Annotated in this window: 51 protein-coding genes and 1 other RNA gene (1 of these 52 only partly in view); 30 read left to right on the top strand and 22 right to left on the bottom strand. The window is 51.6% G+C overall.

Annotated elements, in window-relative coordinates:
• Positions 1–29: 29 nt before the first annotated feature.
• Positions 30–254, bottom strand: coding sequence for a DNA polymerase III subunit theta (locus HMPREF3119_RS18810; RefSeq protein WP_083297267.1), 225 nt, complete (start codon positions 252–254; stop codon positions 30–32).
• Positions 255–471: 217 nt separating this feature from the next.
• Between HMPREF3119_RS18810 and tgt the strand changes: the two genes are divergently transcribed.
• The 9 genes from tgt (at position 472) to thiL (ending at position 8690) form a co-directional block, all read left to right on the top strand.
• Positions 472–1596: a tRNA guanosine(34) transglycosylase Tgt gene (gene tgt, locus HMPREF3119_RS09265; RefSeq protein WP_004240418.1), complete on the top strand. Its 1125-nt coding sequence runs from the start codon at positions 472–474 to the stop codon at positions 1594–1596.
• 101 nt (positions 1597–1697) lie between these two features.
• Positions 1698–2033 (top strand): preprotein translocase subunit YajC, encoded by a 336-nt coding sequence (gene yajC, locus HMPREF3119_RS09270; RefSeq protein WP_004236424.1) that lies wholly within the window; start codon positions 1698–1700, stop codon positions 2031–2033.
• A 35-nt stretch (positions 2034–2068) separates the two neighbouring features.
• Entirely contained in the window at positions 2069–3916 is a 1848-nt protein-coding gene (gene secD / locus HMPREF3119_RS09275; protein ID WP_004240417.1) for a protein translocase subunit SecD, read from the top strand.
• Between the two features lie 10 nt (positions 3917–3926).
• Entirely contained in the window at positions 3927–4895 is a 969-nt protein-coding gene (gene secF, locus HMPREF3119_RS09280) for a protein translocase subunit SecF (protein WP_004240415.1), read from the top strand.
• Between the two features lie 111 nt (positions 4896–5006).
• Entirely contained in the window at positions 5007–5456 is a 450-nt protein-coding gene (nrdR, locus tag HMPREF3119_RS09285) for a transcriptional regulator NrdR (RefSeq protein WP_004236428.1), read from the top strand.
• 5 nt (positions 5457–5461) lie between these two features.
• Positions 5462–6571 (top strand): bifunctional diaminohydroxyphosphoribosylaminopyrimidine deaminase/5-amino-6-(5-phosphoribosylamino)uracil reductase RibD, encoded by a 1110-nt coding sequence (ribD, locus tag HMPREF3119_RS09290; RefSeq protein ID WP_168162286.1) that lies wholly within the window; start codon positions 5462–5464, stop codon positions 6569–6571.
• A 121-nt stretch (positions 6572–6692) separates the two neighbouring features.
• Complete coding sequence (gene ribE, locus HMPREF3119_RS09295; RefSeq protein ID WP_070579503.1) at positions 6693–7163, top strand: 6,7-dimethyl-8-ribityllumazine synthase; 471 nt, start codon at positions 6693–6695, stop codon at positions 7161–7163.
• Between the two features lie 26 nt (positions 7164–7189).
• Positions 7190–7603 carry a transcription antitermination factor NusB gene (gene nusB / locus HMPREF3119_RS09300; RefSeq protein WP_004240412.1) on the top strand — a complete coding sequence of 138 codons (414 nt, stop codon included), beginning with the start codon at positions 7190–7192 and terminating at the stop codon, positions 7601–7603.
• A 97-nt stretch (positions 7604–7700) separates the two neighbouring features.
• Positions 7701–8690 carry a thiamine-phosphate kinase gene (gene thiL / locus HMPREF3119_RS09305; protein ID WP_004240411.1) on the top strand — a complete coding sequence of 330 codons (990 nt, stop codon included), beginning with the start codon at positions 7701–7703 and terminating at the stop codon, positions 8688–8690.
• Between the two features lie 69 nt (positions 8691–8759).
• Here the strand turns inward: thiL and dxs are convergent, their stop codons facing one another.
• From dxs to xseB, 3 genes are read right to left on the bottom strand one after another with little or no spacing between them, the layout of a single operon-like run.
• Positions 8760–10628, bottom strand: coding sequence for a 1-deoxy-D-xylulose-5-phosphate synthase (dxs, locus tag HMPREF3119_RS09310; protein WP_004236434.1), 1869 nt, complete (start codon positions 10626–10628; stop codon positions 8760–8762).
• Positions 10629–10685: 57 nt separating this feature from the next.
• Positions 10686–11609: a (2E,6E)-farnesyl diphosphate synthase gene (ispA, locus tag HMPREF3119_RS09315; protein ID WP_004236435.1), complete on the bottom strand. Its 924-nt coding sequence runs from the start codon at positions 11607–11609 to the stop codon at positions 10686–10688.
• A gap of 34 nt (positions 11610–11643) precedes the next feature.
• Positions 11644–11898, bottom strand: a complete 255-nt coding sequence (gene xseB, locus HMPREF3119_RS09320) for an exodeoxyribonuclease VII small subunit (RefSeq protein WP_004236437.1) — start codon at positions 11896–11898, stop codon at positions 11644–11646.
• Between the two features lie 212 nt (positions 11899–12110).
• Here xseB and thiI point away from each other — a divergent pair, with 212 nt between their 5' ends.
• Together thiI and HMPREF3119_RS09330 are read left to right on the top strand one after the other, a co-directional pair.
• A complete protein-coding gene (thiI, locus tag HMPREF3119_RS09325) occupies positions 12111–13559 on the top strand; it encodes a tRNA uracil 4-sulfurtransferase ThiI (RefSeq protein WP_004240408.1) in 1449 nt (482 codons plus the stop codon).
• Positions 13560–13704: 145 nt separating this feature from the next.
• Entirely contained in the window at positions 13705–15486 is a 1782-nt protein-coding gene (locus tag HMPREF3119_RS09330; protein WP_046024038.1) for a DUF7057 domain-containing protein, read from the top strand.
• Here the strand turns inward: HMPREF3119_RS09330 and yajL are convergent.
• Positions 15477–16097: a protein deglycase YajL gene (gene yajL, locus HMPREF3119_RS09335; protein ID WP_004236440.1), complete on the bottom strand. Its 621-nt coding sequence runs from the start codon at positions 16095–16097 to the stop codon at positions 15477–15479. The two genes, HMPREF3119_RS09330 and yajL, sit on opposite strands and share 10 nt — an antisense overlap.
• The gene (panE, locus tag HMPREF3119_RS09340) at positions 16066–16968 is read right to left on the bottom strand and encodes a 2-dehydropantoate 2-reductase (protein WP_004236441.1); all 903 of its coding nucleotides are present in this window, start codon (positions 16966–16968) and stop codon (positions 16066–16068) included. Before panE ends, yajL begins: the two co-directional genes overlap by 32 nt.
• Before the next feature lie 158 nt (positions 16969–17126).
• On the opposite strand from panE, the gene HMPREF3119_RS09345 reads away from it, so the two are divergent.
• Positions 17127–17618, top strand: a complete 492-nt coding sequence (locus HMPREF3119_RS09345) for a YajQ family cyclic di-GMP-binding protein (RefSeq protein ID WP_004236442.1) — start codon at positions 17127–17129, stop codon at positions 17616–17618.
• A 42-nt stretch (positions 17619–17660) separates the two neighbouring features.
• Here HMPREF3119_RS09345 and HMPREF3119_RS09350 read toward each other — a convergent pair whose 3' ends face one another.
• From HMPREF3119_RS09350 to HMPREF3119_RS09390, 9 genes are all read right to left on the bottom strand, one after another.
• Positions 17661–19022 (bottom strand): MFS transporter, encoded by a 1362-nt coding sequence (locus HMPREF3119_RS09350; RefSeq protein ID WP_064483448.1) that lies wholly within the window; start codon positions 19020–19022, stop codon positions 17661–17663.
• 108 nt (positions 19023–19130) lie between these two features.
• Positions 19131–20015: a heme o synthase gene (gene cyoE, locus HMPREF3119_RS09355; RefSeq protein WP_025151752.1), complete on the bottom strand. Its 885-nt coding sequence runs from the start codon at positions 20013–20015 to the stop codon at positions 19131–19133.
• Between the two features lie 11 nt (positions 20016–20026).
• Complete coding sequence (locus tag HMPREF3119_RS09360) at positions 20027–20359, bottom strand: cytochrome o ubiquinol oxidase subunit IV (RefSeq protein ID WP_004236445.1); 333 nt, start codon at positions 20357–20359, stop codon at positions 20027–20029.
• On the bottom strand, positions 20359–20973 hold the full coding sequence (locus tag HMPREF3119_RS09365) for a cytochrome o ubiquinol oxidase subunit III (RefSeq protein WP_004240400.1): 615 nt from the start codon (positions 20971–20973) through the stop codon (positions 20359–20361). Before HMPREF3119_RS09365 ends, HMPREF3119_RS09360 begins: the two co-directional genes overlap by 1 nt.
• The gene (gene cyoB, locus HMPREF3119_RS09370; protein WP_004240399.1) at positions 20963–22954 is read right to left on the bottom strand and encodes a cytochrome o ubiquinol oxidase subunit I; all 1992 of its coding nucleotides are present in this window, start codon (positions 22952–22954) and stop codon (positions 20963–20965) included. Before cyoB ends, HMPREF3119_RS09365 begins: the two co-directional genes overlap by 11 nt.
• 3 nt (positions 22955–22957) lie before the next feature.
• On the bottom strand, positions 22958–23917 hold the full coding sequence (cyoA, locus tag HMPREF3119_RS19140) for a cytochrome o ubiquinol oxidase subunit II (protein ID WP_046024039.1): 960 nt from the start codon (positions 23915–23917) through the stop codon (positions 22958–22960).
• 356 nt (positions 23918–24273) lie between these two features.
• Positions 24274–25032, bottom strand: coding sequence for a nucleoside-specific channel-forming Tsx family protein (locus HMPREF3119_RS09380; RefSeq protein ID WP_004236449.1), 759 nt, complete (start codon positions 25030–25032; stop codon positions 24274–24276).
• Positions 25033–25273: 241 nt separating this feature from the next.
• Entirely contained in the window at positions 25274–26761 is a 1488-nt protein-coding gene (ampG, locus tag HMPREF3119_RS09385) for a muropeptide MFS transporter AmpG (RefSeq protein ID WP_004240396.1), read from the bottom strand.
• Positions 26762–26854: 93 nt separating this feature from the next.
• Positions 26855–27436, bottom strand: a complete 582-nt coding sequence (locus HMPREF3119_RS09390; RefSeq protein WP_004240394.1) for a YajG family lipoprotein — start codon at positions 27434–27436, stop codon at positions 26855–26857.
• Positions 27437–27614: 178 nt separating this feature from the next.
• Between HMPREF3119_RS09390 and bolA the strand changes: the two genes are divergently transcribed.
• The 9 genes from bolA to HMPREF3119_RS09435 all read left to right on the top strand — a co-directional run bounded on the left by bolA (position 27615) and on the right by HMPREF3119_RS09435 (position 37848).
• Positions 27615–27944, top strand: a complete 330-nt coding sequence (bolA, locus tag HMPREF3119_RS09395; protein WP_015422960.1) for a transcriptional regulator BolA — start codon at positions 27615–27617, stop codon at positions 27942–27944.
• Between the two features lie 270 nt (positions 27945–28214).
• A complete protein-coding gene (tig, locus tag HMPREF3119_RS09400; RefSeq protein ID WP_004236454.1) occupies positions 28215–29525 on the top strand; it encodes a trigger factor in 1311 nt (436 codons plus the stop codon).
• Positions 29526–29792: 267 nt separating this feature from the next.
• Positions 29793–30413, top strand: coding sequence for an ATP-dependent Clp endopeptidase proteolytic subunit ClpP (gene clpP, locus HMPREF3119_RS09405; RefSeq protein WP_004240392.1), 621 nt, complete (start codon positions 29793–29795; stop codon positions 30411–30413).
• A 108-nt stretch (positions 30414–30521) separates the two neighbouring features.
• On the top strand, positions 30522–31802 hold the full coding sequence (clpX, locus tag HMPREF3119_RS09410; RefSeq protein ID WP_004236456.1) for an ATP-dependent protease ATP-binding subunit ClpX: 1281 nt from the start codon (positions 30522–30524) through the stop codon (positions 31800–31802).
• Between the two features lie 193 nt (positions 31803–31995).
• Positions 31996–34353, top strand: coding sequence for an endopeptidase La (gene lon / locus HMPREF3119_RS09415; protein ID WP_024474593.1), 2358 nt, complete (start codon positions 31996–31998; stop codon positions 34351–34353).
• Positions 34354–34573: 220 nt separating this feature from the next.
• Complete coding sequence (gene hupB, locus HMPREF3119_RS09420; protein WP_004240390.1) at positions 34574–34849, top strand: nucleoid-associated protein HU-beta; 276 nt, start codon at positions 34574–34576, stop codon at positions 34847–34849.
• Positions 34850–35006: 157 nt separating this feature from the next.
• Entirely contained in the window at positions 35007–36875 is a 1869-nt protein-coding gene (gene ppiD, locus HMPREF3119_RS09425) for a peptidylprolyl isomerase (protein ID WP_004236459.1), read from the top strand.
• A gap of 152 nt (positions 36876–37027) precedes the next feature.
• On the top strand, positions 37028–37360 hold the full coding sequence (locus HMPREF3119_RS09430; RefSeq protein WP_004236460.1) for a ComEA family DNA-binding protein: 333 nt from the start codon (positions 37028–37030) through the stop codon (positions 37358–37360).
• Between the two features lie 77 nt (positions 37361–37437).
• On the top strand, positions 37438–37848 hold the full coding sequence (locus HMPREF3119_RS09435) for an acyl-CoA thioesterase (RefSeq protein WP_046024041.1): 411 nt from the start codon (positions 37438–37440) through the stop codon (positions 37846–37848).
• A gap of 51 nt (positions 37849–37899) precedes the next feature.
• Here HMPREF3119_RS09435 and queC read toward each other — a convergent pair whose 3' ends face one another.
• Together queC and HMPREF3119_RS09445 are read right to left on the bottom strand one after the other, a co-directional pair.
• Positions 37900–38598 (bottom strand): 7-cyano-7-deazaguanine synthase QueC, encoded by a 699-nt coding sequence (queC, locus tag HMPREF3119_RS09440; RefSeq protein WP_024474597.1) that lies wholly within the window; start codon positions 38596–38598, stop codon positions 37900–37902.
• A 46-nt stretch (positions 38599–38644) separates the two neighbouring features.
• A complete protein-coding gene (locus tag HMPREF3119_RS09445; RefSeq protein WP_004236463.1) occupies positions 38645–39685 on the bottom strand; it encodes a PLP-dependent cysteine synthase family protein in 1041 nt (346 codons plus the stop codon).
• A gap of 114 nt (positions 39686–39799) precedes the next feature.
• Here HMPREF3119_RS09445 and HMPREF3119_RS09450 point away from each other — a divergent pair, with 114 nt between their 5' ends.
• From HMPREF3119_RS09450 to amtB, 5 genes are all read left to right on the top strand, one after another.
• Entirely contained in the window at positions 39800–40276 is a 477-nt protein-coding gene (locus tag HMPREF3119_RS09450; RefSeq protein WP_024474599.1) for an Lrp/AsnC family transcriptional regulator, read from the top strand.
• A 30-nt stretch (positions 40277–40306) separates the two neighbouring features.
• Positions 40307–42046: a SmdA family multidrug ABC transporter permease/ATP-binding protein gene (locus HMPREF3119_RS09455; RefSeq protein WP_070579505.1), complete on the top strand. Its 1740-nt coding sequence runs from the start codon at positions 40307–40309 to the stop codon at positions 42044–42046.
• A complete protein-coding gene (locus HMPREF3119_RS09460) occupies positions 42039–43835 on the top strand; it encodes a SmdB family multidrug efflux ABC transporter permease/ATP-binding protein (protein WP_046024043.1) in 1797 nt (598 codons plus the stop codon). Before HMPREF3119_RS09455 ends, HMPREF3119_RS09460 begins: the two co-directional genes overlap by 8 nt.
• Before the next feature lie 201 nt (positions 43836–44036).
• Positions 44037–44375 (top strand): P-II family nitrogen regulator, encoded by a 339-nt coding sequence (locus HMPREF3119_RS09465; RefSeq protein ID WP_004236467.1) that lies wholly within the window; start codon positions 44037–44039, stop codon positions 44373–44375.
• Between the two features lie 19 nt (positions 44376–44394).
• Positions 44395–45684, top strand: a complete 1290-nt coding sequence (amtB, locus tag HMPREF3119_RS09470; protein ID WP_070579523.1) for an ammonium transporter AmtB — start codon at positions 44395–44397, stop codon at positions 45682–45684.
• A 60-nt stretch (positions 45685–45744) separates the two neighbouring features.
• Here the strand turns inward: amtB and tesB are convergent, their stop codons facing one another.
• Positions 45745–46608: an acyl-CoA thioesterase II gene (tesB, locus tag HMPREF3119_RS09475; RefSeq protein ID WP_032097922.1), complete on the bottom strand. Its 864-nt coding sequence runs from the start codon at positions 46606–46608 to the stop codon at positions 45745–45747.
• Between the two features lie 225 nt (positions 46609–46833).
• Between tesB and ffs the strand changes: the two genes are divergently transcribed.
• An RNA gene (gene ffs / locus HMPREF3119_RS09480) (signal recognition particle sRNA small type) lies at positions 46834–46930 on the top strand.
• Between the two features lie 550 nt (positions 46931–47480).
• Here the strand turns inward: ffs and HMPREF3119_RS09485 are convergent.
• From HMPREF3119_RS09485 to HMPREF3119_RS09500, 4 genes are all read right to left on the bottom strand, one after another.
• Complete coding sequence (locus HMPREF3119_RS09485) at positions 47481–47684, bottom strand: HHA domain-containing protein (RefSeq protein ID WP_024474604.1); 204 nt, start codon at positions 47682–47684, stop codon at positions 47481–47483.
• Between the two features lie 63 nt (positions 47685–47747).
• Positions 47748–48107, bottom strand: a complete 360-nt coding sequence (gene tomB / locus HMPREF3119_RS09490; RefSeq protein ID WP_004236473.1) for an Hha toxicity modulator TomB — start codon at positions 48105–48107, stop codon at positions 47748–47750.
• 562 nt (positions 48108–48669) lie between these two features.
• On the bottom strand, positions 48670–51846 hold the full coding sequence (locus HMPREF3119_RS09495; protein ID WP_070579508.1) for an efflux RND transporter permease subunit: 3177 nt from the start codon (positions 51844–51846) through the stop codon (positions 48670–48672).
• A gap of 14 nt (positions 51847–51860) precedes the next feature.
• On the bottom strand, positions 51861–53057 hold the full coding sequence (locus HMPREF3119_RS09500) for an efflux RND transporter periplasmic adaptor subunit (RefSeq protein ID WP_015422955.1): 1197 nt from the start codon (positions 53055–53057) through the stop codon (positions 51861–51863).
• Positions 53058–53182: 125 nt separating this feature from the next.
• Between HMPREF3119_RS09500 and acrR the strand changes: the two genes are divergently transcribed.
• The 3 genes in view from acrR to mscK are tightly spaced (at most 54 nt apart) and all read left to right on the top strand, a layout consistent with a single transcriptional unit that may run on beyond the window.
• A complete protein-coding gene (gene acrR / locus HMPREF3119_RS09505) occupies positions 53183–53830 on the top strand; it encodes a multidrug efflux transporter transcriptional repressor AcrR (protein ID WP_004236476.1) in 648 nt (215 codons plus the stop codon).
• Between the two features lie 37 nt (positions 53831–53867).
• Positions 53868–54221: a DsrE/DsrF/TusD sulfur relay family protein gene (locus HMPREF3119_RS09510; RefSeq protein ID WP_004236477.1), complete on the top strand. Its 354-nt coding sequence runs from the start codon at positions 53868–53870 to the stop codon at positions 54219–54221.
• Positions 54222–54275: 54 nt separating this feature from the next.
• Positions 54276–57671: the 5' portion of a mechanosensitive channel MscK gene (gene mscK / locus HMPREF3119_RS09515; protein WP_083297269.1), read on the top strand. The gene runs 15 nt beyond the window's last position; only the first 3396 of its 3411 coding nucleotides appear in the window; it begins with the start codon at positions 54276–54278; its stop codon lies beyond the right edge, outside the window.

Here is a 57671-nt window from a genome sequence, read left to right on the forward strand (position 1 = left end):
TAAGATAGGTCAGCATGAACGTGACATGATTACCCCCTCTCATACTCAAACCCGCGTGGGAATCTTTTCCCGATCTCCCTGTAGTAATCCAATCTCTCTCTGAAGTACGGGCGTAAATGCTCGGGCTGCCGCTTTTCTGTTTCGTACAGATCAACCTGCAGTCCGAGCCTTTCTTTGTACGCGATACCGGAGGCGGCTAAATCGGCATTAATTTTGTCTTTTTCGTCTTGTGGCAGGTTGGCTATGTTGTGCATGTTGGTTTCGGAGTGGTGGGTGATGATGGGAGTATAGCAGGGGGATTGTGACGTGGTGTGCCAAATTTGTGACACAAAATTGAGGGAGATTGATTAAAATCGGCAGAAATATACAAAGCATGTTTTTGCTGGCTGGCGTGTACAGCGGCTTTGCAAGCGTTTACAATGCGTCAAATTTTATAAATCATCAGACTGTTTTTCTGATGCCGGAGGTTTTGTGAAATATGAACTGCAGACGACAGACGGCCGTGCGCGCCGTGGTCGCTTAATTTTTGATCGTGGCGTTGTTGAAACCCCTGCATTTATGCCGGTGGGGACTTATGGCACAGTGAAAGGGATGACACCGGAAGAAGTGAAAGAGACCGGTGCGCAAATCTTATTAGGCAACACGTTCCATCTGTGGCTGCGCCCCGGCCAGGAAATTATGAAGCTGCACGGCGACCTGCATGATTTTATGCAGTGGAAAGGCCCGATTCTGACTGACTCCGGCGGTTTCCAGGTGTTCAGCCTGGGTGCGATGCGTAAAATCAAAGAAGAAGGCGTGCATTTCCGCAACCCGATCAACGGTGAAAAAATCTTCTTAAGTCCTGAAAAATCGATGGAAATCCAGTACGATCTCGGGTCTGATATCGTGATGATTTTTGACGAGTGCACACCGTATCCGGCGGACTGGGACTACGCGAAGAAATCCATGGAAATGTCTCTGCGCTGGGCTAAACGCAGCCGTGACCGTTTCGATGAGCTGGGTAACCCGAATGCGCTGTTCGGTATCATCCAGGGCAGTGTTTACGAAGATTTACGCGATGTGTCTGTGAAAGGACTGGTGGAAATCGGATTTGATGGGTACGCTGTGGGCGGTCTGGCTGTCGGCGAGCCGAAAGAAGATATGCACCGGATTCTCGAGCATGTCTGTCCGCAGATCCCGGAAGATAAACCGCGCTATTTAATGGGCGTGGGTAAACCGGAAGATCTGGTGGAAGGTGTGCGCCGCGGTATTGATATGTTCGACTGCGTGATGCCGACCCGTAATGCCCGTAACGGTCATCTGTTTGTGACGGACGGCGTGGTAAAAATCCGTAATGCGAAGTATAAATCAGATACATCGCCGCTGGATGCGGAATGTGACTGCTATACCTGCCGCAATTATACGCGCGCTTACCTGCATCATTTGGATCGCTGTAATGAAATCCTTGGCGCGCGCTTAAATACCATTCATAATCTGCGCTACTATCAGCGTCTGATGGCGGGTATCCGGCAGGCAATTGAAGAAGGCCGTCTGGAAGCATTTGCCGCTGAATTTTATCAGCGGATCGGGAAACCCGTTCCGCCGTTAAGTGAGTGATTTCCCCGAAACGGGATCACCCGGTGGTGTATAACATAGGCGATACACCACCGGCAGGTTTATCTGCCTGATAATTATGTGAATAACAAGAGGATAGTTTGATGAGTTTTTTCATTTCTGACGCAGTAGCATCAACCGGTGCAGCCGCTTCTCAGGGCAGCCCGATGTCTCTGATTGTTATGCTGGTCGTTTTCGTGCTGATTTTCTACTTCATGATCCTGCGCCCGCAACAGAAACGTGCTAAATCACACAAGCAATTAATGGACTCCATCACCAAAGGTGATGAAGTGTTAACTACCGGTGGTCTGATCGGTCGTGTGGCTAAAGTGTCTGACACCGGCTACATCGTTCTGGAACTGAACGAAACAACTGAAGTAACCATCAAACGTGATTTCGTCGCAGCAGTTTTACCGAAAGGTACACTGAAGGCGCTGTAATCTTCCTGTAGTATGATTTTCCCGAAGGGACTGCCGTGTTAAACCGTTATCCTTTGTGGAAGTATCTGATGCTGATCGCTGCGATCCTCATCGGTTTGCTTTATGCGCTTCCAAACCTGTATGGAGAGGATCCGGCTGTTCAAATCACTGGCGCGCGGGGAACCGCCGCCAATGAACAGACCCTGGATCAGGTCCGGACCATTTTAGAAAAAGATCAGATCGCGAGTAAGTCGGTCGCACTGGAAAACGGTGTGATACTTGCCCGTTTCTCAAATCCTGATATCCAGTTACGTGCCCGTGAAGAGCTGGTGAAAGGCTTAGGTGAGCAATATGTTGTTGCCCTGAACCTTGCCCCGGCGACACCAAAATGGCTGACCGCCGTGGGTGGCGAGCCGATGAAACTGGGTCTCGACCTGCGTGGTGGTGTGCACTTCCTGATGGAAGTGGATATGGAAACCGCGCTGGGTAAACTGCAGGAGCAGAACCTCGATGGTATCCGCTCGCTGCTGCGTGAAAACAGCATTCCGTTTGCGTCTGTCCGCAAATCAGCGGATTACGGCGTGGAAGTCCGCTTCCGTGATGATGCATCACGTTCCGAAGCCAGCTCGCTGTTATCAAAACGCCTGCGCGATTTAGTCTTCAAAGACGGCACAGATAACACACTGACTGCCGTGATGAGCGACCAGCGCTTAAGTGAAGCGCGCAGCTATGCTGTCATGCAGAACATCACTATCCTGCGTAACCGTGTTAACCAGCTCGGTGTTGCCGAGCCGCTGGTACAGCGCCAGGGTGCGGACCGCATCGTGGTGGAATTACCGGGTATTCAGGACACCGCACGGGCGAAAGAAATCCTCGGGGCAACCGCCACCCTGGAATTCCGTCTGGTCAACGGTGCTGTTGACCCTGCCGCTATCGAAGCAGGCCGTATCCCGGGTGACACTGAAGTGAAATACACCCGTGACGGACGCAAAGTCGCCCTGTACAAGCGTGTGATTCTGACCGGTGACCACATTACTGACTCCACTTCACAGAGTGATGAGTACGGTCAGCCGCAGGTCAGCATCTCGCTGGACAGCGCCGGTGGTAACACCATGTCCGATTTCACCAAGGATAACCTGTATAAGCCGATGGCGACCCTGTTTGTCGAATATAAAGACAGCGGGCGTAAAGATGCCGCAGGCCGCTCAATCCTTGAGAAAAACGAAGAAGTTATCAACATTGCCAATATTCAGTCCCGTTTAGGATCAAACTTCCGTATCACCGGGATTGATAATGCCAATGAAGCACGTCAGTTATCACTGCTGCTGCGTGCCGGTGCCCTGATTGCACCAATCCAGATTGTGGAAGAGCGGACCATCGGGCCGACTCTGGGTCTGCAGAATATCGAGCAGGGCCTGGAAGCGTGTCTGTGGGGGCTGATGGCCTCAATTCTGTTCATGGTGATCTACTACCGTAAATTCGGTCTGATCGCGAGCAGCGCGTTACTGGCGAACCTTATCCTGATTGTCGGGGTGATGTCGCTGTTACCGGGCGCTACGCTGACCATGCCGGGGATTGCGGGGATCGTGCTGACCCTTGCGGTTGCGGTTGATGCGAACGTTCTGATAAACGAACGTATCAAAGAGGAACTGCGCAACGGGCGTTCTGTCCAGCAGGCAATCCATGAAGGGTACAAAGGCGCCTTCTCAAGTATTATCGACGCAAACTTAACCACACTGATTACCGCTGTCATTCTTTACGCGGTCGGTACCGGTTCGATTAAAGGGTTTGCGATTACGACAGCCATTGGTGTGGCAACCTCCATGTTTACAGCGATTATCGGTACACGCGCCATCGTGAACCTGCTGTATGGCGGTAAACGTATTAATAAGCTGTCTATTTAAGGAGCACGTTGTGGCACAGGATTATACTGTTGAACAATTAAACCACGGCCGCAGAGTCTATGACTTTATGCGCTGGGACAACGTGGCATTTACTATCTCGGCATTGCTGCTGATTGCCTCTGTGGCAATCATCGGCGTGAAAGGGTTTAACTGGGGTCTGGACTTCACCGGCGGTACCGTCATTGAAGTTAACTTCAGCCAGCCGGCAGATCTGGATAAAATCCGTGATACCGTTGCGCAGGCCGGGTTTAAAGATCCGCTGATCCAGAACTTCGGCAGCAGCCGTGACATCATGGTACGTCTGCCGCCGGCAGAAGGTACTGCGGGTCAGGAACTGGGTAAAACCGTTATCAATGTGATCAATAAAAACATTGATGAGAGTGCGGTGGTCAAACGTATCGAGTTCGTCGGCCCGAGTGTGGGTGCGGAACTGGCTCAGACCGGCGCAATGGCGCTGATCGCGGCATTAATCTGTATCCTGATCTATGTGGCGATGCGGTTTGAATGGCGTCTGGCGTTAGGTGCGGTTATCGCGCTGGCGCACGACGTTATCATCACCCTCGGCGTACTGTCGCTGTTCCATATTGAGATTGACCTGACCATTGTGGCATCCCTGATGTCGGTTATCGGTTACTCACTGAACGACAGCATCGTGGTATCTGACCGTATCCGTGAGAACTTCCGCAAAATCCGCCGTGGTACCTCGTATGAGATCATGAACGTTTCCCTGACTCAGACGTTAAGCCGTACCATTATGACATCGGCAACCACCCTGTTAGTGGTTCTGATGCTCTATATCTTCGGTGGTGCAATGCTGAAAGGCTTCTCGCTGGTCATGCTGATTGGTGTGTCTATCGGTACGATTTCCTCAATCTACGTGGCGTCTGCGCTGGCCCTGAAACTGGGTATGAAGCGTGAGCACCTGATTGTGCAGAAAGTGGAAAAAGAAGGCGCGGACCAGGAATCTATCCTGCCGTAATTTCTGCCGCGAAAAAACATAAAACACCCTGTATGTGCATGCATGCAGGGTGTTTTTTATGTGTAAACAGGGTAAACTACCGCAACAGTTCATTGACCCGCAGGATAATTTATGCATTGCCCGTTTTGCTCCGCCGTTGATACCAAAGTCATCGACTCACGCCTGGTGGGTGATGGTTCTCAGGTCCGCCGCCGCCGTCAGTGCCTGGAATGCCACGAACGTTTTACCACGTTTGAGGTTGCCGAGCTGGTGATGCCGCGTGTGGTCAAAAGTGATGACAGCCGCGAACCGTTTGATGAAGAAAAACTGCGCCGCGGTATGCAGAAGGCGCTGGAAAAACGTCCGGTCAGCTCTGACGATATCGAAACCTCCCTCAGTCATATCAAATCGCAGTTACGGGCTACCGGCGAACGGGAAGTCTCTGCTAAGTTTGTCGGCGAACTGGTGATGAGCGAGCTGAAAAAGCTGGATAAAGTCGCGTATATCCGCTTTGCATCGGTTTACCGCAGTTTTGAGGATATCCGTGAATTCGGCGAGGAAATTGCCCGCCTGCAGGACTGAACATGATGCATTCTGATGAATTTTATATGGCCCGCGCCCTTGAACTGGCGGCGCTGGGTCGTTTTACTACCGCGCCGAACCCGAATGTCGGCTGTGTGATTGTCCGTGACGGCGAAATTGTTGGTGAAGGTTACCATCAGCGTGCCGGTGAACCGCATGCGGAAGTGCATGCGCTGCGCATGGCCGGTGATAAAGCCCGTGGCGCCACCGCGTATGTCACACTGGAGCCGTGCAGTCATCACGGCCGCACACCGCCGTGCGCCGAAGCGCTGATAAATGCCGGTGTCAGCCGGGTGGTGGCCGCCATGCAGGATCCGAATCCGCAGGTGGCCGGGCGCGGTCTGTTTAAACTGCGCGAAGCCGGTATTGAAGTCAGCCACGGTGTGCTGATGCAGGAAACGGAAGCACTGAATAAGGGCTTCTTTAAGCGGATGCGTACCGGTTTCCCGTATATTCAGCTGAAAATGGCCGCCTCGATCGACGGTAAAACCGCATTAGCCAACGGCGAAAGCCAGTGGATCACCTCAAAAGCCGCGCGGCAGGATGTGCAACAGTTCCGTGCACAGGCCGGAGCGATTTTATCCACCAGTGCCACGGTTCTGGCAGATGATCCGGGCCTGACTGTCCGTCATGCGGATTTCCCGGCATCGTTGCAGCAGAGCTATCCGGAGGCGGATATCCGTCAGCCGGCGCGGATTATCACCGACAGCCGTCAGCGGGTGACCGCTCAGCACCGCGTCACACAATTGCCGGGCAGTTGCTGGCTGGCGCGGACCGCCTCTCAGCCGGATAACTGGCAGGGGGATGTTGAGGAAATGATCCTGCCGGAGAACGGCTGTGGTGTTGATTTGGTTCTGCTGATGATGCAGCTCGGCAAACGCAATATTAACCATATCTGGACAGAGTGCGGCTCACATATGGCGGGCGCACTGCTGAAAGCCGGACTGGCGGATGAAATCGTGCTTTATCTGGCACCGAAGATTCTGGGCAGTGATGCGCAGGATCTCTTTACACTGCCGCCGCTTGCGCATCTGCGTGATGCGCCGCAGTTGCGGATCGACGACTGCACGATGGTCGGGCCGGATCTCCGTCTGCGGTTGATCCCGGTTTATTAACCTCTGAATTTACGCCGGAATTTAATTTTTATTCCGGAGTTTGAAAAACACAGGCGCGGTGACGGAAAGAATGTGATAAAATCCGCGCCCCGCAGTATGAAACTCGTAAGAAGGAAAGGCTATGAACGTCATTAAAGGTGTTGTCAGTGCGCCGGGTGCGCGTATCGCCATCGCAATTGCCCGCTTTAACAACTTCATCAACGACAGCCTGTTAGACGGTGCGCTTGATGCGCTTGAGCGTATTGGCCAGGTCTCCTCTGAGAACATTACAACGGTCTGGGTGCCGGGTGCTTATGAACTGCCGCTGGCAGTGAAAACACTGGCTGATACCGGAAAATATGACGCTATTATTGCGCTGGGTACTGTTATCCGCGGCGGCACCGCACATTTTGAATATGTGTCCGGTGAATGCAGCTCCGGGTTATCTGCCGTTGCGATGAACAGCTCGATTCCGGTTACTTTCGGGGTGCTGACCACCGAAAATATTGAACAGGCCATTGAACGTGCGGGAACCAAAGCCGGTAACAAAGGGGCGGAAGCCGCGATGACCGCGCTGGAAATGATTAATGTAATTAAAGCCATCAAAGGCTGAATCCGGATTTTAGTAAGGGGATATGTGTGAAACCTGCAGCTCGTCGTCGTGCTCGTGAATGTGCCGTTCAGGCGCTTTATTCGTGGCAGTTATCCGGCAATAATATTGCGGATGTTGAATCAGAATTTCTGTCAGAGCAGGATGTCAAAGACGTTGATGTCGCCTATTTTCGTGAGCTGTTCTTCGGTGCGGCAACGAATGCAGTGCGCCTTGATGCACTGATGGCTCCGTACCTCTCCCGCCAGCTGGAGGAGTTAGGTCAGGTGGAAAAAGCGGTTCTGCGTCTGGCGATGTATGAATTAAGCTACCGTGAGGATGTCCCTTACAAAGTGGTTATCAACGAAGCGATTGAACTGGCAAAAGTGTTCGGCGCGGAAGAGAGCCACAAATTTGTCAATGGCGTGCTTGATAAAGCCGCGCCAAATGCCCGCAGAAAGTAATCATCTGATACTTTTATGCAAGGACATAAATGACATGATATAAAAGAGGCCGGTTTAACCGGCCTTTTGTCTTTATCTGATTGCGGAATTTCTGATTATGGCTTGTGGTGAATTTGATCTCATCCGGCGTTTTTTTGACCGGCAGCACTATTACCGCCGGGACGTTGAACTGGGTATCGGGGATGATTGCGCTCTGATGACCGTAGCGGAAAAACAGCAGGTTGCTGTCAGCACGGATACCCTGGTGTCCGGTATTCATTTTCTGCCTTCCGTTTCTGCCCGTGATCTGGCGTGGAAATCCCTTGCTGTGAATTTAAGTGATCTGGCCGCTATCGGCGCGGATCCGGCCTGGGTTTCCCTGGCGCTGACACTGCCGTCCATTGATGAAGCGTGGCTGGGTGAGTTCAGCGACAGCTTCTTTGAGCAACTGAATTATTACGGTATGCAGTTAATCGGCGGCGATACCACACGCGGCCCGATGAGCCTGACATTGACGGTTCATGGTCTGGTCCCGGCCGGGCGGGCGATGAAACGCGCCGGTGCCCGTAACGGCGACTGGATCTATGTCACCGGCACACTGGGTGACAGTGCCGCCGGACTGGCGATTTTACTGGGTGAGCTGCAGCCCGAAGACCCGGCACACAAAGAATATCTGCTGAAACGCCATCTGCGTCCGCAGCCGCGTATCCTGCAGGGACAGGCGCTGCGCGATCTCGCATCCTCTGCGATAGATATCTCTGACGGGCTGATTTCCGATCTCGGCCATATCCTGAAAGCCAGCCGCTGCGGTGCCAGGATTGAACTGGATAACTTACCGATGTCTGAGGCACTGAAAGCCTGTTCATCACCGGAGCAGGCTCTCGCCCGTGCACTGGCGGGCGGTGAGGATTATGAACTGTGCTTTACCGTTCCGGAAATCAATCGTGGCGCACTGGAAATGGCACTGGCACACACCGGCGCACCTTTCTGCTGTATCGGGCAGATGAAACCGGAGAGTGACGGCATCCGCTATTTCAGTAAAGGTGAGGAAGTAAAACCGGCCCTGAGCGGGTTTGACCACTTTGCGGTGAAAGCGGCTGCGGAGTAAGCGGCAAAGACATTATTGATGACATAAAAAACCCTGCATCAGCAGGGTTTTTTGTGTCCGGAAGGATAATCAGGCTTTTGCCAGGTACGCTTCGATGGACTTCTGAATATGCTCTGCATCCAGGCCCATATCGCTGCGGATCTCTTCCTGGTCGCCCTGCGGCACATAGCTGTCCGGCAGGCCGATATTGAGCACGGGCACCGGCTTGCGCTGCGCCATCAGGAATTCATTCACACCGCTGCCAGCACCGCCCATAACGGCGTTTTCCTCGACAGTCACCAGTGTGTCATGGCTCGCTGCCATCTCCAGGATCAGGGCTTCATCCAGCGGTTTGACAAAACGCATATCCACCACGGTGGCATTCAGGTTTTCTGCCGCTTTCAGGACTTCTTCCAGCAGGGTACCGAAGACCAGAATTGCGGTTTTCTCCCCTTCACGGCGCACAACACCTTTACCGATCTCAATCTGAGTCAGTGGCTGGAGTGTGGCACCACAGCCGCCGCCGCGCGGATAACGCACCGCAACCGGGCCTTTGCCGTAGTGATAACCGGTGTGCAGCATCTGGCGGCACTCGTTTTCATCACTCGGGGTCATGATCACCATGTTCGGCAGGATGCGCAGGAAGGAGAGATCAAACGCGCCCTGGTGTGTCGGACCGTCGTTGCCGACAATCCCGGCGCGGTCGATAGCAAACAGGACCGGCAGTTTCTGGATCGCGACATCGTGGATCACCTGATCGTAGGCGCGCTGCAGGAAGCTGGAGTAAATCGCAACAACCGGCTTGTAACCGCCGATAGCCAGCCCGGCGGCAAAAGTAACGGAGTGCTGTTCAGCAATCGCGACATCAAAATACTGATCCGGGAAGGATTTGGAGAAGCGTACCATACCGGAACCTTCGCGCATGGCGGGGGTAATCGCCATCAGTTTCGGGTCGTGCTCTGCTTCTTCACACAGCCAGTCACCGAAGATTTTTGAGAAGGTCGGTTTGGACGATTTGCTTTTCGGCAGGGTGCCGGTTGACGGATCAAACTGCGGGACGGCGTGCCAGCTGATCGGATCTTTTTCAGCCGGTTCATAACCGCGCCCTTTTTTCGTCATGATATGCAGGAACTGAGGACCTTTCAGGTCACGCATATTTTTCAGAGTCTGGATCAGCGCAAGCACATCGTGTCCGTCCACCGGGCCGATGTAATTGAAGCCCAGCTCTTCAAAGAAGGTGCTCGGTACCACCATGCCTTTGATGTGCTCTTCGGTTTTCTTCAGCAGATCTTTGATAGGCGGCAGGCCGGAGAACACTTTCTTTCCGCCTTCACGCAGTGTGGTGTAGAGTTTGCCGGAAAGCAGCTGCGCCAGGTGGTTATTGAGGGCACCGACGTTTTCGGAGATAGACATCTCGTTGTCATTGAGGATCACCAGCATGTCGGATTTGATATCCCCGCCGTGGTTCATTGCCTCAAAGGCCATTCCGGCGGTGATCGCGCCGTCGCCGATCACACAAACGGTTTTGCGGTTGCGTCCCTCACGGGCAGCGGCAACCGCCATCCCGACGCCGGCACTGATGGAGGTGGAGGAGTGACCGACACTCAGAACATCATATTCACTCTCTTCGCGCCACGGGAAAGCATGCAGCCCGTTTTTATGGCGGATGGTGTCAATGCGGTCACGGCGCCCGGTCAGGATCTTGTGCGGATAGGCCTGGTGGCCGACATCCCAGATCAGGTTATCAAACGGAGTCTGATAGACATAATGGAGTGCCACAGTCAGTTCAATCGTGCCGAGACCGGAGGCAAAATGCCCGCTGGAACGGCTGACACTGTTTAACAGATATTGCCGCAGTTCATCGCAGAGTTTCGGTAAACTCTCTTTCGGTAACAGACGCAAATCATCAGGCGTCTCAACGAGTGCCAAAGTCGGATATTTAGCGATATCAATACTCATGTAATGCTCACTAATTCTTATTAAAGTTTCTGAAAATACCGGAACGTGCCGGACGGATTAGCTGTTACGTTCAATCACAAAATTAGCAAGTTCACGCAGGGTTGCTGTGTTGTAATGATGTTCTTCAAGCTGTGAAAGCGCAGCCAGTGATTCCTGATAAAGCGCCTGTGCTTTATCCTGAGCCGCTTTCAGCCCGAGCAGTGACGGATATGTGCTCTTCCCGTGAGCGGCGTCGCTGCCCTGGCTTTTTCCGATCACATCCGTATGACCGATAACATCCAGAATGTCATCCTGAACCTGAAACGCCAGGCCGATAGCCTGTGCGTAAGTGTCGAGAGCCGGTAATACGGCATAGCCTGCTTCACCGGCACTCATCGCGCCCATACGGACGGAAGCACGGATTAAAGCACCGGTCTTATGGTTATGTATTTGTTCCAGCGCATGAATACCGATGTTTTTTCCTTCCGCTGCCAGATCAAGTGCCTGGCCGCCGCACATTCCGCCAAGACCGGCGGCATCCGCCAGTTCGGCGATCATCGCCAGACGGTCCTGCGGGCGGACATCCGGCATCGGCCGGGCGGCGAGAATTGCAAATGCCTGGGTTTGCAGGGCATCCCCCGCCAGAATAGCATTCGCTTCACCAAAGGCGACGTGGCAGGTTGGTTTGCCGCGGCGCAGTGTGTCGTCATCCATGGCCGGTAAATCGTCATGGATCAGGGAATAGGCGTGAATGCACTCAATGGCTGCTGCCGGGGCATCCAGGTTTTCAGCCGTCACACCAAACATTTCACCGGTGGCGTACACCAGGAACGGGCGCAGACGTTTTCCGCCGAGCAGGGCGCCGTAATGCATGGCTTTACCCATGTCGGTGGCGGCGAACGGCAGTGTGGTCAGGATCTCATCAAGAACGTGATCAACACGCTCTCTGGCCTGTGTCAGTTGGTTGCGGAATGTTTCGGGAGTTTGTTCTGGCATGGTCATTCTCGTTCACACAGGAACCGCCGGATCCGGGCGGTCAGTCGTTTTCAGGTGTAAAATCGCTCAGCGGGGCGTTTTCATCATCATTCAGCAGGATCTGAACCCGCTGTTCGGCTGCCATCAGGGTTTTCTGGCTGGTGCGGGTCAGTGCGATACCGCGTTCAAACTCGGCCAGGGCTTCTTCCAGCGGCAGGTTACCCGCTTCCAGACGGGTGACGATCCCTTCAAGGGCATCGAGTGATGCTTCAAAGCTCAGTGCATCGGTTTTCGTTGCGGATGTTTTTTTGGTCATGGTCTGTTTTTCAGTGATGTTGCATTTATGTCGCAAATAATTCCTAGTTTACACTTTTCAGTGAAAATTGTGCCTTTCATTTACGATTTTTACGGGGCAGATCGAGATATGGTGATATACTGCCGCCTTTCAATTTCATCAACGGGGATTGCCGCTGCCTGACACCGGCTGCTCCGTCCTTTGCAAATCAAGCCGATAGCCAGTAAACCGTTATGAAGTTTATCATTAAATTATTTCCTGAAATTACCATCAAAAGCCAGAGTGTCCGCCTGCGCTTTATTAAAATTCTGACCAGTAACATCCGTAATGTGCTTAAAGATCTGGCCGAAGATGTGGCGGTTGTCCGTCACTGGGACTATCTTGAAGTCCGCGTGAAGAAAGAAGAGCTTGGCGAAGGTGTGGCTGACCGCCTGACCCGTATTCCCGGTATCCACCATATTTTACAGGTGGAAGAGCGCGCATTTACCGATCTGCATAATATTTATGAGCAGACCTTCGAAATGTATGCCGCATCACTGGAAAACAAAACCTTTTGTGTCCGCGCCAAGCGCCGTGGTAAGCACCCGTTCAGTTCCATTGAGCTGGAGCGCTATGTCGGCGGCGGCCTGAACCAGCATATTCCGTCCGCGAAGGTAAAACTGACGCATCCGGATGTGACGGTGAATCTGGAAGTGGAAGATGACAAACTGATCCTCGTGGTACGCCGTCTGGAAGGGATCGGTGGTTTCCCGATCGGGACTCAGGAAGATGTGTTATCTCTGATCTCCGGCGGGTTCGATTCCGGTGTCTCCAGCTATATGCTGATGCGCCGCGGCTGCCGTGTTCACTACTGCTTCTTTAATTTAGGCGGTGCGGCACATGAAATCGGTGTGAAACAGGTGGCGCATTACCTGTGGAACCGCTTCGGCAGCTCGCACAAAGTCCGCTTTGTGGCAGTGAACTTTGAGCCGGTGGTGGCAGAAATTCTGGAAAAAGTGGATGACGGCCAGATGGGCGTGGTGCTCAAGCGGATGATGGTCCGTGCGGCATCCCGTGTCGCGGAACGCTATGGCGTGCAGGCGATTGTGACCGGCGAGGCGCTGGGACAGGTTTCCAGCCAGACGCTGACTAACCTGCGCATGATCGACAACGCGACAGACACCCTGGTGCTGCGTCCGCTGATCTCACACGACAAAGAAACCATTATCAATCTTGCCCGTCAGATCGGTACTGAAGATTTTGCCCGTACCATGCCGGAATTCTGCGGCGTGATCTCGAAAAACCCGACTGTGAAAGCGGTGAAAGAGAAAATCGAAGCCGAAGAAGAGAAATTCGACTTTGCGATTCTGGATGATGTGGTGCTCAACGCGCAGAACATGGATATCCGTGTGATCGCGCAGCAGAGTGAGCAGCAGGTTACTGAAGTGGAGATGGTATCAGAACTGTCTGCCACCGATGTGGTGCTGGATATCCGCTCGCCGGATGAACAGGAAGCGCATCCGCTGAAAATTGAGGGAACGGAAGTGCGCACACTGCCGTTCTACAAGCTCAGCACTCAGTTCGGTGATTTACCGGCGGAGACCACTTATCTGCTCTACTGCGATCGCGGGGTGATGAGCCGTCTGCAGGCGCTGTATCTGGCAGAGCAGGGCTATACCAATGTGAAGGTGTATCGTCCCTGAGTCGCAGCTGTCATTTATTTCTGAACCCCGCCTCTGTGGAGGCGGGGTTTTTTATTGTCTTTTTTCAGAGTTTAAGGGATACCGTTGTGCCGGTTCCGGCACTATGCTGTCCGGCAGCAACCTATATTACTGACGGGGTTTCAGAATGAAAAACAGTGCGCTTCAGGCACCGGCAAGCCGTTTTGTCTATGTTATTGTTATTGTGGTGGCGCTCCTTCAGGGGCTTACACTGAATGCAACATCCGATTACCTTATCCGCAGTTCGTGGCAGGTGCCGGGGTCGCTGGTCTGGCTGCCGATGCTGCTGGCGCTGTTTGTGCCGTCGGTATTCAGTTATCTGATTAACCGTTTTTCTTCGGCGGCACTCTGGGCAGGGCTGCTGCTGACTGCCGTTCTCTGTGTCTGGATGAATTTCTGGTATCTGAGTGAGGCAACGGCGGGCCACACCCGTGAGCTCTCTTCACTCATTCCTCTGATGGTACTGCTGTTCTGGCTGATTCTGCCGTGGTTTCAGTTGCGGCAGTTGTCCGGCTCGTGGAACCCGGATTATGCGCTGTTGACAGAGCAGTATGTCAGAAATACCGTGCTGGGTGCGCTGGCGGGGCTTATCGGCCTGCTGGTGATGGGAATGCTGTTTCTGGCGGTTTACCTGTTCCGGATTGTGAATCTGGAATTTCTCAGTGACTGGCTGAATGATTCTCTGTATTTCTGGATGAGTTTTTGTCTCGGATTCAATATCAGCCTTGTGTTTATCCGCACGGTATTCACCTTCAGCACCGGAAAAATCGCCGGTTATGTGGCGCGGGTACTGCTACCGCTGCTGACCGTGATCGGTGTGATTGCGGCAGGCGGATTGCTGTTATCCTTGGTGACCGGCGTCCGTGTCAGCGGGCTGGGTTCATTCACCATGATCTGGTTTGTTTCGCTGAATATCCTGCTGCTGAATCTGGTTTACGGTAATGAATGTGTGCCACGCTTCCGTTCATGGCTCAACGGACTGGTATTGGCTGGTGTGCTGTTGCTGAACGTTTTTTCGCTGTTATCGGTTTACGGCATTCTGGTGCGTGTTAATCAGTACAGCTGGAGTATTGATCGGTTATACGGATTTTGTATCGCACTGTTTCTGGCGGTGGTTGTGCTGGCGTACAGCGCGGCACTGTTATGGAAACGCAGCGGATGGGCAGTATTGCTCGGGGCGGTCAACAAAGCCGGATTACTGATACTGATGGCGATTATCCTGGTGATCAGCAGTCCGCTGGCGGATTTTAAACAGATCACGGCAAACAGTATTCTGGCGGGTATTGAAAAGGGCAGAATCAAAGTCACCTCTGATATCCGCTATACCCTGGAAGACCTGGGTAAACGGGGAGAGGCGGTACTCGCGATGCTGAATGAAAATCCGGAATACAGTAAAGCACTGACATACTCCTCTTATGATCAGGATAACCGCCGGACACTGCGGGAGGTAATGCTCACAGTAGCGGGCAGCCCGGCGCTGCCGGAATCCTGGTGGGAAGGAAAATATGATGTGACACGCGCCTGGTTCTGTACTGAATCCTCCGCAGGCGGGGAGTGTCTCGGCTTTATGGCGGATGCGGATGGCGACGGACAGGATGATGCGCTGGTCTGTGTCAGCGGTTATTCTGATTTATCGTTCTATTGTCAGATCTGGCAGCAAGCCACGGAAGTCACAGACGGTCAGCCGGATAAACAGGTCTGGGAAGAGCGTGATTACCAGGATATTCAGTATGCCTCTGAAGAAGAGAAGCAGGCGGCCTGGGCAGCGCTGAAAGCGGGACATTATTCACTGAAACCCAAAGTCTGGATGATGGTGGTTCCGGAGCCTGAAAAGGGTGCAGAACCGGAACAGGCTCCTGAGGTAATACAGGAGCCCGCAACACCGGCTCCGCTTGTTATTCAGCCCTGATCAGCCAGCGTGCGGTAAGGGGTATCCTGATAATCCCATATCCCCGGCGGCAGTACTAATTCTGCCGCCACTTTTGCTGCGGTTTCCTGTCCGCAAAGACGCTCTGTCAGACGCAGGGCAAAATCGATGGCGGTGGCCGGGCCCTGGCTGGTAAGCAGGTTAACGCGCTCATCAAAATAGACCCGCTGATTGACCCACTGTTTTGCCGGTATTTTATCTTCCAGCGCCGGATAGCCGGTCATATTGCCGAGCGGAAACAGGTTGTGGGTCACCAGAATGACAGACGGCGCTGCGCAGATAGCGGCAACAATGTGCCCGTCACAATGCATACGGCGGATTTTTTCAATCACCAGCGGGCTGTCACGCAGATTCTCCGCACCTTTCAGGCCACCCGGCAGCACAATGGCATCAAACGGGGTGTCCGCTACCCGCACCAGCGGTACATCAGCCATAATGCGGATCCCGCGTGAACCGGTGACCAGACAGCTGCCGTCATCATTGGCACTGGCGAGTGTGACCGTCACACCGGCACGGACCAGCAGATCAGCGGTGGTGACGGTTTCGGTTTCTTCGCAGCCGTCAGCGAGACAAATGAGAACTGAAGGGGGCATTTTGTTCCTCTTTTTGTTTGACGAGGCTGTAAACGTGAATATGCTCCGGCAGCAGGATCCCGTGATAACGGGCGCGTTGCAGCAGATAGCCGGTGATGTAATCAATTTCGGTATAACGGCCGTAAAGAATATCCCGGCGCATGGATGAGCTGTGATCGGCGGTTTTTTCAATCACATGAAGAATGTATTCATAGATATCATCACCGTCAGTGTGGATCCCTTCACGCAGCATCACTTCAGCAGCTTCATCACACAGCACACGGATTTGCGGCAGGTGCGCCATTAGTCCGCCGTTTTTGCAGTCATAGATAACGGTGAGCGGGGAAATGACACAGTTTACGGCGAGTTTTTGCCAGCTGGCCGCATCGATTTCATCATGCCAGGCTACGTCCGGCAGTGCATCATGCAGAATATCCGCCAGATGGCCGTAATGACGGGCGCGTTCATTCACAGGACCAATGTGGGTCAGTCCCCGGCGGCTGTGATGCAGCAGACCGTTTTCTTCATATGCGCCGTGGGAGGTGATGCCGGTCAGCAGAGGATTCGGGCAGCGGGACAACTCACGCGCCACACCCATACCATTGTGCAGCAGTAACACCGGGCAGGATTCCGGTATCTGCGGCAGCAGCTGATTTACGGCTTCGGAGGTTTGCCAGGCTTTCAGGCAAACCAGTAATAATTCGGTTTGTGCGAGGAATTCCGGATCGTTTGTGGTAAATTGCCCGTAAAACGGCTCTCCGTTCAGAGAGTCAATATTCACATTCAGGTAGGGCTGGGGAATACGCATCCATCCCTGCACCTCATGATTGCCTGACAGTGCAGCGAGCCAGAGTTTCCCGATTGCGCCGCAACCCAGTACTGTTATTTTCATAAGGACTCCGGACAGCGAAAAAGATGTGAGCAATATCACTGAATAGTACCACTTTTTGTCCGTTTGCACCTTAGTAAATATAGCGGGAAATATAGTGCTTTTGTTGGTTTGATAAACCCGGTATTATGCCGGTCAGTTGAATATAGGGAGGTCTTCCGATGCCATCATTTGATATTGTTTCTGAAGTTGAATTACATGAAGTGCGCAATGCCGTGGAAAACGCACAGCGTGAAGTGACCAGTCGCTGGGATTTCCGCAACATTACCGCCACGATTGAGCTCAATGAGAAAAATAACAGTGTTAAAATGACCAGTGAATCTGATTTCCAGGTCAATCAGCTGGTTGATATTATGCGGGAAAAACTGGCGAAACGCGGAATCGACGGTGCGTCTCTGACGGTACCGGATGAGATTGTTCACAGCGGTAAGCTGTACAGTGTTGAGGCAACCCTGTTACAGGGGATCGATGCTGCACTGGCGAAAAAAATCGTCAAGCTGATCAAAGACAGCAAACTCAAAGTGCAGGCGCAAATCCAGGGAGAAGAAGTCCGTGTGACCGGCAAATCCCGTGATGATTTACAGTCTGTTATGGCACTGGTACGCGAAGGGAAACTGGGGCAGCCTTTCCAGTTCAAAAACTTCCGCGACTGAGTGTTATCCGGCAGCCTGCATCAGCATGGTTGCCGGTTCCTGTCAGCCCTGTAAAACGGCTTCGAGTTGTTTGCGGTTTGACAGTCTGGTATCCGTTTTCACATACACCGCCCGTTCCTGCGCAATAATCACCACATCACGCACACCCGGCTGTCCGCGTAATTTCACGGCAATATCCGGATTATTCACGTCATTTTCCGGTAACTCCAGACGCAGGCTGCTGACATACGGCGGCTGACGCAGTGTCAGACTGACAGCCAGCCAGATAAGTGTCAGTATGAGACCACCGCCGAAAACCGTTACCGCACCATTGATGCCGTAGAGCAGGCCGCCGAGGCTGCCACCCAGCGCCACGCCGATAAACTGGCTGGTGGAGTAGATCCCCATCGCCGTCCCTTTGTAGCCCGCCGGCGCTTCTTTACTGATCAGTGACGGCAGAATTGCTTCCATTACATTGAAAGCGATAAAGAAAATCTGTAATCCGCCGTAAAGCAGCCACAGATTTTTGCCTGCCAGCAGAAACACGATTTCTGCCAGCGCCATCATAACCACGCAACTGACAAAAACCTGCTTCATTTTGCGGTACTTTTCCGCATAAATAATAAACGGCAGAACAGATACGAAGGCGATCAGCATCGTGTACAAATATGCTTTCCAGTGAGATTCCCGTGCCAGCCCAGCATCACTCATTACCAGAGGAAGCGCGACAAAGGTGGCCATCAGCAGGGTGTGCAGGGCGAGGATCCCGAAATTCAGCCGGGCGAGCTGTTTATCCATCAGCACCTGTTTAATCGCACCTTTTACCACGGCGGTTTCCCGGTTCTGGCGGTGCTCTTTGTTGTCCGGCACCACATACAAGGTGATGAGGATCCCGAAAAAGGCGAGCAGGGCAATGCCCCAGAACAGGCCGGACAGACCGACGATATCCGCCAGTACCGGGCCGAGTACCAGAGCGACCGCAAAGGTTACCCCGATACTGATACCGATAAACGCCATCGCTTTAGTGCGGTTCTGTTCACGGGTGGTATCGGACAGTAACGCCATGACGGCGGCGGAGATCGCCCCTGCGCCCTGGAGTGCCCGTCCGGCAATCACGCCGTAGATAGAGTGGCTGAGTGCGGCAACAATACTACCCGCCATAAAAATAATCAGCCCGCCGACAATCAGCGGCTTGCGGCCGATTTTGTCAGAAAGCAGGCCGAAGGGGATCTGGAAGATGGCCTGGGTCAGGCCGTAGACACCAATGGCAAAGCCTATCAGGGTGCTGGTGGCGTCTTTAAAATCGAGTCCGAACGTGGTGATAACAGGCAATACCATGAACATGCCGAGCATGCGCAGAGAAAATACCGAGCCTAACCCCCAGGTCGCACGACGCTCAAGCGGGGTCATTTTATTATCGTTCATGGGATAACCTCAAAAAGACAGACACCACATTCTAATGAGATTTGTGGTTTTTACTAAACACAAAATGGCAGGGGAGCCCTGCCATTTTGTTATTACAGAAAGTGTGTGTTAACGACTGTAGGCCAGCAGAACATCACCGGAGACGCTCGGGTCAACAGACATCATCACACTGAGTGACGTGATAGCGACAATGGAGAACACGAACAACTTACGCGCCCAGACACGATCATTGGTTGTCTTATAGCCCGATAACGCCATACCCAGCCACCAGACACTGACTGCCGCGGCGACAATCAGGTATTTATATCCCGCATACCCGCTGATGGCGAGCATCAGTGTGGCAAACATAAAGGCGATGATGTACAGGATAATGTGGTTTTTCGCCACAGAAATACCTTTAATCACCGGCAGTACAGGGATATTGGCCGCCTGGTAATCTTTGAAACGGAAGATGGCAATCGCGTAGGAGTGCGGCATCTGCCATAAACTGAAGATTAACAGCAGGATCAGTGCGCCGGTATCAAACTGGCCTGTCACTGCGCAGTAGCCGATAACCGGTGGTGCGGCACCGGACAGGCTGCCGACCAGTGTGCCGTAGACCGATTTGCGTTTCATGTACAGGCTGTAAACCCCGACATAAACCACAAAGCCGACAACAGCAATCAGCATTGCCACCACATTGGCTGCCACTAACAGCAGCACCATGCCGGCAATACCCAGCACAGAGGCATAAACCAGACTGATTTTCGGGTCAATAAGCCCTCTTACCAGAGGGCGGTTTTTCGTGCGTTCCATGACGGAGTCGATGTCGCGGTCAATGTAATTGTTAAAAACACAACCGGAGGCCACGACCAGCGAGACACCGAGCAATGTCGCAATGAACAGAGGGTAATCAATGTCACCTTTGGAGGCGAGCAGGAATCCCCCGACCACAGAAATTAAATTTCCGAAAATAATTCCCGGTTTGGTCACTTGCAGGTATTGCTTCATCATATCGGCAACTCTTAATCAACCATCATATTGATGTTCAGGTTGTACATAATCCACAGTGAACCCACGACCACGATACCGATAATGAGGAGCGTGAACAGGAACGCAATCAGGTTCCAGCGCTCTTCAGACGCGGTATTCATGTGCAGGAAGCACACCAGGTGAACAAGAATCTGAACAACAGCAGTAATCACAACAGTCGCCAGCAGAACAGATGTTGAGGCGGTTCCCTCAATCACCATATAAAACGGGATGACTGTCAGAATGACCGACAATATAAAGCCGATCAGATAGGTTTTCACACTACCGTGGCTTGCCCCGGTACCGGCTGTATTTGAATGACTCATTACAGTGCCCCCAACAGATAAACAACGGTGAACACACAAATCCAGACCACGTCCAGGAAGTGCCAGAACAGGCTTAAGCAGTTCAGGCGGGTTTTATTCACTTCGGTCAGGCCGCGGCGGCTGGTCTGGATGATCATGATGATGATCCAGATAAGACCGGCTGTGACGTGAAGACCGTGTGTTGCCACCAGGGTGAAGAAACCGGACAGGAAGCCGCTGCGGTCAGGGCCGTAACCTTCGCTGATTAATTCATGGAATTCATAGATTTCCATCGCCACGAAGCCGAGGCCGAACAGGAAAGTCACAAATAACCACAGATTAACCTGACCCACCTGATTGCGGTTCATTGCCAGCATGGCAAAGCCGTAGGTGATACTGCTGAATAACAGCAGGAAGGTTTCCACCAGTACAAACTGTAAGTTAAAGATCTCTTTGCCGGTCGGGCCGCCGGCGGTGCCGTCTTTCAGCACCACATAAATGGCGAACAGACTCGCAAACAGAATCAGGTCACTCATCAGGTAGACCCAGAATCCGAAGACCTTGGTCGCGCCTGCATCGTGATGCCCATGATTATCATGGGCGTTATTATGTTGAGTCAGGGTATTAGTTGACATTATCCACACCTGCCTTGCTCAGTTGTTCATAGTGGGCGTTTTCGATTTTTTCGACTTCAGCCACAGGAACATAGTAATCCACATCTTCGTCGAAGCTTTTTGCAATCCAGGTGACGATCATGCCGGCGAAACCGACAATAGCGAGCCACCAGATATGCCAGATCATGGCGAAACCAAAGATCAGGCTGAAACCGGCGATAATCACACCTGCTGCCGTGTTTTTCGGCATATGAATTTCTTCATATTTTGCAGGACGTTTATGCGCGGTGCCTTTTTCTTTCATATCCCACCATTCATCACGGGACTGAACATCCGGTACTTCAGCAAAGTTATAGAACGGAGGTGGTGAAGAGGTTGCCCACTCCAGCGTGCGGCCGCCCCACGGATCCCCGGTAAGGTCGCGGTTCTGGTCGCGGTCACGGATACTGACGTAGAACTGAATAACCTGGCACAGAATACCGACACCGATAATCGCCACGCCGACCGCTGCGATTAACAGCATGGTGTGGAAGGTCGGGTCAATGTTCTGGCTGATACGGCGGGTCATTCCCATGAAGCCCAGCACGTAAACCGGCATAAAGGCAACAAAGAAACCGATGAACCAGCACCAGAATGCGCGGACACCCCATTTTTCGTTCAGGGTGAAACCGAAGGCTTTCGGGAACCAGTAAGCGGTACCGGCGAAGCAACCGAAGACCACACCGCCGATGATGACGTTATGGAAGTGTGCAATCAGGAACAGGCTGTTATGCAGGACAAAGTTTGCCCCCGGCACGGCCAGCAGAACCCCGGTCATACCACCGACGGAGAAGGTGATAATAAAGCCGACTGTCCAGAGCATCGGGGTTTTGAACTCGATACGACCCTGATACATGGTAAACAGCCAGTTGAATATCTTCACCCCGGTCGGAATGGAGATTATCATCGTGGCGATACCGAAGAAGGCGTTGACGTTCGCGCCGGAGCCCATGGTAAAGAAGTGGTGCAGCCAGACGATAAAGGACAGAACAGTAATCGCGATAGTTGCCCATACCAGTGAGGTATAGCCGAACAGGCGTTTTTTCGAGAATGTCGCAGTGACTTCAGAGAAGACCCCGAAGACCGGCAGAACCAGGATATACACTTCCGGGTGGCCCCATGCCCACACCAGGTTGATGTACATCATCATGTTGCCGCCCATATCATTGGTGAAGAAATGGGTGCCCAGGTAGCGGTCTAATGTCAGGCCGGTTAAGGTGACAGTCAGAATCGGGAATGCGGCGATAATCAGGATATTGGTACAGAATGCCGCCCAGGTAAAGACCGGCATTTTCATCATCGACATACCCGGTGCACGCATACGCAGTACGGTGGCGAAGAAGTTCACCCCGGTCAGCAATGTACCGATACCGGATATCTGGAGACTCCACAGCCAGTAATCGACCCCGACACCAGGGTTATATTCCAGTCCCGACAGCGGCGGATAGGCCAGCCAGCCGGTCTGTGCAAATTCCCCGATACCCAGAGAGATATTCACCAGCATCACGCCGACCACGAAGAACCAGAAGCTCAGGGAGTTCAGGAACGGGAAGGCAACGTCACGGGCGCCGATCTGTAACGGTACAACCAGGTTCATCAGGCCGACAACAAACGGTGTCGCGACGAAGAAGATCATAATAACGCCGTGGGCGGTAAAGATCTGGTCGTAGTGTTCAGGCGGCAGGAATCCGGCTTCACCGGCAGACGAAAGGGCCTGCTGGGCGCGCATCATAATGGCGTCAGCAAAACCACGGATAAGCATCACCATCGAAACGATGATGTACATAATACCGATTTTTTTATGGTCAACGGTGGTTAACCATTCAGTCCATAACCACGTCCATTTGCGGAAGTAGGTGATAAGACCGACAAGTGCAGCACCACCCAGAATGATACCCAGTACCGTAATAACAACGATAGGTTCATGCAGAGGGATGGCATCCAGTGTTAATTTTCCGAACATGCTTTACCCCTCATTCCCGGCATGAGCTGCAGGCATATGGCTGCTGTGTTCATCTGCGCTCATGTTCATCATTGAATGGCTTTCGCCTTCCTGTGTCTTCCCGGCACCGTGGCCGCTGTGACCAAATTTGTTAATGGTGTCCACAAACAGATTTGGTTTGACCGCGGAGAAATAGACAACCGGGTTGTTCACACTCGGTTTTGCCAGTGCGTCAAACGCTTCGGTGGTGGTCAGAGTGTCCGGTGAGGCTTTCACCTTCGCAACCCACTCATCGAAGGCTTCGCGTGTCGGGGTGGCAGTGGCGGTAAATTTCATGTCAGAGAAACCGTGGCCGCTGTAGCTGGCAGAAATGCCTTTGTACACGCCCGGCTCTTCCGCAATCAGATGCAGTTTGGTCTGCATACCTGCCATCGCATAAATCTGGCCGCCTAACTGCGGGATGAAAAACGAGTTCATCACAGAATCAGAGGTGATTTTGAAATTGACAGGAACACCGACAGGGAATGCGATCTCATTGACAGTGGCAATGCCTTGATCCGGATAGATAAATAACCATTTCCAGTCCATTGAGATAACCTGGATGGTAACAGGCTCCTGGTCACTGACCAGCGGCTTGTACGGATCCAGCTCATGGGTGGTTTTCCATGTAATGGTACCCAGGATCAGAATGATAATGATCGGAACAGTCCAGACGACCAGCTCGATTTTATTGGAATGCGCCCAGTCAGGACGGTAAGTTGCTTTTCTGGTTTCCCGGTAACGCAGGGCAAAAACGATTGCCATGATAATGACCGGAATAACCACAATGAGCATCAGACCAATGGCGGTTAAAATCAGTGTTTTTTGCTCAGCACCGATAGTGCCTTTCGGGTTCATCAGTGCCATATCGCATCCGCCCAGCAAAAGTGCAGATGCGAGCAGCGAGATTACCCCAATACTCTTTTTGTAGTTCATAAGTCTCATCCAACGACCCCAAAAACAAAGGTACTCAAGTACTCTTGTCGTTTCATCAGTCCGCACATATTACGGCAAGGTAAGATCAGTGTAAATATATGTAATAAGATTGGTTGGTTTGTTGCCTCTTTATGTTAAAAGGATCACAAGTGAGCCAATTTTTATGAAATCGTGAAATAAAAATCACAATTTTAACAATCAGGAGACAAATTTATATTTAAGCTTAGATTAGGGAAGGAAATACCGAAAGGATGAAACACTGATTATTACACTTTATGTGACGTAATGGTGAAATTTTTTTGTTCAGAAACAGTTTCCTGGTAAAAATACGGGGGTTTTTGCCCCCCGCAGCGAAAAAATGTGATCTAGAAGTTATATTTTATGCTGTAAACCACAGCCTGCTGGTAAAAATCCTCACCCAGTTTGTTATCCGCATAGCGGTACTGAATGCCGGTTGTCACTGACGGAACCGGTGTCCACCATAAGGCCAGCGCGCCGTTGACGCCGTCACGCCCGCCGTTGCCGTAACGATCGTTGCGGTTAAGCTCGATTTCGTTCCAGTTGGTGACGCTGAATTTTTCATTCCACAGGTTAAAGTCATAACCGGCAACCCAGCCGAGAACATAACCGTTGTTGCCGCTGTAAAACGTTTGATCAACATAGTGCAGGGCAGCAAACGGTTTAAACCATAACCCGTTGAATTCAGTGTTATAACCGATACCGTACAGGGTGTTCACTTCATGGAAGTTACCGCCGTTACCCGGCAGAGAGTAGGTACCGTAAACATGACCGTAGGCGTTGAAACCGGTATCACCGAGGTAGATACGCGCCGTGGTTTTGAAGGTGTAACGCTGGTTATCACCGGCATCGGAATCGTTTTTACTGTTAAACGCGTTCTCGAGGTCGAAGAAACCATAGAGCTCACCCCAGCTGAAACCGGCACCGCCCTCAAGCTCGAGATACGCAAAGTCATCCTTATGCGTGCTGTTGCCGCTCTTGTGAGTGGTATGCGGAGTCCAGTCCAGATAGTTCATGCTGACGTTAGCAAATCCCCACTGATATTCAGCCTGCGCAGAAAACGCGGCGGTTGCAGCGATCAGGGCTGCAATAGTCGTTTTTTTCATAATTTATTAGCTGTTTATTTGGTCGTTAAAGAGTACAGAAGTCAGAAGTAACAGCGCGAATATAGGGTGAAGGCACAAAAAGGAAAATGGGTGATGTGACGTATTTGTGGTTTTGAATGTAATTTTAAGAAATAAATTACAAAAATTGTGACTTACATCTAAAATTAAACATGAAAAAAGCCGGTAAAAACCGGCTTTATAAACTTTTGATTGAATTTTTTCTGATATTCGTAACAGCCTGTCAGGCCAGTTTATCGCGGCGGAGTGCACAATAATCGAGCAGCCCGCCGAGGAACAACCCGGCAATACCGATATTCAGGCCGTAAATAAACAGGTCGCCTTTCAGCGTGTCCGGAATAAAGCCCGGAGTCAGTTCAAATACCCCGATCAGCAGCAGGATCAGGCTGGCTGCGAACAGTACTGCGGTGATACCGAGCAGTGACATCGCCGTCCGGTAGCCGTTGCGGAAGTGCTGCCTCGGCAGAAACTGCTCCGTTTTCTGGGTGTATAGCAGCGTTTTGCGGCACAACATCAGCAGCAGCAATCCCGGAATTGCGGCAAACACGGTGAACAGATAGAACCAGCTCCAGCCGTAGGCCTCCACCATCCAGCCGGCAAACGGGCCGGTATAGACGCGGCCGACAGCAGACAGTGCTGACAGCAGGGCAAACTGTGTGGCGGAGAAGGACCGGTTACAGAGTGTCATCAGCAGGGCGACAAAGGCGGCTGTGCCCATCCCGCCGCAGATATTCTCGATAAATACCACGCCGCCCATCATATAGATATTTTGTGGTGTGACAGATAACACCCAGTAGCCGAGGTTGGAAAATCCCTGCAGGATCCCGAAGAACATCAGGGATTTAAACAGGCTCCAGCGCTGCATCAGATAACCGCCGTACAGGGCCCCGACAATCGTGGCGGCCAGCCCCAGGGTTTTATTGATAAGTCCCACTTCGTCCGGACCGAACCCGGCTCCGCGGATCAGAAACGGTGTGCTCAGTGTCAGGGCGAAGGCGTCCCCCATCTTATAAAGGACGATCAGCAGTAACAGCAGCCAGGTGTTGTTACGGGAGAAAAACTCCGCCAGCGGCTCCCGGACAGCCTCACGCAGTGTGCGCGGCGGCGGGGCATCGGTTTCCGGCTCTTTTGCGCGCAGTGTGGCGAACACACCAATCAGCATCATCGCCGCCATCAGCAGGTACATATTCTGCCAGCCGGTATAACGGTGGGCGATAAACAGCGCCAGCCCGCCGGAGAGCAGCATGGCCAGCCGGTAACCTAAGGTTGATATCGCAGCCCCGGTACCGCGATCTTTCGCGGACAGCAAATCCGTTTTATAGGCATCAAAAATGATGTCCTGTGAGGCGGAGCAGAAAGCGACAATCGCGGCGGCAGCAGCCAGCCACCAGAGGTGTTCCGTCGGTTTCAGCATCCCCATACCGGCGATACTGACAACCAGCAGGAGCTGGGTGGCGATCATCCAGCCGCGGCGGCGTCCGAGGAACGGCAGCTGGTAGCGATCCATAAACGGTGCCCACAGGAATTTAAACACATAGGCCTGGCTGACAAGGGTGAAAAACCCGATGGTCCTGATATCCACGTTTTCGACGGTGATCCAGGCCTGGAGTGTGCCGCTGGTCAGTGCCAGCGGTAATCCGGATGCGAAACCGAGCAGTAAAAGAATACGGGCATTACGCTCGCTGTAAGTCGCCCAAATACTCCGGAGCATGATTATCCTCACACGCCGCAGACTGCGGCGCATTGACAGTGACTGAAAACAGCGGGCCGCCCGGCGTTATCCGGCAGCAGGCGGCACGGCAGATTAGTAGCGGGTGTTCTGCTTAATGAACTGGCTGATTTGGGTATCCTGAGCCATGTCCGCGACGATATCGCTGAGTGCGCGGTTAAAGGCGTCAGTGATTTTTTCATTGCTGGCGCTTAACGGGCCCTGCACATTATAGCTGGTGCGGAAAGTCCGGCTCTTTGTGCTGTTATTCTGCGCGGTGGCGAGAATGGTAATATCAATATTGACGGTGATATTATGGCGCAGGCTGCCTTCCTGTACATCCGCCTTAAAGGTATTGATGGAAATCTGCACATTGGCATTTGCCGGTGAGCCAATCATAAAACCGCGCGCTGTCATCTGTTTTTCCAGGGTTTCCTGCATCAGGAAACGCAGGTCACGGGACGGGCGCAGCTGTGCCAGCTGGCCGTTACGGCTGAATTCGGCCAGAGTCTGTGACGGGCGTTTATCCACACCGGTAATCGAGATAGTGGCGGCACCGAGCGTCGGATCCGCAGACGGTAATTTCATCACCGGTTCAATGGACAGGGTGTTGGACGGCGCCTGACACCCGGCCAGTAAGAGCATTGCGAACAGCGGGAGGAGGTATTTTTTCAACATAATATGAATCCGTTACAAGTTGTTGAAGTCAGTCACAGCACCGGATAAACGCCGGGGTGTGAGTGTTCGGCTTAACGCATGATGATAATCGGCTTTATCCGCGAATGGTATGGATTTTGATAAAAAACTCACTACACTGAGCTTTCTCTGAAAGCCAGTATTGACCGGAAGGATAGTTATGTCGGCATCATTTCCTGCTGTAATGCAGCAGCGTATTGAAGAAAAACTGAATCACGCGCTTGCGCCTCATTATATCAGTGTGGTGAATGAGAGCAGCCAGCACAATGTTCCGGCGGGATCGGAAACCCATTTTAAGGTGGTGGTGGTCAGTGAGACCTTTGCGGGCATGCGCCCGGTGGCACGTCACCGTCATATGTACACGCTGCTGGCTGATGAGCTGGCTGGCGGGGTTCACGCTCTGGCGCTGCATACTTATACCCCGGATGAGTGGAATCACAGTCAGGGCGGGGTGAATCCGTCCCCGCGTTGTCATGGTGGCGGAAAGTAAGCCGCTGTTTGAGTGAAAAAGCAGCGCACAGCACAAAATTTAACAGAAAAAGGGTGAAATTCAGACTCTTTTGTCTGCACTTCTCGACGCGGCCTGTCAGCATCGCTATAATGTCGCGTCTGAAATTCCGTATGGTTTCGGGACGCTTCTGAATATAAGGGAACTCGGTTTTTAAATGCGACCGCCCCGGTTCATTATCGTTTCACACAGGCATCGGGCCGGTGTGAGATATGGAGTTGACCGAGCAATAGACTTTTTTGAGGTAATAAGATGCAAGTTTCTGTTGAAACGACTGAAGGCCTTGGGCGTCGTGTATTAATCACCGTTCCTGCAGCCGATATTGACAAAGAAGTAACTAAACAATTAGCTGAAATCGCCAAGAAAGCACGTATCGACGGTTTCCGTAAAGGTAAAGTGCCGCACAACATCATCAAACAGCGTTACGGCGATGTGGCGGTTCAGGATGCACTGAGCGACCTGATGTCACGTAACTTTGTCAGCGCTATCATCGAAAACAAAATCAACCCTGTCGGCGCGCCTGACTACAAAGTTGATGAGCCGTATAAAGAAGGTCAGGATTTCACTTACACTGTTGAGTTCGAAGTCTTCCCTGAAATTGAGCTGAAAGGTCTGGAAACAATCGAAGTTGAAAAACCGGTTGTTGAAGTTAAAGACGAAGACATCGACGGCATGGTTGAGACTCTGCGCAAACAGCAGGCTGAGTGGAAAGTGACTGAAGGCGCAGCTAAAGCTGACGATCGCATCACTATCGACTTCACCGGTTCTGTTGACGGCGAAGAGTTCGAAGGCGGCAAATCTTCTGATTTCGTCCTGGTCATGGGCCAGAATCGTATGATCCCGGGCTTCGAAGACGGTATCGTGGGTCACAAAGCCGGTGAAGAATTCGACATCGAAGTGACATTCCCGGAAGATTACCACGCTGAAAACCTGAAAGGGAAAGCAGCGAAATTCGCTATCAGCCTGAAAAAAGTGGAAGAGCGCGAACTGCCGGAAATGACTGAAGAGTTCATCAAACGTTTCGGTATCGGCGACGGTTCCCTGGAAGGTCTGAAAGCGGAAATCCGCAAAAATATGGAACGCGAACTGAAAAACGCAGTACGCAACCGTATCAAAACCCAGGTTATCGACGGTCTGCTGAAAGCAAACGAAATCGATGTACCGAAAGCAGCTGTTGACAGCGAAATCGAAGAACTGCGCCGTCAGGCGGCACAGCGTTTCGGTGGCTCTGAAAAACAGGCGATGGAACTGCCTCGCGAACTGTTTGAAGGTCAGGCTAAGCGCCGTGTAATGGTTGGTCTGCTGTTAGGCGAAGTGATTTCTTCTAACGAACTGAAAGCCGAAGACGATCGCGTTAATGCGCTGATCGACGAAATGGCATCAGCGTACGAAGATCCGGCTGAAGTTGTGGAATACTACAACAAAAACAAACAGATGATGGATGGTATCCGTAATCTGGCACTGGAAGAGCAGGCTGTTGAAACTGTTCTGGCGAAAGCAAAAGTGACAGATAAAGAAACCGGCTTCACTGATCTGATGAACCAGGTTCAGGCAGCAGGTTAATCCTCTCTCTTTGTGAACGGCCGAAGGCTGTTTATCTGATATAAAACCGCAGGCAATGTGTATTGTCTGCGGTTTTTTCGTCATTTCTGACAATATTCCTTGAAAACTGCGGTGGTTATCCCCCATATTTGCCATACAGGGTATCTGCCGGACAGTATATGCTGCTTATGTGACCGGATCGCGTATAGCGCATGGTCATCGCACCGGATCTCAAGTAAAATAACCGGTATCCGCCAGGCACCAATAAAATTCAATCAGGAGATGGACATGTCATATCACGACAATCAGGATACTTTCGCACCCAACATGGCGCTGGTGCCGATGGTTATCGAGCAGACTTCACGCGGTGAACGCTCCTACGATATCTATTCCCGTTTATTAAAAGACCGTATTATCTTTTTAACCGGCCAGGTTGAAGATCATATGGCAAACCTGATCGTGGCACAGTTACTCTTCCTGGAAGCTGAGAACCCGGAAAAAGACATCAGTCTTTATATCAACTCGCCGGGCGGCGTGATCACCGCAGGGATGTCCATTTATGACACCATGCAGTTCATCAAACCGCAGGTCAGCACCATCTGTGTGGGCCAGGCCTGCTCAATGGGTTCTTTCTTACTGGCGGCAGGTGCGCCGGGCAAACGTTACTGTCTGCCGAACTCCCGGGTGATGATTCACCAGCCGCTGGGCGGCTATCAGGGACAAGCCACTGATATTGAAATTCATGCTCAGGAAATTCTGAAAGTGAAAGCGCGCATGAATGATTTATTAGCTCACCATACCGGTAAATCCGTTGAGGAAATTCAGCGTGATACCGAGCGTGACCGCTTCCTGTCCGCGAAAGAAGCGCAGGAATACGGTCTGGTTGACCATATTTACACACACCGGTAAGTAACACAGGCACTGCCCGTATCCTGCCGGGCGGCAGGGTACTGCGGTGCTGTGACATTTTTTGCGGCTCACAGGCGGTGAGCTGTACTGATTAAGTGAGGTTTACTGATGACAGACAAACGCAAAGACGGTTCAGGAAAGCTGCTGTACTGCTCTTTCTGCGGAAAAAGTCAGCATGAGGTTAAGAAACTGATTGCCGGCCCGTCAGTGTATATCTGTGATGAATGCGTTGATTTATGCAACGATATTATCCGTGAAGAAATTAAAGATCTGATCCCGGCCCGTGGCAGTGAGCGCAGTGAACTGCCGACGCCTCATGAAATTCGTCAGCACCTCGATGACTATGTCATTGGTCAGGAACTGGCTAAAAAAGTGCTGGCAGTCGCGGTATACAACCACTACAAACGTCTGCGCAACGGCGATAAAACCGCTGACGGTGTGGAACTGGGTAAAAGTAACATTCTGCTGATCGGCCCGACCGGCAGCGGTAAAACCCTGCTGGCTGAAACTCTGGCCCGCTACCTGGATGTGCCGTTCACCATGGCGGATGCCACCACACTGACCGAAGCCGGTTATGTGGGGGAGGATGTCGAAAACATCATTCAGAAGCTTTTACAGAAATGCGACTATGATGTGGAGAAAGCACAGCGCGGTATCGTCTATATTGATGAAATCGATAAAATCTCCCGTAAATCAGATAACCCGTCGATTACCCGTGATGTTTCCGGTGAAGGCGTTCAGCAGGCTCTGCTGAAACTGGTTGAAGGGACTATCGCTGCTGTTCCGCCGCAGGGCGGGCGCAAACATCCGCAGCAGGAGTTTTTACAGGTTGATACCTCGAAAATTCTGTTTATCTGCGGCGGGGCGTTTGCCGGTCTGGATAAAGTGGTCGGTCAGCGTCTGAACACCCGTTCCGGTATCGGTTTCGGTGCGGAAGTGCGCGGCGAGAAAGACAAAGCGACAGAAGGCGAATTACTGGCTCAGGTTGAACCGGAAGATCTGATCAAATTTGGTCTGATCCCGGAATTTATCGGCCGTCTGCCTGTCGTGGCAACGCTCGGTGAACTGAGTGAGGATGCGCTGATTCAGATCCTTCAGGAACCGAAAAACGCGCTGACAAAACAGTATCAGGCGCTGTTCAGCATTGAAGATGTTGAACTTGAGTTCCGCCGTGAAGCACTGATTGCCATTGCGAAAAAAGCCATGAACCGTAAAACCGGTGCCCGTGGTCTGCGTTCCATCGTTGAGGCTGCGTTGCTCAACACGATGTATGATTTACCGTCGATGGAAAATGTCGAAAAAGTGGTTATCGATGAAAACGTGATAACCAACCAGACCGAACCGATGCTGATTTACCGCAAACCGGAAGCTCAGGTTTCCGGCGAGTAACGGAAAGTTAGCGCAGTTGTTATCAATATTAACTAAATGAGGGAATTTTCCCTCATTTTGCTTTTCTTACTAAATAAAGTGTTGAATGTGAGAAATGCATCCCCATATATTGATTATTCTATGGAGTGGAACCCGTGATAACGCGTTTCACGACGTTCCCAACAAGGCGTAAGCTAAACGAAGAGAGTGCTCTATGAATCCTGAGCGTGCTGAACGCATTGAAATCCCGGTACTGCCTTTGCGCGATGTGGTGGTCTACCCCCACATGGTTATTCCTTTATTTGTCGGGCGCGAAAAATCTATCCACTGTCTGGAAACAGCGATGGATATGGATAAAAAAGTGCTGCTGGTAGCACAAAAAGAAGCGTCAACGGATGAGCCGGGCGTCAATGATTTATTTTCCGTCGGGACAGTCGCGTCTGTATTACAGATGCTGAAACTGCCGGACGGCACCGTCAAAGTGCTGGTCGAAGGCCTGCAACGTGCGCATATCAAAACATTAAGTGACAACGGAGATTTCTTCTCTGCCCAGGCAGAGCTGATGGAATCCCCTGTCGTGGACGAGCGCGAGCAGGAAGTATTGCTGCGCACGGCGATCAACCAGTTTGAAGGCTATATCAAGCTGAATAAAAAGATCCCGCCGGAAGTCCTGACATCTCTGCACAGTATCGACGATGTCGCCAAACTGGCTGACACTATCGCTTCCCATATGACACTGAAATTACAGGACAAACAGTCTGTTCTGGAAATGTCAGATGTGGTTGAGCGTCTCGAATATCTGATGGCGATGATGGAATCGGAAATCGATCTGTTACAGGTTGAGAAACGCATCCGTAACCGCGTCAAAAAGCAGATGGAAAAAAGCCAGCGCGAGTACTATCTCAATGAGCAGATGAAAGCTATCCAGAAAGAACTGGGTGAGATGGACGACGCGCCGGATGAAGCAGAAGCGCTGAAACGCAAAATCGAAGAAGCGCAGATGCCGAAAGAGGCAAAAGAGAAAGCCGAAGCGGAATTACAGAAACTGAAAATGATGTCGCCGATGTCAGCGGAAGCGACGGTTGTCCGCAGCTATATTGACTGGATGATTCAGGTTCCGTGGGTCAAGCGCAGTAAAGTGAAAAAAGATCTGCTTAAAGCGCAGGAAATCCTCGACAGTGACCATTACGGCCTGGAGCGGGTGAAAGAGCGCATCCTTGAATATCTGGCGGTACAAAGCCGTATCAGCAAAATCAAGGGGCCTATCCTGTGCCTCGTCGGACCGCCGGGGGTGGGTAAAACCTCTCTGGGGCAGTCCATTGCCCGTGCAACCGGCCGTAAATATGTCCGTATGGCGCTGGGCGGCGTGCGTGATGAAGCGGAAATCCGCGGTCACCGCCGTACCTACATCGGTTCTATGCCGGGTAAACTTATCCAGAAAATGGCAAAAGTTGGCGTGAAAAACCCGCTGTTCCTGCTGGATGAAATCGATAAAATGTCATCGGATATGCGCGGCGATCCGGCTTCCGCACTGCTTGAGGTGCTGGATCCGGAACAGAATATCGCGTTTAACGATCACTACCTGGAAGTGGATTACGATCTGTCCGACGTCATGTTTGTCGCGACATCCAACTCCATGAATATTCCGGCACCGCTGCTGGATCGTATGGAAGTGATCCGTCTGTCCGGTTATACGGAAGATGAGAAACTCAACATTGCCAAGCGCCACCTGCTGCCGAAGCAGATTGAGCGCAACGCACTGAAGAAAACCGAGCTGCATATTGATGACAGCGCGATCCTCGGCATTATCCGTTATTACACCCGTGAAGCGGGCGTGCGCGGACTGGAGCGTGAAATCTCCAAACTGTGCCGTAAAGCGGTGAAACAGCTGCTGATGGATAAGACACTGAAACACATCGAGATTAATCAGGACAACCTGAAAGATTACCTGGGTGTGCAGAAAGTGGATTACGGCCGTGCTGATACTGAAAACCGTGTGGGCCAGGTTACCGGTCTGGCGTGGACAGAAGTCGGCGGTGACCTGCTGACCATCGAAACCGCAGCGGTTCCGGGTAAAGGGAAACTCTCCTACACCGGTTCACTGGGTGAAGTGATGCAGGAATCTATCCAGGCAGCGTTAACCGTGGTGCGTGCCCGGGCGGATAAATTAGGGATCAACAATGATTTCTATGAAAAACGCGACATTCACGTCCACGTACCGGAAGGTGCAACACCAAAAGACGGCCCGAGTGCCGGTACCGCAATGTGTACCGCACTGGTTTCCGCACTGACCGGTAACCCGGTACGTGCGGATGTGGCGATGACCGGGGAAATTACCCTGCGTGGTCTGGTGCTGCCAATCGGCGGTCTGAAAGAAAAACTGCTGGCAGCACACCGCGGCGGCATTAAGACTGTTCTGATTCCGGACGAAAACCGCCGTGATCTGGAAGAAATTCCGGATAACGTAAAAGCGGATCTGGATATTCATCCGGTTAAAACAATAGATGAAGTTCTTTCACTTGCCTTAGTGAATCCTGCTTTTGGTATGGAAGTGGTAAGTAAAAAGGCGTAGGAAATAGTGACCTGCGTCAAGAAGTTCAGATAAATAAAGGGCTGACAGGTACTTTAGGACTTGTCAGCCTTTTTTTGTCCCGCTAATTTAGCGAACATTCTTACGAAACATGCGAAGTCTGCAATCTTGCCAAGAGCGAAAAGGCTTGATATAACGGCTGTGGCTGTCAGGAACATACTTCGTAAATCCGGGCCGAAAATTCTGAAAGGGGATGATAATAGTGAATAAGTCACAATTGGTCGATAAAATTGCTGCAGACGCTAATATTTCTAAAGCTGCGGCTGGTCGCGCGTTAGATGCAATTATTGGTTCAGTAACCGATTCTCTGAAGGGCGGGGATGACGTGGCTCTGGTTGGTTTCGGTACTTTCACTGTTCGTGAGCGTGCAGCACGTACAGGCCGTAACCCGCAGACCGGAAAAGAGATCAAAATCGCCGCTGCGAAAGTCCCGGCTTTCCGTGCAGGTAAAGGTCTTAAAGACGCAGTAAACGGCTGAGTTTTTCCTCAGGCTCCGGGATATTTATCTGTCCCGGGCACAAAAACCGTATAAAGCTAAACAGGAAGCGCATCAGAATGATGCGCTTTTTTTTGTTTTAGGGCATAATTTCCCCTGACCTGATTTTTCTTTTACCAAAGCGGAGTTTGGATTTCTTATGATGGAAAACCTGCGCACAGCGGCGAACAACCCTGTGATTAAAATTGTCTTCGCCATCATTATCCTGTCATTTATTCTGACAGGTGTGGGTGGTTACCTCGTCAGCGGTTCTAACTATGCTGCCAAAGTGAACGATACTGAAATATCGGTCCAGCAGTTAGAGCGCGCCTTCCAGGAAGAGCGTAACCGCCAGCAGGCTCAGCTGGGTGATCTGTTCTCGCAGTTAGTCAGCACCGAAGAGGGCGTTAAACAAATCCGTTCTCAGGCGCTGAACCAGATGATTGACACCATTCTGCTGGAACAGTATGCACGGAAATTAGGTATCACCGTCAGTGATGACCAGATTATCAGCGCAATTCGTCAGGAGCCTGATTTTCAGGTTAACGGTCAGTTCAGCCAGCAGGCGTATGAGACATTCCTGTCCCGTAACGGTATCACCGGTGACAACTACGCAACTTATCTGCGCAAGCAGATGATTCAGGCACAGCTGGTTCAGCCGTTTGTGCGTGACTCATTTGTGCTTGATTCCGAAGTGACCAATGCCGCAGCTGTTTTACTCCAGTCACGTACCATCCGTACCGCGACACTGGATCTGGCTTCTGCTCAGGCAAAACAGACCACAACCGATGAAGAGCTGCAGGCTTATTACGCGAAGAATAAAAACAGCTTCATTGCGCCGCAGTCCTTAAAAATCAGTTTTGTTGAGCTGGATGCCGCGAATATCCAGGACAACACATCAGTCACTGAAGAACAGATTCAGGACTACTACGACAAAAATATCCCGCGTTTTACTGTGCCGGCAAAAGGCGAGTACAGTCAGATCACCCTGGCGACGGAAGATGATGCCAAAGCGGTACTGAATGAACTGAAAAACGGGGCGGATTTCAAAACCCTGGCTAAAGAAAAATCCACCGATAAACTGACTGCCCGTAACGGCGGCGTGATCGGCTGGATGGAAGATGCTGCGCTGATCCCTGAAATTAAAGGTGCCGGGCTGACAACCGCCGGTCAGATTTCAGAGGTTCTGAAAGTGGATAACGGCTACGCGATTTTCCGTCTGGATGTGTACGAGCCGGAAACCGTCAGACCGCTGGCGGATGTGAAAGAAGAAGCCACCCGTCTGGCCAAAGGCGAAGCGGCAAGCAAAGCCTTCTTTGACCTCCAGCAGAAAGCCAGTGAAGCTGCTGCGAACGATAACGAATCCCTGATGGGTGTTGAGCAGGCAACCGGCGTTAAAGCTGTACAGACTGACTGGTTTGCCCTGAACAGTCTGCCGGATGCGGTTAACTATCCGGAAGTGTTAAAAGCATTAACGGAAAACAAACTGTTTGATGAGAAAGGACCTTCCGGTGCTAACTCTGACATCATCACCGTTTCCGGTGACCGTGCCTTTGTGATCCGTGTTGATGAATATCGTCCGGAAGCAGTGGAATCCTTTGAAAAAGTGAAGTCAGACATTGACGCGCTGGTGAAGCGCAGCAAAGCGGAAGCCGCGCTGAATGCGGAAGCGGATAAACTGCTGACGGCACTGAAAGAAGGTAAAGGCGACGCCGCGTTAACAGAAGCCGGTGTGAAATTCGGTGCAGAGCAGACTGTTCAGCGCCTGAATCCGTCAGACCCGGTTATCAATGCTGCCTTTACCCAGCCGCATCCTGCGGACGGTAAACCGACCTACAGCCGCACCATTGACGGCAAGGGTAACATTGTTCTGGTACAGCTGGATAAAGTCACAGCCGGTACGGCAACGGATCAGGAAAAAACTGAACTGCGTACAGTGCTGCGTCAGCAAATGGCGTCCACTGAGCTGGAATCATTACTGCTGAACCTGCGTGCTAACGCAGATATTGATGTGAGAAATATGAACTAAAATTTTTCGATCTGTACCGAAAAATAAAATGTCGTTTTACATCATCTGAAAGGCTGCGTTCGCAGCCTTTCGCATTTCTGTTCTGAAAATCCCCCGGCAGAAAAAATTTTTGCGACACTCCGTTTCGTGCTAAACACAAAAGGAGAAATAGCATGAAAACAAAATGGACATCTGCATTATTATTAACATCAGCACTGTTAACCGGTGGTTTTTTCAGTACTTCCGCACTGGCTCAGGCTGCACCACCGGCAGACAGTGCGCAGGTTCAGCAGTCTGTTGCACAGGAAACAAACCGCATCAGCATTAATACCGCGACTGCGGAAGAACTGGCCCGGGAACTCAGTGGTGTCGGGCCGAAAAAAGCACAGCGGATTGTGGAGTACCGCACGGAAAACGGACCATTTACTTCTGCGGAACAACTGAAGGATGTATATGGTATTGGTGAGCGTATTTTTACGATGAACAGCGATAAGATAGAGTTGTAATATCAGCAGAGGCTGATTTCCCTTCCCCGGGCTGACGGGGAAGGGAATACCGGAAACAGAGTAAAGGGAGAGATATTATGAGCACCACAATTAAAGTGATTGGCTACCATATTGATGCCTTCGGACATGTTAACAATGCGCGTTATCTGGAGTTTCTGGAGGCCGCCCGCTGGGACTGGCTGGAAAGCTACGATGCTTACCGCTGGTTCAAACAGATGGATATCGCCGTGGTGGTGGTGAATATCAATATTAACTACCGGCTGCCGGTGTATGTGGGAGAGCGGTTGGTGATAGACAGCTATTTGCAGCACGCGGGGCAGAAAAGCGGTGTTCTCAAACAGATAATTACCCGTCAGGAAGATAAGCAGGTTGTGGCGGATGCGGAAGTGACCTTTGTCTTTATTAATATGAAAACCGGCAAAGCGATCCCGATTGAAGGGGAAATCCGCGATAAATTTGAGTTGCTGACGGCACCGAAAGAGGGCTGATCACCGTCAGAGCAGAAGAGCGCCCGGCGGGTTGCCGGGCGTAACAGGCACTTATTGCAGGCCGGTAATTTTTTTCATGGCGGCCATAACAGCACTGCGATCAGCAAGATAGCTGTCCAGCCCGTTGCGGCGCAGATGGCAGGCGGCGCATTCCCCGCAGCCATCCCCCTGAATGCCGTTATAGCAGGTCAGTGTTTCTGTGCGGACGGTATCCAGTTGTCCGTAATAATCAGCCAGCGCCCAGGTCTGTGCTTTATCCAGCCACATCAGCGGGGTTTCAAAGCGGATATCACGGGCAAGACCGGCGTTGACGGCTTTGTTCAGTGCTTTGACAAACTCGTCCCGGCAATCCGGATAACCGGAAAAATCGGTTTCACAGACACCGGTGATAATCGCTTCTGCATTGACCTGATAAGCATAAATCGCCGTCAGGGTGAGAAACAGGATATTACGGCCCGGGACAAAGGTATTCGGGATATCGCTTTGTTCACTTTCACTGAACCCGGGCACCGGGATGTTATCACGGGTCAGGCTGCTGACCGCCAGTTCATTCAGCAGAGAGACATCCAGCACCTTATGTGCCGCTGCACCCAGTTTCAGGCTGAGTTTACGGGCAACGTCTATTTCCTGACTGTGGCGCTGTCCGTAATCAAACGTCACACAATGCACTTCATCATAGTTGCGTAGTGCCTGAATCAGGCAGGTTGTGGAGTCCTGCCCGCCACTGAATACGACCACAGCACGTTTCATCGGTAAACCTCATTATAAAAAGATAAGGTTTATGGTAACGGCTGCATCACCATTTGGGTAGTGTTGCCTGTGCGTCAGTCAGATCGCCGATGTTGTCTGCCACCCACTGCGGGTTGTAATAGGTGTCCGGATAGCGTTCGCCGCTGTCGCAAATCAGTGTCACAATTGAGCCGGTTTGTTGCTGTTCATGCATCTGTTTCGCCAGTTGCAGTGCGCCCCAGACGTTGGTACCGGTGGAGGCACCGGTGCGGCGGCCGAGCAGTTTTTCCAGCCAGTAAAGGGTGGCGATACTGCACTGGTCACTGACTTTGATCACATCATCAATCACGCCCGGGATAAAAGACGGTTCTGCGCGCGGACGGCCGATGCCTTCAATCTTACTGCCGGTATCGCAGCGCAGATGCGAGCATTTCTGATGGTAGCAGTCATAAAAAACAGAGTTTTCAGGATCGACGACAACCAGTTTTGTGTCATGTCCCTGATAGCGGATAAACCGGCCGAGCGTGGCAGAAGTACCGCCGGTACCTGCGCTCATCACAATGTAACGCGGTACCGGATGGGCTTCCCGTGACATCTGACGGTAAATACTTTCGGCAATATTGTTGTTGCCGCGCCAGTCAGTGGCACGCTCGGCATAGGTGAACTGATCCATATAGTGGCCGCCGGTTTCGCGGGCCAGGTGCTCGGATTCTGCATAAATCTGCGCACTGCTGTCCACAAAGTGGCACTGTCCGCCGTAGAACTCAATCTGTTCAATTTTGCGGCGTGCGGTGCAGCGCGGCATCACGGCGATAAACGGCAGGCCGAGCAGACGGGCGAAGTACGCTTCAGAGACAGCGGTGCTGCCGGAGGACGCTTCAATCACCGGTGTGCCTTCGCGGATCCAGCCGTTACACAGGCCGTACAGGAAAAGCGAACGCGCCAGGCGGTGTTTCAGGCTGCCGGTCGGGTGAGTGCTTTCATCTTTGAGATATAATGAAACCCCCGGGTAAACGGGTAATTCCAGCGGGATCAGGTGGGTGTCAGCACTGCGCTGATAATCGGCCTGAATGGCATTAATGGCGGATGTGGTCCATTGGGTTGTCATGTAGTATCTCCTCACGGTCTGTTGATGCATCTTAGCAATTCTGTGAGAGAAAAGGCTTTTTCTATTTTCTGTATCATGCATGATATGGAGAAATTTATTCTCTCTGGTGGTGATATGTTAGATAAAACAGACCGTAAATTGTTACAACTTTTGCAGGAAGATGCTGCATTATCACTGAACACCCTGTCCGAAGCGGTGAACCTGACATCCACTCCCTGCTGGAAACGGCTGAAACGGCTGGAAGATGAAGGGTATATCCGCAAACGTGTGGCGCTGCTGGACCCGGAGAAGCTCGGGCTGGGACTGACGGTGATCGTCATGATCAAGACACAGCACCACAGCAGTGAGTGGTATACTCAGTTTGTGGAATTTGTTCAGCAGATGCCTGATGTGGTGGAGTTTTACCGGATGGCCGGGGAATTTGACTACATGCTGCAGGTCGAGGTGGTGGACATGAAATGCTTCGATCATTTTTACAAAAAACTGGTTAACGGTGTGCCCGGTTTAATTGATGTGACTTCCAATTTTGCGATGGAGCGCATAAAGTACACCACCGCATTGCCGATTCCGGAGAAATGCAAAGCGGACTGATTATTAACCTGAGATGTTATACGGGATCCTGTGAGATTATTTGCACAATTAAAATGGTATTTCCTCAGTGAATGGCGGCGCTATACCGGTGCGGTCACTTTTCTGATCATTATCGCGGTGTTACAGATCCTGCCGCCGCGCTTTGTCGGCATCATTGTTGACGGCGTGACCAAAGAGACGATGACCACCACCACGCTGTGGGGCTGGGTCGGCGTGATGCTGCTTATCGCACTGGTGATTTATATTCTGCGCTATATCTGGCGGGTCTGGTTATTCGGTGCCTCCTACAAGCTGGCGGTGCGTCTGCGTCAGGATTTTTATCAGCAGTTCAGCCGCCAGTCTCCGGCCTTTTATCACCGTTACCGGACCGGTGACCTGATCGCCCGCAGTACCAATGATGTGGACAAAGTGGTGTTTGCCGCCGGAGAGGGGGTGCTGACGCTGGTGGATTCTTTTGTCATGGGACTGGTGGTCCTGCTGACGATGAGTATTGAGATCAGCTGGCAGCTGACACTGCTTTCCCTGCTGCCGATGCCGCTGATGGCTCTGGCTATCAAACGTTACGGGCAGCAGCTGCATCAGCGCTTTAAAACAGCGCAGGGTGCATTTTCCTCCCTGAATAACCACGCGCAGGAAAGCCTCAGCAGTATCCGGATGATTAAAGCTTTTGGCCTGGAAGATCATCAGTCTTCCCGGTTTGAATCCGTTGCGGCGGAAGCCGGACGCAAAAATATGCATGTGGCACAGATAGATGCCCGTTTCGACCCGACCATTATAATGGCTATCGGGATGTCAAACCTGCTCGCGGTTGCCGGCGGCAGTTGGATGGTGATGCAGGGCACACTGACGCTCGGCGGGCTGACCAGCTTTATTATGTATCTCGGGCTGATGATCTGGCCGATGCTGGCATTAGCCTGGATGTTTAACATTGTGGAGCGCGGCAGCGCGGCCTACAGCCGGATCCAATCTCTTCTTGAAACCCCGCCGGTACTGGCGGATGGTACAGAATCCCCGCAACCGGGACGCGGCGAGCTGTCCGTTGCTGTGAATGAATTCTGTTATCCGGAAAGCCGCCGGGCGGTTCTGCATGATATTCGTTTTACCCTCAGACCGGGCCAGCTGCTCGGGTTGTGCGGCCCGACCGGCTGCGGTAAATCCACGCTGCTGGCATTAATCCAGCGTCATTATGATGTGACAGCGGGAAGTATCTGTTTTCAGGGCAGACCGCTGCCGGAACTGACCTTCGCCGGCTGGCATGCCCGGCTGGCGGTGGTGAATCAGACGCCGTTTCTGTTCTCCGATACTATCGCCAATAATATTGCGCTGGGGCGGCCCGGGGCAACACAGGCAGAAATTGAACACGCGGCCCGGCTGGCCAGTGTTCATGATGATATTGAACGATTGCCGCTCGGTTATGAGACTCAGGCCGGTGAGCGGGGCGTGATGCTGTCCGGCGGGCAGAAACAGCGGATCTCCATTGCCCGTGCTTTGCTGATGGATGCGGAGATCCTGATCCTCGATGATGCACTTTCCGCAGTGGACGGGCAGACGGAATACCGGATCCTGCAAAATCTGCGGCGCTGGGGGGAGGGCCGTACGGTGATTATCAGTGCGCACCGGCTCTCGGCGCTGACCGAAGCCGACAATATTCTGGTGCTGCAACAGGGCGGTATCAGTGCACAGGGGCGTCATCAGGAGCTGATTAATCAGAACGGATGGTATCGCGAAATGTATCATTATCAGCAGTTAGAGGCCGCGCTCGATGAGTGAACAGACCCGCCCGGAAGCGGCAAAAAACCTGTGGCCGTCGCTGAAACGTCTGCTCGGCTATGGCCGTAACTACCGCCGTCCGATGGCCGTTGCCATTGTGATGCTGTGGCTGACAGCCATTGCTGAAGTCGCCGCACCGGTTCTGGTGAGCTATTTTATCGACAATATGGTGGCGAAAAATCAGATTGTCCTGTCAGTGACATTATTGCTGGTGGCCGGGTTTGTCGCCTTACAGATTGCCGCATCGCTGCTGCACTATTTTCAGCTGATTTATTTCAACCAGGCCGCTGTCGGCGTGGTCCAGACACTGCGCGCCGATGTGATGGATGCCGCACTGCGCCAGCCGCTGAGTGCATTTGACACCCAGCCGGTCGGGCAGTTGATCTCCCGTGTCACCAATGACACGGAGATGATCAAAGACCTGTTTGTCAACGTGCTGCCGACGCTGTTCCGCAGCGTGGCGCTGATTGTGGTGATGCTGATTGCCATGTACTCCCTGGAGTGGCGGATGGCGCTGGTGGCAACCGCGATGTTCCCGGCGGTGATGCTGGTGATGTGGATCTATCAGCGGCTGAGCACGCCGATTGTGCGCCGGGTGCGCAGTTATCTGGCCGATATTAACGATGGTTTCCATGAAATTATCAGCGGCATGACAGTGATTCAGCAGTTCCGCCAGCAGGCGCGTTTCGGGGAAAGGATGTTTGCCGCCAACCGCCGTCATTATGAGGTCAGAATGGCGGCACTGCGGCTGGACGGCATTTTGCTGCGTCCGCTGCTGAGCCTGTTTTCGGCGGCGATCCTCTGTGGTCTGATGTTATTGTTCGGGGTTGAGGGCACCGGCGTTATCGGCGTCGGGGTGTTATATGCGTTTATCACCTACCTCGGGCGGCTGAATGAACCGCTTATCACGCTGACATCCCAGCAGTCTGTTTTACAGCAGGCGGTGATTTCCGGTGAGCGTGTTTTTGAGCTGATGGACAGCCCGCAGCAGAAATACGGGGCAGATGATCAGCCGCTGACCGGCGGCAGTATCCGTGTATCACACCTGACATTTGCCTATCAACCCGGAAAACCGGTGCTGCGTGATATCAGTATCGATGTGGCGGAGCACAGTTTTGTCGCCTTTGTCGGGCATACCGGCAGCGGGAAAAGCACACTGGCAAACCTGCTGATGGGCTACTATCCGTGGCAGGCCGGGGAAATCAGCCTCGGTGGGCGTCCGCTGGAACAATTCTCACATAAAGCACTGCGGCAGGGCATCGCGATGGTGCAGCAGGATCCGGTCATTATGGCCGCCTCTTTCCGCGACAATATCACCCTCGGACGGGATATTGATGATGAGCGCATTCACCGGGTGCTGGAGATGGTTCAGCTGAGTGAGCATGTCTCACAGCTTGAATACGGGCTGGATACCGAACTGGGTGAGCAGGGTAACACCTTGTCTGACGGGCAGAAACAGTTGCTGGCCATGGCACGGGTGCTGGTGCAGACCCCGAAAATCCTGATACTGGATGAGGCAACCGCCAATATCGATTCCGGTACTGAGCAGGCTATCCAGAAAGCCTTACAGCTGATCCGCCGTGAAACCACACTGGTGGTGATTGCACACCGACTGTCCACGATTGTCGATGCGGACACCATTTATGTGCTCAACCGCGGCGAAATGGCGGAATCCGGCTCTCACCGGGTGTTACTGGCAGAGAAGGGCCGCTATTACCAGATGTATCAGCTGCAGCAGGTCGGGGAATCACTCAACGCCCCGGAAGAGAACTATACCCCTGCACTATAATTGTGAGATCGTTCACATAAACAGGTGCATGATGCTGTAAAAAAGTGCAATCCCCGCATCACAGGAAAAGGTGTCTGATGAATCAGACACCTTTTTTATTTTTATCTCATTGTAATTAATAGATTTAATTTCCATTCTGCTTATTGGCATCACTTTTGCAATTTGTCCTCAGGACACCAGCAACCTGAAGCGGAGAATGCGATGAAAATGATAATGGCCATCATCAAGCCTTTTAAACTTAATGACGTCAGAGATGCGCTGAACGAAGAGGGTATTCAGGGATTAACTGTACTGGAAGTACGGGGTGCGGGCAGACAGAAGGGGCACACTGAGCTGTACCGGGGGGAGGAGTACAGCACGGATTTTCTGCCGAAGACGCAGCTTACGATTGTTGTGCCTGATGATTCTCTTGATCGCATTATTGAGGCAATTTGCCGCTCGGCATACACCGGCAGTATCGGTGACGGGAAAATATTTGTTTCAGACATTACTCAGGCGGTGCGGATCCGTACCGGTGAACAAAATGATGAAGCTATTTAAACCGCGCGGAGATGCTCAGATGATGAAACGAAAAATGGTCTTGCCTGTTGTGATGTCCGCGGTGCTGCCGCTTCCGGCATTCAGTGCAACGGAAGGAATGGAGCGTGCGGATAATGGTTTTATGCTGATTTGTGCCGCACTGGTGTATTTTATGACACTTCCCGGTATCGCGCTGTTTTACGGCGGACTGGTACGACGTGAGAATGTGTTATCAGTCATGACACAGGTGATTGTCAGCTTCGCGCTGGTGCTGCTGTTATGGGTTTTTTATGGCTACAGCATGGCATTTTCTGACGGAAATGGGGTGATTGGCGGTCTGTCTCATGCATTTCTCAGCGGGATCACGCCTGTCAGTAACAGCGGCAGTATCAGCCAGCTGACACATGTTATTTTCCAGGGCTCTTTTGCGGCAATTACTGTTGCACTTATCACCGGTGCGCTGGCAGAACGGATCAAATTCACGGCCTTTCTGTTGTTCACCGTTATCTGGTTCTCTCTGGCTTATGTACCGATGGCGCATATGGTTTGGGGCGGCGGCTGGCTGGCGGAAGATGGCGCACTGGATTTTGCCGGGGGAACCGTTGTGCATATTAACGCGGCGGTTGCCGGGTTAGTTGGTGCTTACATATTGGGACCGCGCCTGTTACCGGGGAAAACCGCCACCAAACCGCACAGTCTGCCGATGGTATTTACCGGTACGGCGATCCTCTATATCGGCTGGTTCGGGTTTAATGCCGGATCGGCCGGAAAACCGGATGGTATTGCAGCACTGGCTTTTCTGAATACCGTGATTGCGGTGGCGGCGGGCGTGCTGGCGTGGGTGATTGCAGAGTGGTGCATGCGGGGTAAGCCCTCACTTCTCGGTGCGTGTTCCGGCTGTATCGGCGGTCTGGTCGGGATCACCCCGGCGGCCGGGACGGTGGGCGTCGCGGGGGCGATAGTTATCGGCCTTATCAGCGGTATTGCCGGTTATTGGGGCGTCACTGCACTGAAGCGCCGCCTGAAAGCGGATGATGTCTGCGATGTCTTCGGGATCCACGGCGTCTGCGGTATTGCGGGCTGTCTGCTGACCGGCGTGTTTACTGCGTCTGCTCTCGGCGGTACCGGCTATGCAGAAGGTGTCACTATGCTGCATCAGCTATGGATTCAGGCGGAAAGCATCCTGGTTACTGTGCTCTGGAGCGGAGTGATTACTTACATCGCATTCAAATGCGCGGCACTGACAACCGGTGTACGCTGCACAGAAGAAGATGAGATCAGCGGGCTGGATATCAGTACGCATGGTGAACAGGCCTATAACCGCTCATAGCTGAAAAAAAGTAAGCCCCCGCTCACCGATGTACAGCGGGGGCTTTTTTACCGCAGGCGCTTAAATATCCCGCAAGCGCAGAACGCCTTCCTGTACAGTGGATGCAACCAGCACGCCGGTCTGATTATAGAAGTGACCACGGACAAACCCGCGTCCGCCGGACGCTGTCGGGCTTTCCACGGCATACAGCAGCCATTCATCCAGCCGGAACGGGCGGTGATACCACATGGAATGATCAATCGTGGCAATCTGAATTTCCGGCTGCATAAAGCCGTAGCCGTGTGGCTGGAGGGCAGTCGGCAGGAAATTGTAGTCAGAAGCATAACTGAGCAGATACTGATGCAGCGCCTGATCATCCGGTATGGTGCCGTTGGTTTTCAGCCAGGTATAACGCACCGGCGGATTCTCCGGGTTCTGAAACGGGCTGTAAAAACGCACCGGCCGCCATTCAATAGCCTGCTCACGCAGGAACAGTGCCTGCATTTTCGGTGGCAGATTCGCGGCGATCTTGCGGGCAATATCAGTTTCAGAGGCGAGTTCGTCAGGGCCCGGAACTTCCGGCATGGCATTCTGATGCTCAAAACTGCTCTCTTCCCCCTGGAAAGAGGCGGTCATATAGAAAATCGGTTTTCCGTTCTGAATCGCGCTGACACGGCGGGCACTGAAACTTTTGCCGTCACGCAGATTTTCCACATCATAAATAATCGGTTTATGGCTGTCGCCGGGGCGCAGAAAATAGCTGTGGAATGAATGAACGCGGCGATCAGCCGGAACAGTCTGTCCCGCTGCATACAGTGCCTGTCCGGCAACTTGTCCGCCAAAGACCTGCGGCAGGCCGAGATCTTCACTTTGCCCCCGGAATAACCCGTCTTCGAGTTTTTCGAGTGCCATCAGGTTTATCAGATTTTCTAATGCCAGGCTCATGGTTACCCTTATTAAGTATTTTCAGCAGGAACCGGTCATTCTAATCGCTGTCAGTGCAATTGAAAAATGATAAACCGCCGTTATGTGCGGTTCCTGACCGGCAGATGTATGTCGTTGTGTCAGTAGTGTGTAAAAATACAGCGGTCAGCACCGGTTGCCTTGCTATTTCAGTGCTGATCCCGGATAATGGCACCGCCTCATTATTGAGGGTTCCTATGGGGGCTTTGTTGGTTCTCCCGCAACATGAACTTGTTAACTCGGTCAGGTCCGGAAGGAAGCAGCCATAGCAGGGGAATTGTGTGCCGGGATGTCGCTGGCAAGGCCCCCACCCATTTCTGTTGTACCCGTCTCTGTGATTATTCCGTTATTGATACTGTTTGCCTCTGTTTGCACAGCGAGTTTCTTCCGTTATTCATCCGGCGCATATTATTCATGTATTCATAATTTAACATTATCCCTGTCCGCACAAACTCCGGCATTCAGCGGGCAACATCAGATATAAGGATATAGCAATATAGGTAAAATTTGTTTTATGTTCTTAGTGTAAAAGAGAGAGTTTCACATAAAATCGCATGTTCAGGTAAAAATCTTATTTTTGATTTAACCCATTATAGTGGTAAACAGTGAAAATGAAATTTTCGCTATACATTGAGTTTAATAAATGGATATCGTCATTTAATAATCTGGTGAGTGAAACAAACATAAAATATATGCTTTTGTTATAAATTATATCTGTGTCGTAATATACGTAAAGAATAGCGGGATAAATAGCGGGCATGATCGGAAGCCAAAGTCAGTCAGCTGTGCCTTTGGCCCGGGATCACTAAAAATAAGACTATTGCCTGAAAGAGAGGCGGTTACAGCAGCTTGAATTAACGGACAAATTTCCAGACAGATGCCGGGATTTTGTCATACAGTTTATTCATGGTTAATTCGGCCAGACGATGGTCGGCTGCTGAATAAAAAACCTCCAGCTCATCATCAGTCAGTTCATATTTGTTCTTCTCAATGACACGTTCCAGTGTTTCAATAGAAGTGCACTTACGTAAGCGCATGAGATAGTCCAGTTTAGTCATCATATGTTATCTTCTTGCTGAGTTGTTAGTACGCAATATACTGATATATAAATCTGTATTCCGTTAGTGGACGAGATGCCCCTCGCTGGTCAGCATGCTGCTTACCAGTGATGCCATCTTCTTCCATTCCTCAACGTCATTAAACGAAACTTCCATCTGACCAAACAGCGCGTAAGTTTCATCGATGTATTCATCGACAAATGAGATGAGATCCTTATTTTGTGTATGTTTTATCTTAAAACTCCAGGCCACGTCAGCAATGTAACCTAATAATTCGTTAAGTTTTAAGTTTGAATCTGAGGCTAAATCATTAACCCAATAATTATTGCTTCTGATGAGGGTTTGTGTGCCTTCACGGCAAAGTTCATCACACAGATACTTCAGTACCGCAATATCGTAATTTCGTGGAGAATACTCGTCCATAATCACCTCCTGAATGTAACCGGGAATGATAAGGCGCTGAAAAACGTTAAATTATAATTAACACATGAGTAAGTTATTACGTTATCGACGTCGGTGTATTATATATATCATCAGCCTTTAGTTATAAATAAAGGTAATGTAAAGTTCCGTTCAGCACAAGCGGATAACCAGACGCTGATTACGTGTTAATCTGTTTCAGTCAGTGAACGTGATGTTCCGGAAAAAGATGTGAATAAAAAGGTCTGAGTTAACCTTGTTAGTAATATAACACTATTTCCGCTCTTGTCACTAGCCAAAATACAAAAAAAGTAAATTTAAATGCAGAATAAATGCGCTGATACACAGGTTATAATTACTCATCTGCTTAAATTTACTGAATTTTTATGGGAAAGGGCAGGTGATGAATCATAACGTGTTATGACAAAACCTTACATTTGCAAAATGTTATAATTTACATTCATCTATTGTTTATTTAAGTTTTTCTTACTCAAATTTAAAAATATTCATCATGTCAAAAAAATAAAAAAGGTCACTAATGTGACCTTTTTATGTTTAAGCAGGATTAAAATCCGTCAGGACTATCGCTCTTTTGCGTTACCGCATGAGCATGCTCAATGTCCTCATTCTTCTTACTGAAGCGGCGGCGGATAACCACATAGAAGACCGGTACGAAGAAGATAGCCAGTGAGGTTGCGGCGATCATACCACCGAACACACCTGTACCTACGGCGTTCTGTGCACCGGAACCGGCACCGTTACTCAGGACTAACGGAATAACCCCGAGCATAAAGGCCAGTGATGTCATCAGGATAGGACGCAGACGCATCTTAACGGCTTCCAGTGTTGCTTCAATCAGCCCTTTACCTTCTTTCTCCATCAGGTCTTTGGCGAATTCCACAATCAGGATGGCGTTCTTCGCCGACAGACCGATGGTTGTCAGCAGGCCGACCTTGAAGTACACGTCGTTTTCCAGCCCGCGTGCATGGGTCAGCAACAGCGCGCCGATAACCCCGAGCGGAACCACCAGCATAACAGAGAACGGAACCGACCAGCTTTCATATAACGCTGCCAGACAAAGGAAGACGATAATGAGTGAGATGGTATACAGCGCAGGCGCCTGGTTACCGGACATTTTTTCCTGATAAGACATACCTGTCCACTCAACGCCGAAGCCAGGCGGCAATTCTTTTGCCAGGTCTTCCATCAGGTTCATCGCATCACCACTACTTTTACCCGGTGCGGCACTCCCCTGAATCTGCATAGCCGGTAAACCGTTGTAACGCTCCAGACGTGGTGAACCAAATGACCACGGATCTTTCTTCGTATCAACAAAGGCGGAGAACGGAACCATCTGACCGTTGTTATTGCGGACATACTGTTCAGAAATATTCTGAGGAAGCATACGGAATTGTGCATCACTCTGAATATAGACTTTTTTGACACGTCCGCGATCGATAAAGTCGTTGACGTATGTTCCGCCGAACATGGTGCTCATTGTCGCATTGATAGTGCTGATGTCCACACCTAATGCTTCAGCTTTCTGCTGATCAACATAGAGATGATACTGAGATGTATCTTCCATCCCGTTCGGACGAACCTGAACCAGCATATCCGGATGTTTGCCTGCAAGTCCCAGTAACTGGTTACGGGCCTGAGTCAGAGCTTCATGTCCGTGGTTGGCATTGTCCATCAGTTCAAGGTCAAAGCCGCTGGATGTGCCGAGCTCAACAATTGCCGGAATGTTGAACGCATAAATAATTGCGCCTGAATTCTGACTGAATTTCGCGTTGGCACGGCCGACAATAGCTTCCACTTTATCTTCTTTTGCTTTACGTTCATCCCAGTTTTTCAGGACAACGAAAGCCAGACCCATGTTCTGTCCCTGACCGGCGAAACCGAAGCCGTTAACGGTAAAGGCAGATTCCACCACATTCTTCTCAGTATTAATGAAGTAATCACTGACTTCATTAAGGACAACCTGAGTCTGTTCCTGTGTGGAGCCCGGAGGTAACTGAACCATGGCAAGGAATACCCCCTGGTCTTCTTCCGGTAAGAAGGAAGACGGCAGACGGACAAACATCACAATCATGGCTGCAACCAGCACAACATACAGCAGCAGATAACGACCGGTACCGCGCAGCATGCGACCCACGCTGTCAGTATAGTGGTGAGTCTGTTCCTCAAAGATCCGGTTGAACCAGCCGAAGAATCCGGTCTGAGCACCGTGGCTGCCCTGTTTGATAGGCTTCAGCATGGTGGAACACAGGGCCGGTGTCAGAATTAATGCCACTAATACTGACAGGATCATGGCTGATACGATAGTTACAGAGAACTGACGGTAAATTGCCCCGGTTGAACCCCCGAAGAAGGCCATCGGAATAAATACCGCAGAAAGCACCATGGCGATACCCATCAGGGCACCCTGAATCTGCCCCATCGATACTTTTGTGGCTTCTTTCGGCGGCAGGCCGGTTTCCTGCATAACACGTTCAACGTTTTCCACCACCACGATGGCGTCATCCACCAGCAGGCCGATGGCCAGCACCATCGCGAACATCGTCAGGGTATTTATCGAATACCCGAAGGCGGCAAGAACGGCGAATGTACCTAATAACACGACCGGAACAGCGATAGTCGGGATCAATGTTGCACGGAAATTTTGCAGGAACAGATACATCACCACAAACACCAGCATGATTGCTTCGACCAGTGTTTTCACCACTTCGAAAATGGAGATTTTAACGAATGGTGTTGTATCGTAAGGATAAACAACCTGCATTCCGTCCGGGAAATACGGCTGCATTTCAGCCAGTTTTTCACGAACTGCGTTTGCTGTATCCAGGGCGTTGGCCCCTGTGGCAAGTTTAACCCCGATACCGGCAGATGGTTTACCGTTATAACGCGCGATAATCCCGTAGTTCTCTGCACCGAGTTCCACATAAGCAACGTCTTTCAGACGGACAACAGAACCGTCAGTATTCACGCGCAGCATGATTTCCTGGAACTGCTCAGGAGTATTCAGCCGGGTCTGTGCAATGATCGATGCGTTCAGACGCTGATCTTTAACAGAGGGCGTTCCCCCGAGCTGACCGGCAGCAACCTGGTTGTTCTGAATTTTAATCGAATTGATAACATCGACAGTGGTCAGGTTGTACTTCACCAGTTTATCGGGATCGAGCCAGATACGCATGGCGTACTGGGTACCGAAGAGCTGGGTTTCCCCCACACCGGTTACACGGCTGAGCGGGTCTTTCACGTTTGAACCGACATAGTCCGCAATATCATCCTGCGTCATGTCTTTATCATCGGAAATAAACGCGGCAACCAACAGGAAGGAGCTGGTTGATTTCTGAACCGTAATCCCCTGTTGCTGCACTTCCTGCGGCAGTAACGGCATAGCCAGCTGCAGTTTGTTCTGTACCTGAACCTGGGCAATATCCGGATCGGCGTCAGCTTCAAAGGTCAGCGAGATACTCATGTTACCTGCTGAGTCACTGGTTGAAGACATGTACACCATTTTGTCGATACCGTTCATGTTCTGTTCGATAACCTGGGTTACCGTATTCTGAACCGTCTCGGCATCCGCACCCGGATAGGTTGCGGAAATCGAAATCGCCGGCGGGGCAACAGTCGGATACTGTGCCACCGGCAGTTTCATGATCGCCAACAGACCTGCAAGCATGGTAATAATGGCGATTACCCATGCAAATATCGGTCTTTCAATAAAAAACTTTGGCATGAATCACTGACTCCTTATTGGGACTTCCTGGCAGATTCAGTTTCTTTCGGCGCAGCTGTTGCCGGCTGTGCATTTAAATCCACCTCTGTTGCCTTAACGACAGCACCCTGCTTGATTTTCTGGAAGCCTTCGACAACAACACGTTCGCCGTTATTCACACCGGCGGTAACCAGCCATTTGTTACCATATGCCTGGCCGACAGTGACCGGACGGACTTCGATTTCGTTTTTGGCGTTAACCACGTTAACCACTGCGCCACCTTTTGCAGTACGGATAACCCCTTGCTGCGGAACCAGGATGGCGTCAGGACGCACACCTTCATCCACACGGGCGCGGACAAACATGCCCGGCAGCAGGGATTCCTGCGGGTTAGGGAATACAGCACGCATGGTGATGGAGCCGGTGGTTTCGTCGACAGTCACATCGGAGAATTCCAGATAACCTTTATGGGTATAATCTTTGTTTTCAGCTGTCACCAGGCTGACCGCAACTTTGCCCTGTTCTTTATCCACGGCACCGCTGGCGATTTCGTGTTTCAGGCGCAGATAATCATCGCTGGACTGGGTCACATCCACATAGATAGGGTCAATCTGCTGAACCAGTGTCAGCGGCTGGCTCTGACCTGTTGCCACTAATGCACCTTCAGTCACGTTTGATTTACCGGACAGACCGGAAATCGGTGAAGTGACTTTGGTATAGTTCAGGTTGATTTGTGCTGTCTGAACAGCTGCCTGTGCAGCCCGGACCGCAGCCTGAGCCTGTGCATGTGTGGAGACAGCCTCATCATAATCCTGGCGGCTGATATAGTTTGTTCCCAGCAACGGTTTATAGCGGTTCACTGTCAGGCGGGCCAGTTCGGCATTCGCTCTGGCTTTTGCCAGTTCAGCCTGCGCGCTGTTCAGCGTGGCCTGAAAAGGAGCCGGATCAATTTGATAGAGCGATTCGCCTTCTTTGACGTCACTTCCTTCTTTGTAGTTGCGTTTTAAAATAATGCCGCCGACCTGAGGGCGCACTTCCGCGATGCGGTAAGCAGAAGTTCGTCCCGGCAGTTCCGTGCTCACTGTCAGTGGTGCAGCTTTCAGTGTGACGACTTTAACATCCGGCGGTGGCATTTCGCCCCCTTGCTTCTGCTCTTCACCACATCCGGACAGCAGAAAGCTCCCGGACAGAACGAGCATCGCCAGAGGTAGAACGCCTCTGTTTTTTCGCATAGTAAACCTCTATAAAATGTCGATTTTTAACCGGTAAATATGGTTGATTAACTAATAAATCAGCGTGCTATAATACAAACATACACGAATGTATGTAAATTAACTTCAGATGACACAGGCCTTACATGGCACGAAAAACTAAACAACAGGCCGGAGAAACCCGCCGCCAGATTATTGATGCCGCGTTAACCGCCTTCAGTGAGCAGGGCGTGTCTGCGACGTCATTAGTGGATATTGCAAAACAAGCAGGTGTGACCCGTGGTGCGATCTATTGGCACTTCAAAAATAAAGTTGATCTGTTTACTGAAGTCTGTTCGATAACCGATACGAAAATTGGCTTTATTGAACAAGAGTATCGGGCAAAATACCCGGATAATCCACTTTTAGTGTTTAAGAAAATATTAATTTACATTCTGACGTCTGTGGCTTCCGATCCCAAAATGCGGGCTATTCTGAGCATTTCATTTCATAAATGTGAATTTACCGGTGAAATGAGCGAATTAATTACCATCAGACAAAATTTATATGCTGCGGAATACTCAAGAATAGAGTCGTTCCTGATTGAAAGTGTCACACTGGGGCTGCTGCCTTCTACTCTCGACCTGCGTCGTGCCGCCATCATGCTGCGCGGAATGATAACCGGGCTGTTAGAAAACTGGCTCTTTTCCAGCGAGAGTTTTAATATCAGCGGGCAGGCTGAATATTTGGTTGACGGTTATCTGGATATGTTAATGCTCAGTAAAAATATGCAGCTACCGCCGGCAGACGCCTGATTTACATTTTATAACATTAACCTTAAGGATATCATGTATGAAGCCTGTATTAATTATTGCCAATGGCGCTGCGTATGGCAGTGAATCTTTATTTAACGCACTGCGTCTGGCAATTGCGATTAAAGAGCAGGACAGTCAGGTGCCGATGAATGTTTTTCTGATGTCAGATGCGGTGGTTGCCGGGTTACGCGGTCAGCAGCCGAAAGAGGGTTATAACCTGAAACAGATGCTGGAGATCCTGGTGGCACAGAAAACAGACATTAAGCTGTGCAAAACCTGCACCGATGCCCGCGGTATCACTGAGCTTCCGCTGGTGGACGGCGTGCAGGTCGGGACACTGGCCGAGCTGGCGCAGTGGTCACTTGATGCAGAAAAAATCATTACCTTTTAATCAGATAACCTGAAACAGACAGCCGGGGAAGGGCAGATACAGGTGGATATTATTATGAAGCGAATCAGCCGTGTCCCGGCTTCCGGTCTGCTGAGGCAGATTTTCCTCCGTCTTTTTACCTGTTTCATATTTCTGCTGCCGGTGCTGGTTCAGAACAGCGCGGTGGCGGCCGTACAGGATATTCCTGACCGCAACACCATTCAGACCGAACTCAATGCCCTGAATAACCGCAAAGAACAGACTGCCGCTGATAAGCTGTCAGTGCAGGATCTGGAGCGGGCGCTGGTGTTTTATGACAATCTCGATGCCCTGAAAGAAAAATCACAGGCACTGAAAAAACGGGTGGATGAAGCCCCGAAACTGTCAGATCAGGTCACACAAAAATTAACGCAGATAAAATCATTAACTGATGAAGGACTGGCGGAATACCGGGCCTCCATTGAAAATCTGCCGCTCTCGCAACTGGAGCTGAAACTTAACAGCACCCTTGAGGCGTTGCAGACCGCACAGAATAACCTCTCTTCTTATAATAGTGATCTGATTGCTCTCCAGACTCAGCCTGAGCGCGCACAGAATATTATGTACGGTAATGTGCAGCGTCTGCAGCAGATCCGCGTCCTGCTGAATGATTCGATGGCGGCCCAGAAAGTGCTGCGGCCGACGGAAATTGAAGCCCTTCAGGTGGAGCAGTATTACTTACAGCAGCAGATTGATTATCAGAAACGGGCATTACAGTCGAACACCCAGTTACAGAATCTGCTGCAGGTGCAGCGTGACTATGTGGTGGAGCGCATCAAACAGCTGGAAAGTAATATTGATGTAATTCAGGAAACGGTCAGCGGCAAGCGGCTGGATTATTCGGAAGAGGCGGCCAAAGAGGCGCAGAGTTCGGATGATACCCAGCGCAATATGCAGGATGATCCGCTGGTGCAGCGTGAAATCGCGCTCAACCATGATTTAAGTGAAAAGCTGGTCGCCGCCACCCGCGATAATAACCAGCTGGTGCAGCGCACCATTAAGGTACGCAGTATTCTGGATCGCGCACTGCAATCCGAGCGCAACCTCAAAGAGCAGATTACCGTGCTGCGCGGCAGCCTGCTGCTCTCCCGTATCCTGTTTAAAGAGCAGATCTACCTGCCGCCGGATTTGCTGATTAAAGATTTGCCGGACCGGATTGCGGACATGCGTCTGGCGCAGTTTGAAATCAACCAGCAGCGCGACAAGCTTTATCAGCCGGACAACTTTGTCAGCACCATGATTGACGAGTACGCCAAAACCCATGATATGCCGGCGACCGCAGCAGAGCTGCGGGCTCAGAAACATGCGCTGATGCAGGTGGTGTCTGTCCGTCAGGATTTATTGGATCAGCTGAATACCCAGATGGGTAACCAGATTTCCCAGGCGATTAACCTGCAGCTGGATCAGACTCAACTGGTCACCGTGGTGGCCTCACTGGAGAAAACCCTCGCGCAGCAGATTTTCTGGGTCAACAGTAACAAACCGGTCAACCTGGCCTGGTTCCAGTCCTTCCCGGGCGCGGCCAAACAGGAACTGACGTCACTGGATCTGAACTGGTCGCTGCAAAGCCTGATCAACGGTTTTGTCGATTCCCTCTTTATTACTATTCCGCTGCTGATTATTGCGCTGCTGCTGCGTTTCGGCACCAAGAATATTGATACCAAACTTGCTGAAATTAATGCTGATGTCGGGCGGCTGAAAAAAGACCGCCAGATCTACACACCAATGGCGCTGGGGCTGATGCTGATCAAAACCCTGCCGTCCTCACTGTTTGTGATTGCCTTCGGCTATTTCTGCCTGAAAACCGGCAGCGCGGATTCCGCACTGATGTGGACTATCTCCCGCCAGCTGGCTCTCTTCTGGGTGCTGTTCGAGTGGAGTTACCGGATTATGAAACCGGAGGGAATTGCAGTCACACACTTCGGGATCGATCCTGAAATCTGCCGTACCGGCCGCCGCAGACTGGTGCGCCTGGCGCTGCCGCTGCTGCCGATTATGCTGTGGGCGGCTTACGGGATGGAATACCCGCTGCGCCTGGTGGATGATGTGATTGGTCAACTGGTGGTGCCGGTGGCACTGGTGTTTGTCTTTGCATTCACATTGCCGTTCTGCATTGAAATCTGGCGCGAGAAGGGCTCTCATCTGGTGCGGGCGTTCCTGCTGACTTTACTGACATTCTCCCCGCTGGTACTGGTGGTGCTGGTCGGGCTGGGGTATTACTACACGGCACTGCGCCTGAGCAGCCGCTGGATAGACAGTCTCTATCTGCTGCTGCTGTGGTATATCGTCTATCATACCAGTCTGCGCGGCCTGGCACTGGCGGCACGGCGTCTGACCTATCAGCGTGCGCTGGCCCGCCGGCAGAAACAGCAGGTTCAGCATAAAGAGCAGCATGAGGGGGATGATGTCCCGGATGTGATTGTGGAAGAGCCGCCGATGTCGATGGAGCTGATTAACCAGCAGTCACTGCGTCTGACCTCGATGGTTCTGTTTATTGTCTTTGCAGCGGCGTTCTACGGCATATGGTCTGATTTTATTACCATTTTCTCCTTCTTTGACAGTATCACGCTGTGGCATTACAACGTCGATACCGCGCTGGGGAATGTGGTGGAGGCAATCACGCTCGGGGATCTGATCCTGTCTGTCCTGATTGTGGTGGTGTCCTGGATAATGATGCGCAACCTGCCCGGTCTGCTTGAAGTCCTTGTACTCTCGCGGCTCTCGCTGCGCCAGGGCACCTCGTATGCTATCACCACCATTCTGACTTATATGATTGTCGGGATCGGGACGATTGCCGCGTTCGGCACCCTCGGGGTGTCGTGGGGTAAATTACAGTGGCTGGCAGCAGCCTTAACCTTCGGTCTCAGCTTCGGGTTACAGGAAATCTTTGCTAACTTTGTTTCGGGTATCATTATTTTGTTCGAACGCCCGATCCGTATCGGCGATACCGTCACTATCGGTACTTTCTCCGGTACGGTTAACAAGATCCGTATCCGTGCGACCACGGTGATTGATTTTGACCGCAAAGAAGTCATTATCCCGAACAAAGCCTTTATGACCGAGCGCCTGACCAACTGGTCACTGTCCGATACAGTAACGCGGATCGTGATTAATGTCGGTGTGGCTTACGGCTCGGATCTGGCGAAAGTGAAAGAGGTCTTGCTGAAAGCGGCCACCGATAACCCGAAAGTGATGACCGACCCGGCACCGGGTGTGTATTTCACCGAGTTTGGCGCCAGCAGCCTCGATCATCAGCTGCGTTTCTATGTGCGCACCATTGGTGACCGCAGTGCCACCACGGATGAAGTGAACCGCGCGATTGACCGGATGGCGCGTGAAAACGATATTAATATCGCCTTCAATCAGCTGGAAGTGTATCTCCACGATCAGAACAGCGGCAAAGAAGTGCAGGTGCAGGGAAAGGATGACGGC

It is taken from the genome of Morganella sp. HMSC11D09, assembly GCF_001807955.1.
Classification (GTDB): domain Bacteria; phylum Pseudomonadota; class Gammaproteobacteria; order Enterobacterales; family Enterobacteriaceae; genus Morganella; species Morganella morganii.

What these genes read in the sequence shown, in the direction of transcription:
- cyoA (WP_046024039.1), bottom strand. Translation starts at nt 23,917, where the DNA reads ATGAGACTTATGAACTACAAAAAGAGTATTGGGGTAATCTCGCTGCTC.
- HMPREF3119_RS09350 (WP_064483448.1), bottom strand. Translation starts at nt 19,022, where the DNA reads ATGAACGATAATAAAATGACCCCGCTTGAGCGTCGTGCGACCTGGGGG.
- tesB (WP_032097922.1), bottom strand. Translation starts at nt 46,608, where the DNA reads ATGAGCCTGGCATTAGAAAATCTGATAAACCTGATGGCACTCGAAAAA.
- HMPREF3119_RS09485 (WP_024474604.1), bottom strand. Translation starts at nt 47,684, where the DNA reads ATGACTAAACTGGACTATCTCATGCGCTTACGTAAGTGCACTTCTATT.
- HMPREF3119_RS09450 (WP_024474599.1), top strand. Translation starts at nt 39,800, where the DNA reads ATGTTAGATAAAACAGACCGTAAATTGTTACAACTTTTGCAGGAAGAT.
- amtB (WP_070579523.1), top strand. Translation starts at nt 44,395, where the DNA reads ATGATGAAACGAAAAATGGTCTTGCCTGTTGTGATGTCCGCGGTGCTG.
- dxs (WP_004236434.1), bottom strand. Translation starts at nt 10,628, where the DNA reads ATGAGTATTGATATCGCTAAATATCCGACTTTGGCACTCGTTGAGACG.
- HMPREF3119_RS09435 (WP_046024041.1), top strand. Translation starts at nt 37,438, where the DNA reads ATGAGCACCACAATTAAAGTGATTGGCTACCATATTGATGCCTTCGGA.
- HMPREF3119_RS09495 (WP_070579508.1), bottom strand. Translation starts at nt 51,846, where the DNA reads ATGCCAAAGTTTTTTATTGAAAGACCGATATTTGCATGGGTAATCGCC.
- yajC (WP_004236424.1), top strand. Translation starts at nt 1,698, where the DNA reads ATGAGTTTTTTCATTTCTGACGCAGTAGCATCAACCGGTGCAGCCGCT.
- bolA (WP_015422960.1), top strand. Translation starts at nt 27,615, where the DNA reads ATGTCGGCATCATTTCCTGCTGTAATGCAGCAGCGTATTGAAGAAAAA.
- ampG (WP_004240396.1), bottom strand. Translation starts at nt 26,761, where the DNA reads ATGCTCCGGAGTATTTGGGCGACTTACAGCGAGCGTAATGCCCGTATT.
- HMPREF3119_RS18810 (WP_083297267.1), bottom strand. Translation starts at nt 254, where the DNA reads ATGCACAACATAGCCAACCTGCCACAAGACGAAAAAGACAAAATTAAT.
- ispA (WP_004236435.1), bottom strand. Translation starts at nt 11,609, where the DNA reads ATGACCATGCCAGAACAAACTCCCGAAACATTCCGCAACCAACTGACA.
- cyoE (WP_025151752.1), bottom strand. Translation starts at nt 20,015, where the DNA reads ATGATGAAGCAATACCTGCAAGTGACCAAACCGGGAATTATTTTCGGA.
- queC (WP_024474597.1), bottom strand. Translation starts at nt 38,598, where the DNA reads ATGAAACGTGCTGTGGTCGTATTCAGTGGCGGGCAGGACTCCACAACC.
- HMPREF3119_RS09390 (WP_004240394.1), bottom strand. Translation starts at nt 27,436, where the DNA reads ATGTTGAAAAAATACCTCCTCCCGCTGTTCGCAATGCTCTTACTGGCC.
- HMPREF3119_RS09330 (WP_046024038.1), top strand. Translation starts at nt 13,705, where the DNA reads ATGAAAAACAGTGCGCTTCAGGCACCGGCAAGCCGTTTTGTCTATGTT.
- clpX (WP_004236456.1), top strand. Translation starts at nt 30,522, where the DNA reads ATGACAGACAAACGCAAAGACGGTTCAGGAAAGCTGCTGTACTGCTCT.
- HMPREF3119_RS09360 (WP_004236445.1), bottom strand. Translation starts at nt 20,359, where the DNA reads ATGAGTCATTCAAATACAGCCGGTACCGGGGCAAGCCACGGTAGTGTG.
- HMPREF3119_RS09345 (WP_004236442.1), top strand. Translation starts at nt 17,127, where the DNA reads ATGCCATCATTTGATATTGTTTCTGAAGTTGAATTACATGAAGTGCGC.
- HMPREF3119_RS09465 (WP_004236467.1), top strand. Translation starts at nt 44,037, where the DNA reads ATGAAAATGATAATGGCCATCATCAAGCCTTTTAAACTTAATGACGTC.
- HMPREF3119_RS09510 (WP_004236477.1), top strand. Translation starts at nt 53,868, where the DNA reads ATGAAGCCTGTATTAATTATTGCCAATGGCGCTGCGTATGGCAGTGAA.
- panE (WP_004236441.1), bottom strand. Translation starts at nt 16,968, where the DNA reads ATGAAAATAACAGTACTGGGTTGCGGCGCAATCGGGAAACTCTGGCTC.
- nrdR (WP_004236428.1), top strand. Translation starts at nt 5,007, where the DNA reads ATGCATTGCCCGTTTTGCTCCGCCGTTGATACCAAAGTCATCGACTCA.
- xseB (WP_004236437.1), bottom strand. Translation starts at nt 11,898, where the DNA reads ATGACCAAAAAAACATCCGCAACGAAAACCGATGCACTGAGCTTTGAA.
- yajL (WP_004236440.1), bottom strand. Translation starts at nt 16,097, where the DNA reads ATGCCCCCTTCAGTTCTCATTTGTCTCGCTGACGGCTGCGAAGAAACC.
- HMPREF3119_RS09380 (WP_004236449.1), bottom strand. Translation starts at nt 25,032, where the DNA reads ATGAAAAAAACGACTATTGCAGCCCTGATCGCTGCAACCGCCGCGTTT.
- cyoB (WP_004240399.1), bottom strand. Translation starts at nt 22,954, where the DNA reads ATGTTCGGAAAATTAACACTGGATGCCATCCCTCTGCATGAACCTATC.
- thiI (WP_004240408.1), top strand. Translation starts at nt 12,111, where the DNA reads ATGAAGTTTATCATTAAATTATTTCCTGAAATTACCATCAAAAGCCAG.
- ppiD (WP_004236459.1), top strand. Translation starts at nt 35,007, where the DNA reads ATGATGGAAAACCTGCGCACAGCGGCGAACAACCCTGTGATTAAAATT.
- HMPREF3119_RS09500 (WP_015422955.1), bottom strand. Translation starts at nt 53,057, where the DNA reads ATGCGAAAAAACAGAGGCGTTCTACCTCTGGCGATGCTCGTTCTGTCC.
- lon (WP_024474593.1), top strand. Translation starts at nt 31,996, where the DNA reads ATGAATCCTGAGCGTGCTGAACGCATTGAAATCCCGGTACTGCCTTTG.
- HMPREF3119_RS09365 (WP_004240400.1), bottom strand. Translation starts at nt 20,973, where the DNA reads ATGTCAACTAATACCCTGACTCAACATAATAACGCCCATGATAATCAT.
- HMPREF3119_RS09460 (WP_046024043.1), top strand. Translation starts at nt 42,039, where the DNA reads ATGAGTGAACAGACCCGCCCGGAAGCGGCAAAAAACCTGTGGCCGTCG.
- tig (WP_004236454.1), top strand. Translation starts at nt 28,215, where the DNA reads ATGCAAGTTTCTGTTGAAACGACTGAAGGCCTTGGGCGTCGTGTATTA.
- HMPREF3119_RS09430 (WP_004236460.1), top strand. Translation starts at nt 37,028, where the DNA reads ATGAAAACAAAATGGACATCTGCATTATTATTAACATCAGCACTGTTA.
- ribD (WP_168162286.1), top strand. Translation starts at nt 5,462, where the DNA reads ATGCATTCTGATGAATTTTATATGGCCCGCGCCCTTGAACTGGCGGCG.
- thiL (WP_004240411.1), top strand. Translation starts at nt 7,701, where the DNA reads ATGGCTTGTGGTGAATTTGATCTCATCCGGCGTTTTTTTGACCGGCAG.
- HMPREF3119_RS09445 (WP_004236463.1), bottom strand. Translation starts at nt 39,685, where the DNA reads ATGACAACCCAATGGACCACATCCGCCATTAATGCCATTCAGGCCGAT.
- tomB (WP_004236473.1), bottom strand. Translation starts at nt 48,107, where the DNA reads ATGGACGAGTATTCTCCACGAAATTACGATATTGCGGTACTGAAGTAT.
- acrR (WP_004236476.1), top strand. Translation starts at nt 53,183, where the DNA reads ATGGCACGAAAAACTAAACAACAGGCCGGAGAAACCCGCCGCCAGATT.
- ribE (WP_070579503.1), top strand. Translation starts at nt 6,693, where the DNA reads ATGAACGTCATTAAAGGTGTTGTCAGTGCGCCGGGTGCGCGTATCGCC.
- clpP (WP_004240392.1), top strand. Translation starts at nt 29,793, where the DNA reads ATGTCATATCACGACAATCAGGATACTTTCGCACCCAACATGGCGCTG.